Genomic DNA, 56,014 nt, shown 5'->3' on the forward strand with positions numbered 1-56,014 from the left:
CGCTCCCACAGGTGTTAGTCAGCTACAGCCTGTAGCCCGGGTTGAGCGCAGCGATACCCGGGTTACGCGCCGATCACCGACACCGGGTAGATCGCGGTATAGGCGCCACCGTCCACGCTCAAGGTTCGGCAATCGACGCCATACACCGCGGCCAGATGCTCAGGAGTGAGCATTTCTTCCGTAGTACCGCAGCCGTGTACATGGCCCTGGCTGATCATCAGCGCATCGTCGGCATAACGACTGGCCAGGTTCATGTCATGGAAGATCGCCAGGGTGACGATCTTTTCGCGGCGTGTGTAGGCGCTGACCGCCTCGAGCATGTGCAACTGGTTGGCCAGGTCCAGCGCCGAGGTCGGCTCGTCGAGCAGCAGCAGGCGTGGGCTGCGCACCAGCGCCAGGGCGAGGGAAATCATCTGCCGCTCACCGCCGGACAGCTGCCCCGGCTGCTTTTCGGCGAAACGCTGCAGGCCCAGCAGTTCGAGCACTTCGCTGGCCCGGCGCTGGCTGTCGCGCTGGGTCGACCAGCCCCGCGCGCCACCGTGCTGCGCCAGCAACAGCAGCTCGTAGGTCGACAAACGCACGTCGAGGTGGGCCATATCCTGGGCCACGTAGCCGATCAACCGCGCCCGCAGCGCTGGCTCCAGGCCGAGCAACTGGGTGCCGTCGATGGTCGCCGAGCCTTCGGCGCGCAGCAGGCCGCATAGCCCCTTCATGAAGGTCGATTTGCCCGCGCCGTTGGCACCGAGCAGCGCCAGGGTGCGGCCTGCCTCGGCGCGCACGGCGAAGTCACGAATGATCGGCCGGCCGTTGATGGACACGCCGTAATTCTGGCTGACGAAACTCATCGGGACGTCAACCTCCGGTCGCGCAGGATCAAGACGATAAAGAACGGCAGGCCGATCAGCGAGGTGACCATGCCGATGGGCAGCACGGCGCCCGGCACGATCAGCTTGCTGGCCAGCGACGCCAGGGTGACGAAGATGACGCCGCAGGCCAGGGTCACGCCGATGGTGAAGCGCTGATCCTCACCAACCAGCAGGCGCGCCACATGGGGCGCCACCAGACCGACGAAGCCGATGATGCCGACCACAGAGGTCACTGCACCCGCGAGCAGCGCGGCCAGTACCAGCATGCTGGTGCGCACCCGCTTGACGCGAATGCCGAATACCACAGCCTGGTCGCCAAAACTGCGCAGCGCGGTCAGCGCCCAGGCCTGCATCAGCACCAACGGCACCGCCACCAGGGCGATCACCGCGCATAGCCCGACCTTGGTCCAGGTGACGTGGAGCAGCGAGCCCATCAGCCAGAACACAATGCTCTGTAGCTGGTCGACGCTGGACACGTACTGCACCAGGCCGAGAAGCGAGCTGAACACGAAATGCACGGCGATCCCCAGCAGGGTGATGGCCTGCAGGCCGATCTGCCCGCGGGTCAGCAACAGGATCACACCGACGGTGAGCAGCGAGAACAGAAACGCATTGGCGGTGACCAGCATCTCCGCACCGAAGCCGGGCAGCCACTGGGCCAGCGACAGATTGAAGGTCAGCGCCAGCGCCGCGCCGAAGCCCGCCGCCGAGGAGATACCGAGGGTGAAGGGCTCGGCCAGCGGATTGTCGAGCACCGTCTGCATGATCAACCCGGCCAGCGCCAGACAGGTGCCGGCCAGCACCGCCATCAGGGTCATGGGCATGCGCAGTTCCCAGAGGATTACCCGCGTCGAATCATCCACCTGGTCGGGCGTGAACAGCCCCTGCACCGCATCGGCGAAGCTCAGGGTGCCGGAGCCCACCACCAGATCGGCGATGAACGCCAGTAGCGCCACTACCAGCAGGCCGACCAGCAGCAGGCTGCGCTGCCAGACCGCGCGGGCGTAGCGCTGCTGATAGTCGCCGGCGCCGGGCGCGGCGCCCACGACCGACTCACTCACCGTGCGGCGCCTGGCTGAACAGGATAGCCGGCACGTTGCCCAGGCCGGTCATGCCCAGCAAGGTGCGGGTGCTGGCGGCAGGGTCGAGCCCGGCAGCGGCCTGCGGGTAAAACGCCTGGGCCAGGTACTCGACCGCCAGAATGTTCCAGGCACTGGCATAAAAGTGGTGGTACACGCCGTACACGCGGCTCTGCTGGGTCGCCTGCAGCTGCGCCATGCCAGGACGCTTGAGCAATTGCGCCATGGCCTTGTCGATGGCCGGCTGCTGCACGGTCGGGCCGAAGCCGAACGGCGGCGAGATCGAGGTGCTGTCCTTGAACTGGGTGCCGCTCATCACGTAGACATCCGGCTTCTTGCTGATCACCGTCTCCAGGGTCACGTCACCGGTCACGCCCGGCAGGATCTGGCTGCCGAGGTTGTCGCCGCCGGCGGCCTGCACCAGCTTGCCCCAGTAAACCTCGCCATGGGTGAAGCAGCAGGCGCTGGAGCCGCCCTGTCCGGCCTTGGCCTCGACGAACACCAGCGGGCGCTTGCCCTGCTCGGCCACCAGCTTGTCGACGTTGGCCAGGCGCGCCTTGTAGAAGTCCAGGTATTCGGTGGCGCGCGCTTCGCGGTTCAGCACTTTGCCGAGCAACTCGATGCTTTTCTGGCTGTGGGGCACCGGATCCAGGTCGGTGTCGACGTAGATCGCCGGAATCTTCAGGGCAGCCAGCTTGCGTTCGACACCGGCACCTTCCAACGACTTGCGCGCGCGAAGCTGGAACACCAGCAGATCGGGCTTGCCGGCCACCACCGCTTCCAGATTCATGTCGCCATCGTCACCGAACTGCATGTCGGTGGCCTTGTTAGCGCTCTTCGGCCACTGCTTCTCGAACAGCGCCCAAGTGTTGGGATCCGAGCGTTTGATGATGTTGTTCCACACCGAAATGCGCGCGAACGGGTCTTCGCGGTCGAGCAGCGCCAGGCTGAACAGGTCGCGGCCGTCCTGCAGGACGACGCGCTTTGGCTCGTGCTCGATGGTCACCTGGCGGCCCGCCAGGTCGGTAACGGTGAGCGGGTAATCGGTGGCGTGCGCGGCGGCGCTGCACACCAGGCACACGAGGGCCGTGAGACGTAACACGAACGCAGGGATAGTCATGGAGGGAACAAACCTTTTACTGCGGAGTAGAACGGAAGACGGAGAGTCGCGAAAAACTGAAACACAGGGTAACAAAGGTATAGCGCAACGTCATTAAGAACCATTATCGATGCAAGGTTCTGCCGCTGATGATCGTTTTTTTAGATAAGTAGGAGTGAGCCCGCGCGTTCTGGCTGTGTGTCGGACGCTTTCAAAGGCTGGTTCAATCAGGCCTGCGTCGACTGTTCAGGCGCCGCTCCCTCGAATGCCGGGCACAAAAAAGGATGCCCGCAGGCATCCTTTTTCGTTGGCAACGCTGATCAGCTGGCGCGCGCGGAGTCGCGCAATGACTTGACCTGATCGTGGTTACGCTGCACGCCCTGCATCTGCTTCTCGAGCACCACGCGCACGTTGGCCGGCAGATCTTTCTGCAGCGCATCGCGGTAGGCCTTCAGGGCTACGTCTTCGCCACGCTCGCACTCGTTGAGGATGGCCTCTTCGCTCTTACCGGTCAGCAGCGACTTGAGGTCCACCCAGCCGCGGTGTAGCGCGCCGGAAACGCTGGAGCTGGTTTCCGGGTCGCCGCCCAGGCCACGCACCAGTTGCTGCAGCTCGGCGGCGGCGCTAGCGCAGTCCTGCGAACGTTGGGTGAAGAAGCTCTTGAGACGCGGCTCTTTCACGTCCTCGGCACACTCGCTGAAGCCTTTCTCACCGTCTTTGCTGGTTTCGATCAGGTCATTCAGTACCGAAATAACGTCTTTGTTATCCACTTTGAATCTCCTCGTCGCTTCAGAAAAAAGCCCATGTGGGCCGCTCCCTTAAGTGGAGTGAGCCCCTGTTGCGGAGGTTCAGGGCAATTTCTGACGACTCAGTCAGGCGCCGATCAGCGGACAACGAGCAAAGGCGCGCGGCGTCTAGGCGCGAACCGCTCGTCTGGATGCAGAAAACAGCTAGCAAGCGAAACGGCTTAGCCGCCGGTCATGCTCATGAAGCGAATCACCTGCACCTGCTCATCGGTTTCGAAGTGATGACGCTCGGGTTTGAGCTGTAGCGCACCGACCAGTGCCTCGCGCAAGCGCTCGCTGTCGCCCGGGTGGGCGCGCATCAGGCTGCGCAGATCCAGCGCGTTGTCGTGACCCAGGCAAAGCACCAGCTTGCCTTCGGCGGTCACGCGCACGCGGTTGCAGTCACCGCAGAAGTTGTTGCTGTGTGGCGAGATGAACCCCACGCGGGTGTCGCTGCCGCTAACCTGCCAATAACGCGATGGCCCGCCGGTAACGTGGCTGCTGCGCACCAGCGCATGGCGCTGCTCGATGCGCTCGCGTACCACCTCGCTGGAGCAGAAGGTCTGCTCGCGCTGATGGCTGACCACACTGCCCAGGGGCATCTCTTCGATGAAGCTGATATCCAGGCCGCGGGCCATGGCGTACTCGACCAGGCCCAGCACTTCGTCGTCGTTGCGCCCGGTCTGTACCACGCTGTTGAGCTTGATGCGCTTGAAGCCCGCCGCTGCCGCCGCATCGATGCCGGCCAGCACCTGGTCGAGCATGTCGCGGCGGGTGAAGGCGGCGAAGCGCTCGCGCTGCAACGAATCGAGGCTGACGTTCAGGCGGGTGACGCCGGCAGCGCGCAGATCGTTCGCCATATGGGCGAGCTGCGAGCCGTTGGTGGTGATCGACAGGTCTTCCAACTCGGGGCGCTCGCCCAGACGGCGCAGCAGGCTCAGCAGGTTCTTGCGCACCAGCGGCTCACCACCGGTGATGCGAATGCGTTTGACGCCCAGCCCGATGAACGCGTCGGCGACGTTGTACAGCTCTTCCAGGCTGAGGATCTGGGAGCGCGGCGCGAACACCATGTCCTCGCTCATGCAGTAGGTGCAGCGGAAGTCGCAGCGATCGGTCACCGAGAGTCGCAGGTAGGTAATGCGTCGGCCGAAGGGGTCGACCAACTGCGTCGTGTGCATCTATCCGATCTCCCGGCCTCGTGGCCAGCTGGAAGTGGCTGTCGCCATGCGACAGTGAGCAGCCCGATTGGCTGCAGAAAGTGGTGCCAAGTTTACCACGCCGCTATGGCGCTGCGCCGGTCACGGGGTCACACCCTGTCGGGTCGGACAACAATGCCCACACATTCAGTGACACAACCGGGTAGCCCTTCGGCGGTCTTGACGCGTTGCCCAGCTGCTCTCGGTAACGCCCGAAAGCCAGCAATCACAAGGCCTTGAGCGTATCGAAAAAGGCCTTGGCAGGCGTCAGGCACGCCCGGCGGAAAGGTCGAACCGCGTTTCTCGCGCCAGGGTCACACAGGCAGACCTCAGGACGACTGGCCATGGAGAGCGTCGATGCCCCTTCTGAAACTGCTGCACTTCACCGCACTGTTCGCCTGGTGCGGCACCCTGCTCTACCTGCCCGCGCTGATCGCCGCCAGCTGCCGCGCCTCGCAACCCGCCGAGCGTCCGGGGCACCCGGAACTCAATCGGCGCATTTTCACCCTGGTCGCAACACCGGCGGCGCTCGTCGCCATCGGCAGCGGCACCGCGCTGTTCCTGCGCGATGGCACCTTCGGTGTGTGGCTCGTCGCGAAACTCACTGCGGTGGCGGTCATGGTCATCTGCCATGCGCTGTGCGGCCTGCTGATCCTGCAGTGCGAACGCCAGCCGCGCCCTGCCCTGACCATCGCCTGCGCCGCACTGGGCGGCATCACGCTGGGCATGATCGCCGCCACTTTGTGGCTGGTGCTCGCCAAACCTTACTGAACCAGGAGCTCCCCACCCATGAATGCAGGCGGGCCAAAGCCGGATCTAATCGACGTCGACACCCACGGCATGCTCATAGACCAGACGCCCGCCCAGGTACGCAGCGATGGCGATCAGGCCTGCCGTGAACAGCGACAGGTAGAACGCCCAGATCTCGAACCCTTCCTCGCCGTGGCGGTAGCGCAGCATCCAGTTCAGCGACGCCAGGGACAGCATCATCACGGCTATGATCGCGTGGCACCAGGCGCTGATCTTCTGGCGGATGCGTTTGACGGTCAGCAGGTCGATCAGCCCGGCAATGCTGGCGATCCAGCCGCCGACCGCGCCGACACCGGCCAGCCACAGACTGGCGCGCACCCAGAACGGGTCGGTGGTCCAGAAGTAGGCGAAATCGGTGGCCACCAGCCCCAAAAGGGCGGCGACCGGGAAATGGATCATCATCGGGTGCAGCGGGTGCCCGGCGATGGCCGCGCGACTGACGATGGATTCTTGTTGCTCAGCCATGGCGGCCTCCCTGTCGATTCTAGAAAAGGCCGAGCGTGGCCGACCCTAATCAAGTTGACCGCACTCGCCACAGCAGTTCCGATTATCTCGGCCTGCAGTGGTGACCAATCAATTCTGGCCCCGGCCGGCCCGGTGGCGCGTGATATCGCCCTGCTGTGGTGGGCGATGTGCGGCTTTTTCAGCCTGGTGCTGGTGGTGGTCAGCGCCCTGTGGATCTACGCCATCTGGCGCAAGCCGCGCGAATATTCGGTCGATCAAGCGCGGCGTATCCAGCGGCGCTGGCTGATCGGTGGCGGCATCCTGCTGCCGTCCATTACCATCGTCCTGCTGTTGGCGTTCGGCATTCCGGTGGGCCAGCGCATGATGCAGTTGCCGATTCTCGGCGAGCGGCCGCTGCAGATCGAAGTGATCGGCCACCAGTGGTGGTGGGAGGTGCGCTACCCGGACAGCGGTGTGGTAACGGCCAACCAGCTGCACTTGCCGGCCGGGCGCCCGGTGGACATAACCGTCAGCAGCGCCGACGTGATCCACTCCTTCTGGGTGCCGCGCCTGGGCGGCAAGATCGACATGATCCCCGGCCGCGAGAACCGCATCCGGCTGCAGGCCGACAAGCCCGGCACCTTTCGCGGCCAATGCACCGAATTCTGCGGCACCCAGCACAGCCATATGGTGCTCGACGTGCAGGCCCACAGCGACGAAGACTTCGCCGCCTGGATCGACGCCCGTCGCGAGCCGCGGGTCGAGGCGCTCGAGGGCGCAGCCGGCGAAACCTTCGCCGTGCACTGCGGCACCTGCCACCGCGTGGCGGGGGTCACCGAAGGCAATCGCGCACCGGACCTTACCGATCTGGCCAGCCGTCGCAATCTGGGTGGCGGTCTGCTGGCCAACGAGCCGGGCGCCACTCTGACCTGGCTACGCGAGCACGGCCGCCTGAAACCGGGCACCGCCATGCCACTGATCGACGACCTCGATGCCGAGCACCTGCAGGCCATCGCCACCTGGCTGGAGGGCCTCGAACCATGAGCGACACACGCGAAAACCAGTGCCGCGAAACGGCGGACGCCGACTCCCTGCACGACCAGTTCGACGATGTATGGGGCAACCCACGCGGCTGGCGGGCGCTGACCATCGTCAATCACACCACCCTGGGCCTGCGCTTCATGGTCACCGGGCTGTGCTTCTTCGTCTTCGGTTTGCTGCTGGCGATGCTGATCCGCACCCAGCTTGCACTGCCCGGCAACGCCTTCATGGGCCCTGAAGTGTTCAACCAGGTGTTCACCATGCACGGCACGGTGATGATGTTCCTGTTCGCCGTGCCGATGATGGAAGGCCTGGCGGTCTACCTGATCCCCAAAATGCTCGGCGCCCGCGACCTGGTGTTCCCGCGACTTTCGGCCTTGGGCTACTGGTGCTACCTGTTCGGCGGGCTGATCATCTGCTCCAGCCTGCTGCTGGGCGTGGCGCCCAATGCCGGCTGGTTCATGTACACGCCGCTGTCCAGCGCCGCGCATTCGCCGGGCGTCAACGCCGACTTCTGGCTGCTGGGCATCACCTTCGTGGAAATTTCCGCGGTATCGGCCGGCGTCGAGCTGGTGGTGTCGATCCTGCGTACCCGGGCCGAGGGCATGGCGCTGAACAAGATGCCCATCTACGCCTGGTACATCCTCACCATGGCGCTGATGATCGTCATCGGCTTCCCGCCGCTGATCCTGGGCAGCATCTTGCTGGAGCTGGAGCGCGCGGCGGGGCTGCCGTTCTTCGAGGTGGCGCGTGGCGGCGATCCACTGCTGTGGCAGCACCTGTTCTGGCTGTTTGGCCACCCGGAGGTGTACATCATCTTCCTGCCGGCGGCCGGCATCGTCTCCACCCTGCTGCCGGTGTTCTGCGGCCGCCCGCTGGTGGGCTACCGCGCCGTGGTACTGGGCGTGATCAGCACCGGCTTCATCAGCTTCGGTCTGTGGGTTCACCACATGTTCACCGTGGGCATTCCGCAATTGGCCCAGGCCTTCTTCTCGGCGGCGAGCATGCTGGTGGCGATTCCCACGGCGATTCAGGTGTTCTCCTGGATCGCCACCCTATGGCTCGGCAAGCCGCGTTACAACGTGCCGATGCTTTGGCTGGTGGGCTTTCTGATCATCTTCGTGTGCGGCGGGCTGACCGGGGTGATGCTCGCCCTGGTGCCGTTCGACTGGCAGGTTCATGACACCCAGTTCGTGGTCGCGCATTTTCACTACGTGCTGATCGGCGGCATGTTGTTTCCGCTGATCGCCGGGCTGTATTACTGGCTGCCGCACTTCTCGGGGCGCATGGCCTCCGAACGCCTGGGCAAGTGGGGTTTCTGGCTGGTGTTCATCGGCTTCAACATGACCTTCCTGATCATGCACTGGACCGGCCTGTTGGGCATGCCGCGGCGCGTGTACACCTACGAGAGCGGCCTGGGCTGGGACATGCCCAACCTGATCTCGTCGATCGGCAGCTTCATCATGGTGATCGGCATCGCCACCCTGCTGCTGGATCTGATCCTGCACTACAGGTACGGCAAGCGGGCCGGCAACAATCCCTGGCAGGCCGACACCCTGGAGTGGGCCACCAGCCTGCCGCCCAATCCGTACAACTTCGTCAGCCTGCCCAAGCTGACCGACCGCCATCCGCTATGGCACGACCCGGACCTGGGCGAAAGCATCGCCCGCGGCGAACATGCGCTGACGGTGATCGATCATGGTCGCCGGGAAACCTGGGGCGTCGATCCGCTGACCGGCAAGGTGCGGGAAATCGTCCATCTGCCCGGCAACAGCTGGCTGCCGTTCATCGCGGCCTGCTTCATCGCCATGCTGTGCCTGAGCCTGCTGACCAAGACCTACCTGCTGGCGCTGTTCGCCTGCTTCGCCGCCAGCGTGGCGCTGCTGCGCTGGAGCTGGGAAAACGGCGCCCACCCCAAGGCCGCTCCGGACGCCCGCACCCAGCCCCACGAGCCGCCGCTGCATTCACGCACTTGCGATGGGCCGGGCCTGTGGGGCATGGGCGTGACGCTGCTGTCCAACGGCGCACTGTACCTGTCGCTGTTGTTCGGCTGGTTCTACCTGTGGACGGTGTCGCCGAACTGGCAGGTGCCGGAGGCACCGGTGTTCAACCACTGGCTGCTGCTCGCCAGCGCCGCCCTGCTGAGCGTAGCGACGCCCTGGCACCGCCGGATACTGGCGCGCCTTCGGCTGCGCGATGACCGCGGCTTGTTCGCCTGCCAGATCGGGCTGGCAGTGGTCGGCCTGATTCAGGTCGTGCTGCTGTTGGTGGCGCTGCGCAGCGACGCCCTCGAGCCGACCGTGCGCGCCCATGACGCGGTGATCTTCGTGATGCTTGCCTACAGCCTCGGCCACGCCCTGCTCGCCGGCACGCTCAGTGCGTTGCAGGCACTGCGGGTGCGCATCGGCTATGTCAGCGCCGAAGCGCCCTATGAGCCGTTGGTGGTGGCCCAATTGTGGAATTACAACCTGGCCGTGCTGTGGATCAGCTACTTCGCCATCGTCCTGTTCCCACCTGCTTTCGGAGGCGCGTGATGCAAAGCCTGCGCTCGTTCTATAACCCGGCTCATCTGGTCACCGGCCTGAGCATCTGGAGCCTGTGGTTCGTGGCCCTGTATGGCGGTCAAGGCGTTGGCTGCTCGGTGGCGCCACCACCGCCCGAAGACGGCCCCTGGACCTGGCTGAATCTCGCCCTTGGGCTGCTGTCGCTGTTCGCTGCGGGAATTCTGCTGGGGCTGGCTTACCTGTTCCACCGCGCCACCGGGCGACCGAACCTGAGCGAGCGCGAACGCTTCGTAGCCAGCGTCTCGGCCGCCGGCCACCTGATTGCTGCCATCGCCGTGGTGTTCATCGCCCTGCCCATCCTCGCACTGCCGCCCTGTGCCTGACAGCCCGCGCACAAGTGCCCGGTACAGCCAGGAAACCTGCTGAAACAGCTGGTGCTGACCTTTCGCGCCAGCGGCGCCTCGAAGCCAACACCGTGTAGATGGAACGAGACAGAACAATGAGCGAAAGCAAACAATCCCACGGCGCATTGATCGCGGCACGTATCGGCCTGTTTCTAGGGCCGCTGCTGTTGCTGGCTTGCCTGTTCAGCGAAGCACCGGCAGATCTCAGCCGTGAAGCCTGGATGACCGCCGGTCTGATCGGCCTGATGGCCACCTGGTGGGCCACCGAGGCAATTCCCATCCCCGCCACCGCCCTGCTGCCGATTCCGATGATCCCGCTGCTGGGCATCGGCAGCGTGCAGGACGCTACCTCGCCCTACGCCAACCCAACCATTTTTCTGTTTCTCGGCGGCTTTCTGCTCGGCCTAGGCATGCAGCGCTGGAACCTGCACAAACGCCTGGCCCTGCGAACCCTGCTGACCGTCGGCAACCAGCCGGCTCGGCAGATTGGCGGCTTCATGCTGGCCACCGGTCTGGTGGCCATGTGGGTGAGCAACACCGCAACGGCGATCATGATGTTGCCAATCGGCATGTCGGTGATCGCCATGCTCACCCAGCAAGGTGATGAGCGTGAACATGAGCGCTTCGCCACCGCGCTGCTGCTGGGCATCGCCTATGCTGCCAGCATCGGTGGCATCGCCACCCTGATCGGCACGCCGCCCAACGCGCTGCTCGCCGCCTTCCTGCGCGACAACCACGACGTGCATATCGGCTTCGGCCAGTGGATGCTGCTCGGCCTACCAGTCGCCGCCTGTGTGCTGCTGTTCACCTGGTGGTGGCTGACTCGCGGCGGTTTCAAGCTCGAAGGCGACAGCCGGGCCATGCTGCGCCAGGAGCTTGACGAGCTCGGCAACTGGTCCGCCGGCGAAAAACGTGTGGCGCTGGTATTCGCCTGCACGGCCATCGCCTGGGTCATTCAACCGCTGCTGTCGCAGTATGTCGCAGCCATCGACGACACCCTGATCGCCATGGTCGGCGCCATGGCGCTGTTTCTGGTGCCGGCCGAACGTGACGGCGAAAAGCGCGTGTTCCTGATGGACTGGGATACCGCCAACAAGGTGCCGTGGGGCATTCTTCTGCTGTTCGGCGGCGGCCTGTCGCTGGCGGCGGTGATCACCTCCACAGGCTTGGCCGCGTGGATCGGCGAGGGCCTGAAGAACATCGGCACCCTGCCGCTGATTCTGATCATCGGCGTGGTGGTGCTGACCATCAACCTGCTCACCGAAATCACCTCCAACACCGCCACCGCCGCCGCCTTCCTGCCGCTGGTGGCGGCCCTGGCAGTTTCCCAGGGCCTGCCGCCGGAACTGTTGGCGATTCCCGCCACCATCGCCGCCAGCTGCGCCTTCATGATGCCGGTAGCCACACCGCCGAACGCCCTGGTGTTCGGCACCGGGCTGATGCGCATCCAGTCGATGATCAAGAACGGGGTGATGATCAACGCGTTCTGCGTGATCCTGGTGACGGTGCTCTGCTATCTGCTGATCGGCATTATCTGGAGCCACTGAGCCGGGCCGGCGAGCAGTCGTCGGCAGCGGTGGCCGCCGTGGGAGCGAGCGGGACGCCTAACCTCGCTCCGCCGGGGCCGAGGTCAGTTCGAAGGGGCTGTTGCTGCGCCGCTGATTACGGTCTTCACGCGGCGTGGCGCCGAAGAAGTTGCGGTAGGCGCTGGAGAAATGCGGCCCCGAGGAAAAACCGCAGGACAGGCCAATCTGGATGATCGATTTGCTGGTCTGCATCAGCAACTGACGGGCCTTGTTAAGGCGCAGCTCCAGGTAATACTGGCTGGGCACGCGGTTCAGGTACTGCTTGAAGATGCGCTCCAGCTGGCGGCGCGAGACGCACACGTGCTGGGCGATCTCGTCGGTGGTCAGCGGCTCCTCGATGTTGGCCTCCATCAGCAGTACCGCCTGGGTCAGCTTGGGATGGCTGGAACCGAGACGATTCTGCAGCGGAATGCGCTGACGCTCGCCGCCCTCGCGGATGCGCTCGACCACCAGCTCCTCGGACACCGCGCCGGCCAGCTCGGCGCCGTGGTCACGGGCCAACAGGGCCAGCAGCATGTCCATCACCGCCATGCCACCGCAGGCGGTCAGGCGATCACGGTCCCAATCGAACAGGTGACTGGTGGCAATCACCTTGGGGAAGCGTTCGGCGAAATCGTCCTGCCAGCGCCAGTGCACCGAGGCCCGATAGCCATCAAGCAGCCCCAGCTGCGCCAGCGGATAGACACCCGCCGACACCGCACCGATGCAGCATCCGTTGCGCGCCACCTGCTTGAGGGCGGTAGCCAATGCCGGCGCTACGGCAGCCGGTGGCTCGTCGGCAAGCAGAAATAGCTTGCGATAGCCTTCCAGCCCCGCCGTCCAGGAACTGCCCGGCAGGCGCCAGGCGCCTTCGGTGGGCTCCTCGGCCTGCAGGAACGATACCTCGTAGACCACCTCCGGATGGACGCGCTGGGCGACGCTCAGGGCCTCTTCCGCCAGCGCCAGGGTCAGGGGCTTGGTGGATGGCCAAAGCAGGAAGCCGATTCGGGGGGCAGTCATGATGGGCAGGTTGGGCTCTGAAGGCAGTGATAGGTCGGGGATGATAACGCCAACTACTTGAGGCTGCCGCTGAGGAACTGTTGCAGGCGTTGAGATTGTGGGTTGGCCAGCACCTCGCGCGGGTCGCCCTGCTCCTCCACCAGGCCCTGATGCAGGAACAGCAACCCGTTGGACACTTCGCGGGCGAAGCCCATCTCGTGGGTGACCACTACCATGGTACGCCCTTCGGCGGCCAGGTCGCGCATCACCTTGAGCACGTCGCCAACCAGCTCGGGGTCCAGCGCCGACGTCGGCTCGTCGAACAGCATCACCTCCGGCTCCATGGCCAGGGCGCGGGCGATCGCCACACGCTGCTGCTCGCCGCCGCTCATGTGCGCGGGATAAGCGGCCTTGCGATGAGCCACGCCAACCTTCTGCAGGTAATGCTCGGCCTTGTCGCGGGCCTCGGCCCTGCTGACGCCCAGCACATGGACCGGCGCCTCCATGACGTTTTCCAGCACGCTCATGTGCGACCACAGATTGAAGTGCTGGAACACCATTGAAAGCCGCGAGCGCAGGCGCTGCAGTTGCTTGTCGTCGGCGGCGCGCAGAGCGCCATCCTTGCCGGGCACCAGCTTGAGCGCCTCGCCATTGAGCAGGATCTGCCCTGCATGAGGCTGTTCGAGAAGGTTGATGCAACGCAGGAAGGTGCTCTTGCCCGACCCGCTGGAGCCGATGATGCTGATCACATCACCCGCCTTGGCCGCCAGCGATACACCCTTGAGTACCTCGTGGCTGCCGTAGCGCTTGTGCAGGTCCGTCACTTCGAGCTTGTACATGCTTTTCACTCTTTCAAAGTCAGAGGATTCAGGAACGGCGCGGGGCCAGGTAGGCCAGCCAGCGCCGCTCGGCCACCTTAAACAGGCGCACCAGGATGAAGGTCAGGCACAGATAGAACAGGCCGGCGGTAATGTAGGCCTCGAACGGCATGTAGTACTGGGAACTGACGGTCTTTGCAGCGCCAGTGATATCGATGAGGGTGACGACTGAGGCCAAGCTTGTTGTGTGCAGCATCATGATCACTTCATTGCTGTATTGCGGCAGCGCGCGGCGCAAGGCCGACGGCAACAGGATGCGGCGGTATAGCTTGGCCCGCGACATCCCCATCGCCTTGGCTGCTTCGATCTCGCCAGGCGGCGTGGCCTTGAGGCTGCCGGCGAGAATTTCCGCCGTATAGGCGCTGGTATTGATGGCAAAGGCCAGGCAGGCGCAGAAGGTGGCGCTGGACAGGTAAGGCCACAGAAAGCTTCCGCGCACGCTCTCGAACTGAGCCAGGCCGTAGTACAGCAGGTACAACTGAACCAGCATCGGCGTGCCACGAATCACATAGGTGTAGAACCAGGCGGAAAAATTGATCAGCTTGCGACTGGAAACCCGCATGATCGCCAGCGGTAGCGCCACTAGGAGCCCTACACCGAGAGCGATGAACAGCAATTTGAGGGTCACCAGCACACCGCCGAAGTAAAGCGGCAGGCTGTCCAGTACCACGTTGTAATCGAAAAGCATGATGACTCCCTCAGAGCTCGGCAGCTTTGACGCCGACCGAATAGCGGCGCTCGAGATAACGCAGCACCAGCAGCGATACGCTGGTGATCGCCAGGTAAACAGCCGCCGCCAGAAGGATGTAGATAAACGGCTCGCGGGTTGCGTCACCAGCGCTCTTAGCACGAGCCATCATGTCCTGCAGGCCGACCAGGGAAATCAGTGCGGTGGCCTTGACCAGCACCAGCCAGTTGTTGGTCAGACCAGGAATCGCCAGGCGGATCATCTGTGGCACGAGGATGCGCAAGAACACCCGCTGCGAACTCATGCCATAGGCCAGCCCCGCCTCACCCTGCCCCTTTGGAATAGCCATGAAGGCGCCACGGAAGGTCTCCGACAGGTAGGCACCATAGATGAACCCCAGGGTACCGACGCCCGCCACGAACGGGTTGAGATCGATGTAGTCCTCATAGCCGAACATTGGAGCGATGCGGTTTACCAAGTCCTGGCCCCCATAGAAGATCAGCAGGATCAGTACCAGTTCGGGAATGCCGCGAATAACCGTGGAATAGGTTTCGCCCATCAGCGCCAGCCAGCGAACCGGCGACAGGCGAAACGCTGCACCGAGCAGGCCCAGAGCGACGGCGACCGCCATCGACAGCAGCGCCAACTGCACGGTGAGCCAGGCACCGTCGAGAATGGTCGAGCCGTAGCCGTTGAGCATCCGCTTACCTCATGCGTGCGCCCGCAGGCGCCGGAAATGCAATGCACAAGTGGCACACGCCGAAAATCAGCGTGTGCCACCTACAACAAGAAATCACGATATCTAGAGCCTGCTTGAACAGCGTAGGCCCGTGCTCAGCATCGCTGTCTTACTTGCCGTAGACGTCGAAACTGAAGTACTTGTCCTGAATGGCCTGGTACTTGCCATTGGCGCGGATCGCCAGGATCGCGGCGCTGATCTTGTCGGCCAGCGCCTTGTCGCCCTTGCGAACGGCGATGCCCTGGCCTTCGCCGAAGTATTTCTCTTCGGTGAAGTCCGGGCCCACGAAGGCGAAGCCCTTGCCGGCGTCGGTTTTCAGGAAGCCGTCTTCGATATTCACCGAGTCGGCGATGGTGCCGTCAAGGCGGCCGGCGCTAAGATCCAGGAACACTTCGTTCTGCGAGCTGTAGCGCACGATCTCGGCACCGGCCGGCGCGAAGACGTCGGTGGCGTAACGGTCATACACGGAGGAGCGTTGTACGCCGATCTTCTTGCCCTTGAGGTCGGTGGCCACGTCGTTCATCACGGCGCCGCTCTTCATCGCCAGCTTGGCAGGCGTAGCGTAGTACTTGCCGGTGAAGTCGACGGCGCGCTTGCGCTCTTCGGTGATCGACATCGACGACAGCACGGCGTCGAACTTGCGCACTTTCAGCGCTGGGATCAGGCCGTCGAACTCCTGTTCGATCCACTTGCACTCGACCTTCATTTCCTCACACAGGGCCACGCCGATGTCGTAGTCGAAGCCGGTGATGTTGCCGTCGGGAGTCTTGTAGGCGAACGGCGGGTAGGCCGCCTCGATACCGATGCGCAGCGCCTTGGCCTCCTGGGCCATGGTCAGCGGCGACAGCAGGGATAGTGCCAGCGCGCCGAGCAGTGCGATCTTCTTCATGGGGAAACTCCTGACAGGGATGGGGTTTCACTGGCCGCAAGGCAGGTAAGCCGGGCCATGGAAAGGTGACGTCGCCAACGCAGCGCAGGGCTACGGGCGGCGCACGGAAGTGCGGCATTCTAGCGATAGCGAGGCAGGCGATATTTCCCAGATGCGACAAGTAATTACAGAACCCATAGCCCAGTCACCCAGACGTCTTGACAGAACAAAAAACAGTCAATTTCGACCAGCCAGTTCAATTTACCGGCTCAAATCTGAAGGCCAGAAAAGCAGACGCCCCACGCGGAGAAGCCGGCATGGGGCGCTGGGTGAAGCGCAACTCAGATTAGGCGCAGGCGCTCTGCATCGATTTATGGGTATCGATCAGGTGCTGCACCACCCCCGGGTCGGCCAGGGTGGAAATGTCACCCAGGCTGTCGTACTCGGAGGTAGCGATCTTGCGCAGGATGCGGCGCATGATCTTGCCCGAGCGGGTCTTCGGCAGGCCCGGCGCCCACTGGATCACGTCCGGTGTGGCGATCGGACCGATCTCCTTGCGCACCCAGGCCTTGAGCTCCTGGCGCAGTTGCTCGGACGGCTCCTGCCCCTGGTTCAGGGTCACGTAGACGTAGATGCCCTGCCCCTTGATGTCGTGTGGTACGCCAACCACCGCGGCCTCGGCGACTTTCGGATGGGCAACCATGGCGCTTTCCACTTCGGCGGTGCCCATGCGGTGGCCGGAGACGTTGAGCACGTCGTCGACGCGACCGGTGATCCACCAGTAACCATCTTCGTCGCGGCGCGCGCCGTCGCCGGTGAAGTACATGCCTTTGAAAGTCTTGAAGTAGGTGTCGACGAAACGGTCATGGTCGCCGTACAGGCTGCGCGACTGACCAGGCCAGGAATCGAGGATCACCAGATTGCCCTCTGCGGCGCCTTCGATCAGGTTGCCCAGGTTGTCGACCAGCGCCGGCACCACGCCGAAGAACGGGCGTGTTGCGGAGCCCGGCTTGAGCGCGGTGGCGCCCGGCAGCGGGCTGATGAGGATGCCGCCGGTCTCGGTCTGCCACCAGGTGTCGACGATTGGGCAGCGTTCCTTGCCGACATTGCGGTAGTACCAGTCCCAGGCTTCGGGATTGATCGGCTCGCCCACCGAACCCAGCAGGCGCAGGCTGGAGCCGTCAGCGCCGGCCACGGCGGCTTCGCCTTGGGCCATCATGGCGCGGATTGCGGTCGGAGCGGTGTAAAGGATGTTGACCTTGTGCTTGTCGATGACTTTCGACACGCGGGTCACGTCCGGGTAGTTAGGGATACCTTCGAACAGCAGCGTGGTCGCGCCATTGGCCAGCGGGCCGTAGACAATGTAGCTGTGGCCGGTGACCCAACCCACATCGGCGGTGCACCAATAGACATCGCCCGGTTTGTAGTCGAACACCCGCTCGTGGGTCAGCGCCGCGTAAAGCAGGTAGCCGCCGGTGGTGTGCAGTACGCCCTTCGGTTTGCCGGTGGAGCCGGAAGTGTAGAGGATGAATAGCGCTTCCTCCGCGCCCATTTCCTTCGGCGCGCAAACGCTGCCGGCCACTTTCATCAGGTCCTCGAACCAGATGTCGCGGTGCTGGTTCCACTTGATCTCGGAGCCGGTGCGCTGCACCACGATGACCTTCTGGATGCTGCGCGTTTCGGGGTTGGTCAGGGCGTCGTCGACATTGGCCTTGAGCGGGATCTTCTTGCCGCCGCGCAGGCCTTCGTCGGCGGTGATCACCACCTTGGACTGGCAATCGATGATGCGCCCAGCAAGGGCTTCGGGCGAGAAGCCGCCAAACACCACGGAGTGAATGGCACCGATGCGTGCGCAGGCCAGCATGGCGACCACGGCCTCAGGAATCATCGGCATGTAGATGGTCACCACATCGCCGCGGTGCACGTCCTGGCCACGCAGGGCGTTGGCAAACTTGCAGACCTGCTCGTGCAGCTGACGGTAGGTGATTTCCTTGTGCTCGGACGGATCGTCACCTTCCCAGATGATCGCGACCTGATCACCGCGCTCTTCCAGGTGGCGATCCAGGCAGTTGTAGGACACGTTGAGGGTGCCGTCGGCGAACCACTTGATGTCGACGTGATGATCGTCGAAGGAAGTTTGCTTGACCTTGGTGAAAGGCTTGATCCAGTCGAGGCGCTGCGCCTGTTCGCGCCAGAAGCCATCGGGGTTGATCACCGATTGCTGGTACATGGCCTTGTAGGTGGCCTCGTCGGTCAGCGAATTGGCCGCCACCTCAGGGCGCACGGGATACAGGGACGCAGCACTCATTGAATCACCTCGGTTATTGATGTTGTTCTTCTATATCTACCTTTGTAACCATCGCGTCCACCGCCAGCCATTCGACCATGGTCTTAACGGCAGCCAGGCCCCAAGCCCGCCAGGCGAAATTCCACGCGGCGAAAATTGCGAGAAGCAGCGAGCATTCTTGTTGTACGACTTCCGCTAGACTCTGCAAAGCCACTCTGGATTCCTCTACCTCCCATGCCCCTCTCCACCCTGCGCAAGCGCGGACGTACGCTGCGCCTGAGCACCTCACTGGCGGTCGCGGCGCTGCCTTTGCTGCTTGGTATTCCCCTGATGTATTGGCAGGCCGCCACGCTGCTGCAGAACCGTGCCGAAAAGAGCGCTACCGACGCCAGCATGCAGCTTGAACACATGCTCGACGATGCCGCTAGAGTTGCCGGCGTAGTGCTGCCGATTGCCGGGCAACCCTGCGAGAACGTGGTCCAGACACTCCGCAGCCAGATGACCATCAGCCCTTTCTCACGCTCGGTCAATCTGGTCGCCGACGGCCTGATCTACTGCACCTCACTGCTCGGTGCCTATGAAAAAACCGAGGATACCGCCAGCTACGTCCAAGGGCAGCTCAGGCTGATGGCCGGCAACGTGGTCACTCCGGATCGCGCCGTGCTGGTCTATCGCCAGACCGACGCCCAGCATGGCGTGCTGATCGGGATCGACGGCCAACACCTGATCAACCTGCTGCAGATCAATGGCCAGGAGGTGTCATTGCAGATCGCCGTGGGGCAGAACTGGATTTCCGCTGACGGCCACGTGACCAACGCGCCTGGCCGCGCAGACAGCGACTACGGAATCGAGGTCGCTTCTTCGCGCTACCCGTTCAAGGTGGCAGCAGGCTATCCGCCGGGCGTTACCCTGCACTACATGCAGGCGCACTATCAGCCGCAGTGGCTGCTGTTCCTGATTCTCGGCGTACTGGCAGGCATCGGCACCTATCGCCTCAGCCTGCGCGCCAGCTCGCCTGGCACTGCGCTCAAGCGTGCTCTGGAGGCGGACGAATTCGTTCCCTATTACCAGCCGGTGATAGACGCCGAAACCGGCACCTGGGACGGGGTCGAAACCCTGATGCGCTGGCAGCACCCCAGCGAAGGCCTGGTGCCGCCGAACCAATTCATCCCGCTGGCCGAACGCCTGGGCCTGATTGTGCCAATGACCCGTGCCCTGATGCGCCATATCCGCGAGGATTTCGCAGGCCGAGCCGAGCAGTTGCCGATGGGCTTTCATATCGGCATCAACATCACCGCGGCGCACTGCCAGAACCTGCAACTGGTCGAGGAGTGCCGCGACTTCCTAGGCGCCTTCGCGCCTGGGCAGTTAATTCTGGTTCTGGAACTGACCGAGCGGCAGATGATCACGCCTACCTCGATCACCGAACAGCTGTTCACCGAACTGCGCGGACTGGGCGTACGCATCGCCATCGACGACTTCGGCACCGGCCATTCGAGCCTGGCTTATCTGCGCGAATTTCGCATCGACATACTGAAGATCGACCGCAGTTTTATCTCCATGGTCAACTCGCACTCGTTGTCCCGGCATCTGCTCGACAACATCCTGGACCTGGCCACCCGCCTGCAGTTGGACTTGGTCGCCGAGGGCGTGGAAAGCGCCGAACAGGTTCAGTACCTGATCCAACGCGGCGTGCGCTTCCTGCAGGGCTTCCATTTCGCCCGCCCGATGCCCGCCGCCGCGCTGTTCGACACGCTGCGCACCAAGCCGACCGTCAACCCCCAGTAAAAACGGTGGGGGCCGGCGGCGGCTCCCAGTCCATGCCTGCGAAACTGGTCGGGCGCAAAGCGCCCTCCCACAGCAGGACCAAGGCTGCGCTCAATACATCGACGCTTAAACCGGCTCGGCGATTTCGATCAGGTTCAGGTCTGGGTCGCGCAGGTAAATCGAACGGATCGGGCCCGTTGCACCGGTGCGCATTACCGGGCCCTCAACGATCGGCCAACCGACTTGCTGCAGGTACGCGATCACCTCGTCCAGTGGCCGGCTGGCGATGAAGCACAGGTCTAACGCGCCTGGCACCGGCAGGTGCGCCTTGGGCTCGAATTCCTGGCCACGCAGGTGCAGGTTGATCTTCTGGTTACCGAAACAGAATGCCTGGCGACCACTGCCGAAGGTTTCCAGACGCATGCCCAGTACCTTGGTGTAGAAATGCGTTGTCGCCTCGGCATCGGTTGCGGTGAGCACAAGATGATCCAGGTGGTCGAGCATGACGGCGTCCTATTTGGTGTAGTGACTATCGACCGCCCGCATTAGCGGCCTGCGCGGCCTCGATCACGTCGGCACCGATCTCGGCCTCGAACTTCTTCCAAGCCGGGCGCACGGCGTCACGCCAGGCGGCACGCTGTTCGGGCGTGAGGGTGATGATCTCGCTCTTGCCGGTGTCGAGGATGGCATGACGCGCTTCGGCGTTCAGCGCCTCGGCCTGTTTGTTCACCTCGACGGTCACCTCGTCGACGATCTGCTCCAGCTCGCTGCGGATGTCCGCCGGCAGGCCGTTCCAGAACTGGGTATTGGTGATCAGCAGGTAGTTGCCGATGGCGTGGTTGGACTCGGTCATGTACTTCTGCACCTCGAAGTACTTCTGCGAGTAGATGTTCGACCAGGGATTGTCCTGGGCGTTGACCACGCCAGTCTGCAGGCCCTGGTAGATCTCGGCGAAGGCCATTTTGCGCGGCACCGCACGCAGGGCGCTGTACTGCGCGGCCTGCAGGTCGGACGGCTGCACGCGGAATTTCTGCCCACGGGCGTCGCTTGGCTCGACCAGCGGCTTGTTGGCAGTGAGCTGACGCATGCCGTTGAGCCAGTAGGCTAGGCCGGTGATGCCCTTACTCTCCATCGATTTGAGCAGCGCCTTGCCTTTTTCCGAGGACTGGAAGCGCTGCGCGGCGGCCACGTCATCGAACAGGAACATCATGTCGAACAGCTGCAACTGCTTGGTGTACTGCTCCAGCTTCGACGGCGCCGGCGCGAGCATCTGCACCTCGTTCATCAGCAGCGCTTCCATTTCCTTGCCGTCGCCATACAGCGAGGAGTTGGCATAGACATCGACCTTAACCTTGCCGGCCAGGCGCTCCTCCACCAGTTTCTTGAACAGCAGCGCGCCCTGGCCCTTGGGCGTGCTGTCGGCGGTGATATGGGAGAACTTGATCAGAATAGGATCCGCTGCGTGCGCTGACAGCGCGCCAAGTAGTGCGCAACCGGCGAGCACGCCGGCTATGCCACGGCGGACGAATGAGAATTTCATGGGAGGCTCCTGTTGTTTTTGTCTGAGCGTCGAGGGACAACCCCCTTCGATTGGGCCGGACTGTACTGCGCCCTCCACCCGCGCTGAAATTCACATTTGGACAAGCGAGCCTTCGGCATTCACGAAGGCAGCGCTGCAAGCTCCACTGTCGATGAGCTGCCGCGCAGATGATCGAGCATCTGCTTCGCGGTCAGCGAAAGGTTGTCCTGATTACGTACCGCCACCTTGAGTTCACGCCGGGCCCAGGGATCGTGCAGCGGGATTACCCGCACATCGAGCGCTGGCAGGTAGGTACGCACCGCCAGATCCGGCAGCACGCCGACGCCCATGCCGGTGTGGATCATCCGGCAGATGGCCTCGAAGCTGCGCACCTGAATGCGCAGGCGCAAGGCCACGCCCTGGCTGTGCGCCGAATGTTGCAGCAGGCTGTGCAGGGAAGCGTCTTGCTGCAGACCGATGAAGTCATAGCCCACCGCCTCGCGCAGGAACAGGCCGTCGCGCTCGGCAAGCGGATGTTCGCGCGGAGTGACCAGCACCAACTGGTCATGGCGGTAGGTGAACACCTGCAGATCCTCGGCCGGCACGTGCCCGGCGAAGATGCCGATATCGGTCAGCCCCTCGCGCACAGCGCGGATGGTTTCGCTGCTGACCCGCTCTTCGAGATCGATCTTCACCTGCGGGTGCAGGCGACTGAAGCTGGCCAGATCCTCGGGCAGAAATTCGATCACCGCAGAAGTGTTGGCGTGGATGCGCACATGGCCTTTCACCCCTTCGCTGAACTCGCTGAGGTCGGCGTTGAGTTGTTCGAGGTTGTCCATCATGTTGCGTGCATGGTGCAGCAGCGCGTGGCCGGCCGGGGTCAGCTCCACGCCCTTCGGCTGGCGATAGAGCAAGCCGATACCGAGCTGGTTTTCCAGGTCGCTGACGCGCTTGCTCACGGCGGCCAGGGCCAGGTGCTCGCGCTCGGCGGCACGGGTCAGGCTGCGCTCGTCGGCGATGGCGACGAACAGCTTGAGGGTGACGAAATCGATGCGGCGCATGGGGTCTCCATTTCGTGCCTGGCGAAGCTAAGCTGCCAGAAGACTGACTTACAGCATGCCACTTCGCGATACGCGAAGCCTAGCTTGGCCATTGGGCAATTGTCGGCACCGCGCCGCTGCGCCATCCTGCGCACCACGAGAAACGCACAGGCAAATCGGGTGCAGTCATGACTCAGAGCAACACCAGCAACATGGCCCTGCAGGGGCTCAAGGTGATCGAGATGGGCCAGCTCATCGCCGGTCCCTTCGCCAGCAAGCTGCTCGGCGAATTCGGCGCCGACGTGATCAAGATCGAGCCGCCGGGCGTGGGCGACCCGCTGCGCAAATGGCGCAAGATCAAGGACGGCACTTCGCTCTGGTGGCACGTGCAGTCACGCAACAAGCGCTCGCTGACCCTCGACCTGAAACAGGCCGAAGCCCAGGACATCGTGCGCAAGCTGGTGAGCGAGGCCGACGTGCTGGTGGAGAACTTCCGCCCCGGCACGCTGGAAGGCTGGGGCCTGGGTTATGACGCGTTGAAGGCGATCAACCCGCGACTGATCATGCTGCGCATCTCCGGCTACGGACAAACCGGGCCCTACCGCGACCTGCCCGGTTTCGGGGTGATCGGCGAAGCCATGGGCGGCCTGCGCCATCTCTCCGGCTATGCCGGGCAAGCGCCGGTGCGCGTCGGGGTGAGCATCGGCGATTCGCTGTCCTCGCTGTATGGCGTGATCGGCGTGCTGCTGGCCTTGCAGGAGCGGGGCCGTAGCGGCCAAGGCCAGGAAATCGACGTGGCGCTGTACGAGTCGGTGTTCGCCATGATGGAAAGCCTGGTCCCCGAATACGACGCCTTCGGTTATATCCGTGAACCAGCCGGCAGCGCCTTGCCCGGCATCACGCCGTCCAACTCCTACCCCTGCAAAGACGGCAGCTACGTGCTGATCGCCGGCAATGGCGACAGCATCTACAAGCGCCTGATGAACCTGATCGGCCGCGACGATCTGGGCAACGACCCGCGCCTGGCGCAGAACGATGGGCGCAGCCAGCATGCCGAACTGATCGACAGCGCCATCGCCGAATGGACCGCCCAGCGTGGTCGCGACGAAGTGATTGAAGCGCTCAAGGGCGCGCGCGTGCCGGCCGGCTATCCCTACACCGCCGCCAATATCGTGCAGGATCCGCACTACCTGGCACGGCAGATGATCGAGCAGGTGCAGACCAGCGTCGGCCCGCTCAAGGTGCCGGGCGTGCTGCCCAAGCTCAGCCGCACGCCGGGGCGCATCGGCACCGGCGGCCCCCAGCTCGGCGAGCACAATGACGACATCCTCGCCGGCCTCGGCCTGAGCGCGGAACAGGTCGCCGGCCTGCGCGAGCGCGGCATCATCTAACAGCAGCTACCGCTTAGCCCGTAGGGTGTCGCGGGGCCGCCTAGGCCTTGCGCACTACACCAGTTCGTAGGGTGGACAACGCGAAGCTTGTCCACCACTACAGCCACCTCATACAAGCCGGTGCGCACATCACACCCTACACCGCGAACAACCAGGATCATGCCATGACCAAACGCCTCTACATCCAGGACGTCGCCACCCGCGACGGCTTCCAGATCGAAGCCAGCTTCGTGCCCACCAACGCCAAGATCGCCTTGATCGACAGGCTGTCGCAAACCGGCCTGGCAAAGATCGAGGTCACCTCCTTCACCTCGCCCAAGGCGATTCCCAATCTGCGTGATGCCGAAGAGGTGATGCGCGGCATCGCCCGCGTGCCAGGCGTGGAGTACACCGTGCTAGTGCCCAACGTGAAGGGCTGCGAGCGGGCGCTGTCGTGCGAAGTCGACGAGATCAATCTGGTGATGTCGGCCAGCGACACCCATGGTCTGGCCAACCTGCGCATGACGCCGGAACAGTCACTCGCGCAGTTTCGCGAGATCATCGAGGTCACTTGCGGCAGCGGCGTGTTCATAAACGCCTCGCTGTCGACCACCTTCGGCTGCCCGTTCGAGGGCGAAGTGCCCGAGACGCGCGTGCATGAGTTGACCGAGCGCCTGCTGGCAATCGGCGTGCAGGGCGTGACCCTGTGCGACACCACCGGCATGGCCGACCCGGCCCAGGTCGAGCGCATTTGTCGCGAGTCGCTGCAGCGCTGGCCCGAGGCGATATTCACCGCGCATTTTCACAACACACGCGGCATGGGCCTGGCCAATGCCCTGGCAGCCCTGAACGCCGGCATCGACCGCTTCGACGCCTCCCTTGGCGGCCTTGGCGGCTGCCCTTATGCACCGGGCGCCAGCGGCAATATCTGCACCGAAGATCTGGTGCACATGTTCCAGCGCATGGGCCTGGAGACGGGGGTCAACCTCGATGCCCTGCTCGAAGCCGCCGCCACCCTGCCCGACCTGATCGGCCACGACGTGCCGAGCGCCATCCTTAAGGCTGGAAAGTCCGACCGTCGCTATCCAAAACCGAAATGGATGAGCGAAACGCAAGCGTAAGGACGTTATAGGGCTTCGGCGGCAGCCCAGAACTCGCATCGCAGGCAGCGGCTCAGCCCCGCAGCCCTCCTTCCCGCTCCCAGGCGCAGCGCACGCGCAACGCGCCATCCTGCGGGCTGTGTAGGCCGCTTTCCGATTCGGCTTCCCAACGGAAGGTGTGGGTGCCGTTTAGTTCGGTTTCCAAGTGCACCACAGCGCTGGCCCAGTAGAGGCGTTTGAGCAGCGCCTCGAACTCGGCGACCCACAGTTTCCATTCGTACTCGATGGTCTGGTAACTGGCGCCGAAGTGAATCACCTGGGTCTGATACAGGCCGCTGCCCGGTTGCTGGCAGCAGGAGAACATCTCGCGACCGAGGAACGGCCAGGCGTCGCCGCTGGGCAGTGTGTCGAGCACCTGCCGGTTGAGCAGGCGCCGCAGACGACTCTCCGCAGCGCTGTCCGACGGCCAGTCACGAATATTGCCGTAGACGATGGATTCCGATTCCACGGGGGCACTCCGCTAAAAACTGGCAGCCTTCTATCACAGCGCGCGATTCAGGGGAATGCCGCAGGCCAGGCGAGCGGCCAGGACAGTGATGAGGGTCATTCAATCGGCTAGGCGATGACCCGGGTTTCGCTTCGCTCTACCCGGGCTACAAAGCCATTCACACTGGAGGGCGGCGCGGACCTTTGCGCATCGACCAGGCCAGCAGCACCATCACCACCGCCATGCATGTCAGCACCAGGAACGGCACCTGATAAGTGCCCGAAAGGTCGCGCGCCAGACCGCTGAGTACCGGGCTCAGGCATGCGACGCTGTAGCCCGAGCCGAGCATCATGGCAGTCCAGCGACTGACCGCCATGGGCGAGCCGGCCTCGTAGATCGGCAGCAACAGCGACAAGGCGAAGGAACCGCTCATGCCGAAGCCCAGGGTCAGCGCCCAGAATTCCGGGATGAAGGTCGGCGCAAAGGTGATCATCACCAGGCTGACCAGGGTCAGGGAGCCGCAGCCGACCATCAGCAGGTAACGGTTGAAGCGCTGCACCAGTATGGGTAGCACGAAGGAGCTCGGCAGCCCCATCAGCATGGCCAGGCTGAACAGCGTGTTGCTGTGCATCGCCGATAAGCCCGCCTCCTGGTAACGCGCCACCGTCCAGGTCGCCACCGCGTAGAACAGCCCAGCCTGCAGGGCGAAATAGGCGCTGATCAACCAGGCCCGCCCCTCGCGCCAGGGCAAACCGGCGGAGGCATCCTCCTGACTCAGCGGCTCGACATGCTGCTTGGGCAGGCAGCACCAGATGACCACTGCCAGCACAGCGGGCACTGCCCAGATGGCCAGGCCGTAGCTCCAGTCATCGCCAAACAGCTGGGTGAACGGCATGGTCAGCACTACACCGATGGCGCCACCGATAGCCATGCTCAACGAGTACCAGGCCAACACTTGGCCCATGCGACCGGCGAAATGGCGTTTGATGAAGCCCGACAACAAAGGCCCGGCAATGGCGATGGCGGCGCCTAGCAGCACGGCGCTACCAACGAGAATGCTGCTGGAATGGCTGACCAGGCGCAGCACCAATGCCAGGGCGATGGCACCCAGGCACAGCGTGATGGTGCGCTCCAGGCCCAGCCGCACGGCAAGCCGCGGCGCAAGGGGCGCCAGCAGGCCCATACACAGCACCGGTAGCGCCGTGGTGAGGCTGATAAAGCCGCGGCTGAGGGACAGTTCCTGAGCGATACGCTCGATAAGCGGCGCCAGCGAGGTAATGCCGGGGCGGAGATTCACCGCTGCGGCCACCAGAGCCAGCAGCAGTAAAGCGCGGGAGACGGGTTTCACACGAGTTCCTGATCATGCGGCCAGGTTCGGCCGAGCCGGCAACCCTACTCGTGCGTTTCGATTAGGGCAAGCGCGAGCCAGTGCTCGCACTGTGCAATGGCCTGAGAAGCTGTTCAGGATCACTCGCCGTAATTGCATCTGTAATGACTACGGCATGGCGGGAGCAGTCGGTCGCAACTCGTAGGAGGGGCTTTAGCCCCAAGATCTTTGCCCCCTTGTAAAGCTCGGGGCTAAAGCCCCTCCTACGAAATATACGCTGCTCACCGATCGCTTTTGCCTTCTTGCAGCCAACGCACGGGATACAAGCTCCCGGAAAACCAACGCTCGTGAACAGGTTCAAGACGTCTTCGTTTCGCGCTGCCCGGCCGCCTTGGCGCGCATCTTCTCGCACATCAGGGTCATCTCGTCGTACAGCAGTTGCGGGTTCTTCTGCTTCAGCGCCCAGGCCTGGCGGCCCTGCTCGTGGGGCAGAATCATGAACTCGCCAGCGGCGACGGCTTTGAAGATGTAGTCGGCGATGAACTCGGCATTGATCGGCGAGCTTTCCAGCAGCTTGCCGACCTGAGCCTTCATTGCCGGTGTCGGCCCGCGGAACGAGTCGAGCAGGTTGGTCTGGAAGAACGACGGGCACACCACATGCACGCCGACCTGCAGCGGCTTGAGTTCGGCCAGCAGGCTTTCCGAAAGTGCAACCACGCCAGCCTTGGCGACGTTGTAGTTGCTCATGCCCGGGCCCTGCATAAGCGCCGCCATAGAGGCGATGTTGACGATGCGCCCGTGGCTGCGCTCGAGCAGCGGCAGAAAGGCTTTGCAGCCCTTGACCACGCCCATCAGGTTGATCGCCAGTTGCCAGTCCCAGTCCTCCAGCGACAGCTCGGCGAAGAAGCCGCCCGAGGCGACCCCGGCGTTGTTGATGATGATATCGATGCCGCCGAACTTCTCTTCACAGGCCTGCGCCAGTGCCGTCAGTTGGCTGTAGTCGCGCACGTCGCAGCGCATGGTGAAGCCATCGCCGCCGGCATCGCGCACCAGGCGCAGGGTTTCCGCCAGCCCGGCGTCGTTGACGTCCGACAGCGCCAACCGCCAGCCCTCGCGTGCCCAGCGCAATGCCAGCTCGCGCCCCAGGCCGGAGCCGGCCCCTGTGATCATCATGCGATTGCTCATGCTCAACCTGCCCTGCTGGCTAATGAAAGACAGCCCGAGTGTAGCGAAGGCACAGGCGGCGCCCAGCCATCATCAGGTTGTTGAATGGGCGCACCGCGGGGTGGGTATGGCGCGGCTCGCGCGACCGGTTATTCCTGGGTATCGCTTCGCTCAACCCCGGCTACGGTTCCGGGATCACTGCTAGGCAGCCCGGGTCGAGCATAGCGACACCCGGGAGTTCAGAGCGCTACTGGAACAGTCGTGTGCTCAGCTCGTGGCTGGCTTCCAGCAGAATGGGCAGGAAGCGGCTCTCTAGCTCCTGGCGCGACACGCGGCCCACATGGGTGCCGACATTGAGCGCCGCCAGCACTTGGCCGGCGGAATCCTTCAACGGCACGGCAATTGAGCGCAGGCTGACTTCCAGCTCCTGATCGATGATCACCCAGCCCTGGCGGCGGATCTCCTCGATATTGGCGCGCAGGTCTTCGGGGGTGTGCAGAGTACGGCTGGTTTTCACCTGTAGATCCGCATGGCTCAGGTAGTCGTCCAGCGCGGCATCATCCAGCGCCGCCAGCAGGATACGACCCATCGAGGTGCAATAGGCCGGCAGACGGCTACCCACGCTCAGGTCGACGGAGATCAACCGCTGCGGCGTCGCCGAACGCGCGATGTAGAGAATCTCATCGCCCTCCAGCGTGGCCATCGAACAGGCTTCGTGCAGTTGCTCGCTCAGGCGGTCGAGAATCGGCTGTGCGGTAACGGCCATCGGCGTCGAGGACAGATACGCGTGGCCCAGGGTCAGCACCTTGGGCAGCAGCGAGTAGACGCGTCCGTCGGTGGTTACATAGCCGAGCTTCATCAGCGTGTGCAGGCAACGGCGCACGGCGGCGCGGGGAATCTCGGTGCGGTGGCTGATCTGCGCTATGGTCAGGTGGCGCTTGCGCTCCTGAAAGGCGTGAATCACCGCCAGGCCACGGGCCAGCGACGTCATGAAGTTGGGGTCGCCGGTAAAGGCTTCGATGCGCTTGGCCGGCGACGCGATGATCGGCGGCGCCATCGAACTGGGCACGGAACGGGATTCGGGCATGGCACTGTCACTCGTCCAGACGGTTTGCGCGATTATCGAACTGCGGTTCGATAATCGCAAGACGCAAGGCCTACTACACGCGGCCGCAAACCGAGACGCATGAAAACGGTCCAGGCATGCGAATGAATGAGCAATGCGACGCTATAACGAAAAAGCCGCCCTTTGTCAGGACGACTCAGTCTGGCGAATCAATACCTGTGCGGGCGTTACGTCGCGTCACTGCGCGTGATGGCGATACAACTGCGGAGGCACTCCGGTGCTATCCACCGGCTCCCACGGGCCTTGCAGGGTACCGGCCCAACTCCAGCCATCCTGCCAGCGGTAGAAGGTGCGCTCGCGGTAATAGGTGTCGCGCTCGGAATCGATCTCGTAGACGCCCAGTGCGTTGTTCCAATGGCTGGAAACGCCCGGCGGTGGTGCGAAACGCGGGTGGGATTTGGCGACCTGCGGCGAGCCGGAAGGCGGCGTGGAAGGCCCGCCAGCTGGCGTGCCGGGCGCCGGGCTATGCAGGGTACAGCCGGCCAGGCTCAACAAGGTGGCTGCCACGGCAGCCGAAATCAGTCTGTTCATGGAGGTGTGCCGTCAGGGCTATCGATGACAAGGCGTTGCACGTCCTGGGTGCTGCTGGCCACCGGTTGCCCCTGGCCGATCCACTCGCCGCTTTTCGCATCGCCGGCGCGCGAAATGCGCGCTACCAGTTGAACCTGCTCGAACGCGGAAAGTTTCAGTTGCGGCATCATCGCATCGCTGTCCGAGAGGCTGACTTCGGCGGGCAGGTCGGCGACCGTCAGGCGCTTGGCCGCCAACGGCATTGGCGGGCCGGATGCAGCGCGGGCAAACACGAATACCGTATCACCGGGCTGCACCTTGTCACGCAGCGCAGGCGCCAGTTCGACACGCACGTGCAGACCAGCCGATGCTTGCGAATGCGCGGCAGCACTGTCTTCGGCCTGCGAGCCCAGCTCCTGGCGGGCACGCTCGATACCGCCGGCAATCGCCTGGCGTGAGGGATCGCCCTCGGGCAGCACGGCCACCAGTCGCTGCCAATAGCCGATGGCATCAGCGAAGCGCTGTTCCTCATAGGCGGCGATGCCCAGCAAGCCGAGGCTGGTCACCTCCTGCGGGTCGGCTTTCAAGGCTTCGCTGGTCAGCACGTCCAGTTGCGGGCTCCACTGTTTGTCAGCGGCAAAATACAGCGCCTGGGCCCACTGGCCGAGCAGTTCGGGCTCGCGTCCCGCCACCTTGACCGCCTGTTCGAACGCCCGAGCGGCATCCGCCGCGCGCTGCTGAGCCATGTAGCTGCGGCCCAGGAAATACCAGCCCTCGGCGGACTCCGGATTGCTCTGCACGGCCTGCTCCAGGCGCGCGGTCATCTCTTCGATGCTGCGCGGCTCTGCGGCGAATGTGCGCGCCTGCTCGACCTTGTCGATGGCGCCCCACTGCAGGTACAGCACCACGGCCAGCACGGGCACCAGCGCCACCGCCAGCAGCGGTACGGCGCGGCCGAGGCGACGTGCCTGGCGAGCTTCGCTGCCCTCGGTGTCAGCCAGCAGCTCGCGGGCCGCTTCGTCGTGGGCAGCCTGCCATTGCGCTGCATCCAGGGTGCCGGCCTGATGCTGCAGTTCCAGCTCGCGCAGGCGTTCCTGATAGAGAGTCACGTTGAGCGCGGTGCGATCTTCCTCGGTCTGCACCTTGCGCCCGCGCAGCAGCGGGATGAGCAGGAAACTCACCGCGACCAGACACAACAGGCCGGCGGACAACCAGAATTCGATCATGGGGCTTTCTTATCCTCAGGCACCTGCTCGAGCAGGTGCGCCAGACGTTGCTGTTCTTCCTGTGACAGACCCGTGGCAGCCTCACCACTGGACTTGCGACGGCGCAGGACGATCACTCCGAGCAGCACGAAACCGCCGGCCAGCAGCGCCGCCGGGCCGTACCAGAGCAGCAGCGTGCGACCACTGACCGGCGGCTTGTAGAGCACGAAATCGCCATAGCGTGCGACCAGGTAATCGATGATCTGCGCATTGCTCTCACCCGCCTCGAGCTTGCGGTAGATCTCGGCGCGCAAGTCCACGGCGATCGGCGCGTTGGAGTCGGCAATGTTCTGGTTCTGGCATTTCGGGCAGCGCAGCTCTTCGGTGAGCTGGCGATAGCGATCACGTTCGCCCTCGCTGGCGAACTCATAGGTGTCGATGGCAGCCTGGGCCACACCGCCCAACGCCAGCAGCAGAACCAGGCCGCTAAACAGGCGCATCATTGGCCGGCCTCATCGACCATCTGCTGGTACAGCGGCGCTAGCTTCTCGCGCCAGATCGCTTCGTCGATCACGCCGACAAACTTGTGGCGAATGATGCCCTTGGCGTCGACGAAGAAGGTCTCCGGCGCCCCGTAAACGCCGAGATCCAGGCCCAGCGTGCCCTTGGGGTCGCTGATGTTGAGCTGGTACGGGTCATGGAATTCGCTCAGCCATTTCTGCGCGGCCGCGTTGTCGTCCTTGTAGTTGACGCCATGGATGTTCACACCCATGGACGCCAGCTTGTTGAGCACCGGGTGCTCGACCTTGCAGGCCACACACCAGGTGGCCCAGACGTTGACCAGTGACGGTTTGCCGAGCAGGTTCTGCTGGGTGATCAGTTGATCACCCTCCACCGCCGGCAGCGAGAAGGCCGGGAAAGGTTTGTCGATCAATGCCGACGGCAGCTCGGACGGATCAAGAAACAGCCCGCGGTAGAGAAATACCGCCACGCCGAGAAAGATCACCAGCGGTAGCAACAAGATCAGGCGTCTCATGCGCGAGCCTCCTGCAGGCCCAGCGCGTCACGCACGCGGGTTTTGACTTTCATCCGGTAGCGCTTGTCGGCGGCGGCGAGAAAGCCACCGAAGCCCATCATCAGGGCGCCTAGCCAGATCCAGCGAACGAAGGGTTTGATATGAATTCGCACCGCCCAGGCGCCTTGCCCCAGCGGCTCGCCGAGGGCGACGAACAGATCGCGGGTCAGCCCGGCGTCGATGCCGGCTTCGGTCATCACCGATTGCTGCACGGTGTACAGACGCTTTTCCGGGTGCAGCACGGCGATCTGCTTCTCCCCGTCGAAGATGCGCACCGTGCCGCGGTCGGAAATGAAGTTCGGCCCCTCGTGATGCGCCGCCCCTTCGAACACGAAGCGGTAGCCGCCCAACTCCACCGCTTCGCCAGGCGCCATGCGCATGTCGCGCTCGAAGCTGCCCAAACTGGTCAGTACTACGCCCAGCGCGCAGACCGCCAGCCCCAGGTGCGCCAGCTGCATGCCCCAGTAACTGCGGCCCAGGCTGGTCATGCCTTTGAAAAAGCCCTTGTGGCGAGTCTTGTCCTGAATGTCACGTAGCCCGGCCAGGGTTACCCAGGCGGCCAACAGGCAGACGCCGAGCACCGCCCAGTGGAAATCGCCCCATAGCAGGCTGGCCAGCAACGCCAGTGCCACACTGGCGACCAGCACCGGGGTGAGCATGCCGAGCAGCCAGCGCAGCGGCGTGTCCTTCCAGCGCACCAGCACGCCGACCGCGAGTACGGCCATCAGCAAGCCCATCAGCGGCACGAACAGCGCATTGAAATATGGCGGACCGACCGACAGCTTGGCGCCGCTCAGGGCATCGAGCACCAGCGGATAAAGGGTGCCGAGCAGGATCATCGAGGCGGCCACCACCAGAATCAGGTTATTGGCCAGCAGCAGGGTCTCCCGCGACCACAGGCCGAAGCCGACCTGGCTGCGCACCACCGGCGCGCGCAGGGCGAACAGGGTCAGAGAGCCGCCGACCACCAGCAGCAGGAAGGCGAGAATGAACACGCCGCGCTCCGGGTCGCTGGCAAAGGCATGCACCGAGGTCAGCACGCCGGAGCGCACCAGGAAAGTACCCAAAAGGCTCAGGGAGAACGCGGCGATGGCCAGCAGCACCGTCCAGCTCTTGAACACGCCGCGCTTCTCGGTCACCGCCAGCGAGTGAATCAGTGCCGTGCCGACCAGCCAGGGCATGAACGAGGCGTTCTCCACCGGGTCCCAGAACCACCAACCGCCCCAGCCCAGCTCGTAATAGGCCCACCAGGAACCCAGGGCGATACCGATGCCGAGAAAGGCCCAGGCGATGATGGTCCACGGCCGCGACCAGCGCGCCCACGCGGCGTCCAGCTTGCCGCCGAGCAGCGCGGCGATGGCGAAGGCGAAGGCCACCGAGAAGCCCACGTAGCCCATGTAGAGCATCGGCGGATGAATGATCAGGCCGAAGTCCTGCAGCAGCGGGTTGAGGTCGCGGCCATCGGCCGGTACGTTCGGCAGCAGGCGGGTGAAGGGGTTGGAGGTGACGATCAAAAACAGCAGGAAGCCGACGCTGATGATGCCCATCACACCCAGCACGCGGGCGAGCATTTCCTCGGGCAGCTGCCGCGAGAAGATCGCCACGGCAAAGGTCCAGCCGCCGAGAATCAGGGCCCAGAGCAGCAACGAGCCTTCGTGAGCGCCCCACACGGCGCTGAACTTGTAGTACCAGGGCAACGCGGTATTGGAGTTCTGCGCCACGTAGGCCACGGAAAAGTCATCGATCATGAAGGCGTAGGTGAGACAAGCGAAGGCGAAGGCTAAAAAGGCGAACTGCCCCCAGGCCGCCGGCTGCGCCAGGCTCATCCACTGGCGGTCGCCGCGCCAGGCGCCGATCAGCGGCAGAGTCGCCTGCACCAGGGCCAGGCACAGGGCCAGAATCATCGCCAGGTGGCCGAGTTCGGGAATCATTGCGCGGCCTCCCCGGCCTTCTCGTATTGCGTGTTCATACCGCTCTTCTCCAGGGCCTGTTTGACCTCCGGCGGCATGTAGTTCTCGTCGTGCTTGGCCAGCACTTCATCGGCTTGCAGCAGGCCGGCATCATCGATCTTGCCCATGGCCACGATGCCCTGCCCTTCACGGAACAGATCCGGCAGGATGCCGTGGAAGCGAATGGTCACCCGCGCTGCGTAGTCGGTGACCACGAAATCGGTCTGCAGTGAATCGCTGGAGCGCTTCACAGAACCTTTTTCCACCATACCGCCGGCACGGATACGGGTATCGCGTGGCGCCTCGCCGTTGGCGATCTGCGTGGGGGTGTAGAACAGGTTGATGTTCTGCTGCAGGGCGCTCAGGGCCAGCGCCACGGCGATACCGACGCCGGCAACGATCGCCAGCACGATAAACAGGCGCTTCTTGCGAACGGCGTTCAACGTGACTCCTCCCGGCGCATACGGCGCGCCTCATCCTGCAAGTACCGGCGCCTGGCCTGCAGCGGCAGCAATACATTGAGCACCAGCACCACCAGGCAGATGCCGTAGGCCGACCACACGTAGGCACCATGGTTGCCCATGGCGAGAAAGTCGGCGAATGACGCGAAGCTCATCGTTTGCCCTCCACCAGCGCGCGGATCTCGGTTTTCACCCAACTGCTGCGCGCTTCCCGGCGCAGCACTTCGAGGCGCATGCGCATCAGCAGCACGGCGGCGAAGAAGCAGTAGAAGCCCAGCACCATGATCAGCAGCGGCAGCCACATCTGAGCCGGCATCGCCGGTTTTTCGATCACGCTGAAGGTGGCCGGCTGGTGCAGGGTATTCCACCACTCCACCGAGTACTTGATGATCGGGATATTGATCACACCCACCACCGCCAGCACCGCGGTGGCCTTGGCCGCGCTGTCGCGGTTGCTGATCGCCTGGCCGAGGGCAATCACGCCGAAGTACAGGAACAGCAGGATCAGCATGGAGGTCAGTCGCGCATCCCAAATCCAGTAGGTGCCCCAGGTCGGCTTACCCCAGATAGCGCCGGTGATCAGCGCGATGGCGGTCATCCAGGCGCCAACGGGAGCCGCCTGTTGCAGGGCAACATCGGCCAGCTTCATCTTCCACACCAAGCCAACCACGCCGGCAACGGCGAGCATCACGTAGATCGACTGCGCCAAAAATGCCGCCGGCACATGGATGTAGATGATCCGGAAGCTGTTGCCCTGCTGGTAATCCGGCGGCGCGAAGGCCAACCCCCAGACCGTCCCCACAGCCAGCAGCACGGCAGCGGCAACGGCCAAGCCGGGCAACCAGCGGCCACTGATCTCATAAAACCATTTGGGCGAGCCCAGCTTGTGAAACCATGTCCAGTTCATCAGGTTACTCATCTGTCTCCTAGGTCAGCGCCGAATGGGAGGCCGACCTGGTCACACGGTTCAATCATTCGCTGACGCTGATTTTCAGGCCGGCGGCAATGGCTAAGGGTGTCAGGGTTACCGTCAGGGCGGTGAGGCTGGCCAGCCAGAGCAGGTGCCCGGCGACCGGCAAACCTTGCAGACTCGCCTGCAAGGCCCCGCTGCCGAGAACCAGCACCGGGATGTACAGCGGTAAAATCAGCAGCGCCAGCAACAGCCCACCGCGTTTGAGGCCCACGGTCAGGGCTGCACCAATGGCGCCGAGCAGACTGAGGATCGGCGTGCCCAGCAGCAGTGAGGCCAGCAGCACCGGCAGGCAGCGCGCCGGCAGGCCGAGCATCAGGGCCAACAGCGGCGACAGCACCACCAGCGCCAGGCCGGAGAACAGCCAGTGCGCCGCCACCTTGGCGAGCACCAGGATTGGCAACGGGTGTGACGACAGCACCCATTGCTCCAATGACCCATCTTCAAAGTCACTGCGAAACAGGCCATCGAGGGAAAGCAGCACCGCCAACAGCGCAGCAACCCACACCAGGCCAGGCGAAAGGCTTTGCAGCAGTTGCGTTTGCGGGCCGACGGCCAGCGGAAACAGGGCGATGACGATAGCGAAGAACACCAGTGGATTGGCCAGCTCTGCAGGGCGGCGACACAACAGCCGCGCCTCGCGCACGACCAGCAGCATAAATACGCTATTCATGCGCCATGCTGTCCCAGATCAAGTTCACGGTAGCCATCCGGCATGCCGCTCATGGCATGGTGAGTGGTGAGGATCACCAGGCCGCCGTTGCGGCAATGGGCCGCCAGGTGCGCCTCGAGCTGGCTCACCGCCTGTTTGTCCAAGGCAGTAAAGGGTTCGTCGAGAATCCATAGCAGTGGGCTGTCCAGATACAGCCGCGCTAGCGCCACGCGGCGTTGCTGACCGGCAGACAGCGTATGACAGGGAATATCTTCGAACCCGCGCAGACCGACGGCGGCCAGAGCCTGCCAGATCTGCTCGCGGCTCGCGGGGCGATGCAACGCGCACAGCCAGGCAAGGTTTTCTTCCGCACTGAGCAGCCCCTTGATGCCGGCGGCATGGCCGATCCACAAGAGCTCACAGGCCAGGTCGCCACCGCGCTCGGCAAGCGGTTGCCCGTTCAGGCGTACGGTGCCGCTGGTGGGCGCTCTGAGGCCGGCAAGCACCCGCAACAAACTGGTCTTGCCGCTGCCGTTGGGCCCTGAAACTTGCAGCATCTGCCCAGCATCCAGCCTAATGTCGAGATTCTCGAACAGCAGGCGCCAGTCCCGTTCGCAGGACAGCGCCGTGGCTTCAAGAAAAGGACTGCTCACAACGCGGGCACCTGGTTCAAGTCGAGACGATTGTGGCCGCTATACTGGTGCGGACGTTCGCAATGGCCGCGATTATACATGCCCATCAGGCTGACCCGCAGCGTGCATTGGGCCCAGAGTATGAGACTTAATGACCGAGATCAGTGGATCGCGCCCTATAGCGCCACCACCCGCCGCCAACAGACCGGCCGTTAGCGCCGCGGACCTGGCGGTAAAACTGCTCAAGCCCCTCGACGGGCTGATGGTGCCCGGAGAAACCGCCAAGGCCGAAGTGGTTGCATCCAAGGAAGTGGCGCAGAGCTTCCAGCTCATGCTGCGCCTGAACCTGGATGGCGGCCGCCAGACCACGGTGCAGGCAAGCAGCGCGCAGCCGCTCGCCCAGGGCACGGCGCTGGCCGTCACTGCGCTCTCTGATACGCGCCTCGCACTTGCGGTGCTAGCTGGCGGTAACAAGCCGCTGACCAGCATCGACCTCGAACAATTGCCGGTTGGCACCCTGCTGCAGGGCAAGGTGATTTCCCGTGAAATGCTGCCCACCCAAATCGCTCAGGCGACCGTCTTCAAGGTGCTGGTCAACCTGCTCAATACCGGGCTGGCCGGCAAAACCCTTAGCCTGGAAACCACGCTCAATCTGCCACCCGGCAGCCTGCTCAGCGCCCGCGTGCAGGGCGATCAGTCCCTGGCCTTCCTGCCACTCAGTGGTCGCCTCGACCAATTGGCGCTGCTGCAGCAACTCGGCAACCAGCAAAGCCGCCAGGGTTCGCTGGAGGGCTTGATGGCAGCACTCAAGGGCATGGGCGACCAGGGCGGTCTGCCCGATGGCCTGAAGGGCAGCATCGACAAGTTACTCGCGGGCTTGCCAACAGGCGAGCAACTGAGCAATGGCAAGAGCCTGATGAAGGCGCTGGAAAACAGTGGGCTGTTTCTGGAGAGCAAGTTGCTGACCGGCCAAACCGGCGGCCTAGGCACCGATATGAAGGCCAATCTGCTGCGCCTGGTCAGCCAGCTGCTGCCACTGCTGCCCGGTGCTGCGCCGTTGGCTGCGGCGACCGCTTCGGCTACTGCCATGACTCAGGCCCTGCCGGCATTCGCCCGCAACGTGCTGGGCAACATAGGCCAGAGCAGCGGCCGCCAGCAAGCCATGAGCTTTCCACTGCCCAGCCGCCTACTGCAGTCGATGAATGAAGAGGCCGACCTGGAAGCGCTGCTCAAGCTCGCAGCAGCGGCCATCTCGCGCCTGCAGACGCACCAGCTGTCCAGCCTCTCGCAAAGCCAGGTCGGCCCAGAAGGCCAGCTGCTGACTACCTGGCAGACGGAGGTGCCAATGCGCAATCAGCACGAGCTGGTGCCACTACAGGTGAAGATCCAACACGAAGAACCCGCACCATCCGGCAAACAGGATCCCAAGGAAGCGTTATGGCGTATCGACCTGGCGTTCGATCTGGACCCGCTGGGGCCGCTGCAGGTGCAGGCGCAGCTGGCCCATGGCAGCCTGTCAAGCCAGCTCTGGGCCGAGCGAGCCAGCACCGCCGGGCTGATCGATCGCGAACTGGGCAATTTGCGTGAACGCCTGGTGGCTGCGGGCCTGACGGTGGGTGACCTGGTCTGCAGTCAGGGCACGCCGCCACAGGGCCCGAAGACCTCCCTGGAACAACGCTGGGTGGATGAAACCGCATGAGCAGTAAAGCATCCCGCCAGGCCATCGCCCTCACCTACGACGGCCAGAATGCCCCCAACCTCAGCGCCAAGGGCGACGACGAGCTGGCCGAAGCCATACTCGCCATCGCCCGCGCCCACGATGTACCGATCTATGAAAATGCGGAATTGGTCCGCCTGCTCGCGCGCCTGGAGCTGGGTGAAGCAATCCCCGAGCAGCTGTACCGCTGCATCGCGGAAATCATCGCGTTCGCCTGGTATCTTAAAGGCAAATTCCCGGCCGGCTTCGACCCGCGCGGTAAGCCGAACGATGGGCCGCTGATGCTCGAAGGGCCGACTGGTAAAAACCGCAAGCGCTAGATCACCAACCGACGGCTGTTGTCCTGAGTAGCGCTTCGCTCAACCTGGGCTACGGGTACGGGACGCGGCCCGCAAGGAACTGCGTTGGACAGAATATCGGGACATTTGGAGATCTAAACGTAGCCTGGGTCGAGCGAAGCGATACCCAGGTGCGAGACTCGAAGGGATAAAACGAATGCTTAGGAGCGGCGCGCCTGATGGAGCTTGGCGACCAATTCCGCCTCGGCCTTGCTGAGACCACAGGATTGGGTCAGGTCGTCGGCACTGGCGCCCATACCGACCAGGCGTGCGGCCTGGGTGAAGGAAAGGCTGGTAGGGTCGCGCTGTTCGATCTGGGTCAGCTTGTCCGGCAGTGGCGCCACGGTGCGACGCAGCTCATGGAGCTCCTCGCCCATGCGGATGCTACCGGTCAGGTAGGTGTCCAGGCGCTTGCCCAGCTCGCGGATGCGCTGGTCACGCTGGGCATCGCGCTCGGCCTGCAACTGGCTGGCCAGGCGCAAACGTCCGGCAAGCCAGACGCAGGTGCCTACCAACCCGGCGCAGACCAGAGCGAGAACGATGAGTGCAGCTTCAAGCACCTCAGATGCTCTCCAGCTCCGACCACTCCTCCTCGGTCATCATCTTGTCCAGTTCGACCAGGATCAGCAGCTCGCCGTTCTTGTTGCAAACGCCCTGGATGAACTTGGCCGACTCATCGTTACCCACGTTCGGCGCGGTTTCCACCTCGGACTGACGCAGGTAAACCACTTCGGCGACGCTGTCGACCAGAATGCCCACCACCTGCTTGTCCGCCTCGATGATCACGATACGGGTGTTGTCGGTGACATCAGACGAATCCAGGCCGAAACGCTGGCGTGTGTCGATGACGGTAACCACGTTGCCGCGCAGGTTGATGATCCCCAACACGTAGCTCGGCGCACCCGGTACCGGGGCGATCTCGGTGTAACGCAGCACTTCCTGCACCTGCATCACATTGATGCCGTAGGTCTCGTTGTCCAGACGGAACGTAACCCACTGCAGGATCGGATCTTCAGCGCCTTGTGCAGAGCTTTTCTTCATGGCCTAGCCTCATCATTGACCGCGCGTTGCGGTGCGCGGGAGTCCCGCTATTCAAGTGATCGCACGCCCTTTCGCGCGTGCGAACGTTATCAGTGTATCTGCCCGTTGTGCATGCGCTTGGTGGCGCCGCTGGCGATCAGCTCAGCCAGGGCAGCGACATCCAGCAACGCACACATGTGTTCGATCACGGTACCTGCCAGCCAGGGCCGCTGGGCACGCTGGCTGCGCCATTTGACTTCATCCGGGTTCAGGCGAATCGAGCGGCTGACCTGATGCACCGCCAGCCCCCACTCGTAGCCCTGCACGGAAATCACGTACTGCAGGCCCTGCTTGAAATCATCCCGGTAACGATCGGGCATGACCCAGCGGGCAGTGTCGAGCACCTTCAGGTTACCGGCCTGTGATGGCAGTATGCCCAAAAACCAGTCCGGTTGGCCAAACAAAGGTGTCAGCTCCTGGCCGGCGAGCGGATAAATCGAGCCCAGACACACCAGCGGTACCGCCAGGGTCAGGCCGGCGACATCGAACAGCAGGCATTCGAACGGCTCTTCGGCCCAATCAGGACGGCCGTCAGGCTGGCTCGAGAAAATCTGTGGCGCAGGACGACTCACGTCGGCGATCGGCTCGACCACCGGCGGCATCGGAATCGGCTCGACGATAGCCGGGGCAAGCGCCTCGGTGACCGGAGCGGCAACTTCGGCAACCGGCTCGCTCACCACTTCGGCGACGGCAGGCTGCACCAGGGTCAGCGCGGGCGCTTCGGCGCGCGGCGCGAGCTTTGCGTCACGCACCTGCTCCTCAAGCACGGCCGCTTCGAAATCATCGAGAGGGCTGTGCTCGATCGTCTGCTCGAGTTCGATGGCCGCATCCTGCAGCAGCCCGTCGAGGTAAGACTGCAGCGCCAGTTGGGGCCGAGTTGCGGTAGCAGTGGTACGACTCATGAAGGCAACCTGCAGAAGAGTTCTGTATGGGCTATCGGCCGCAAGGGCCACAGACTTGAGCCGGTTCGCGCAGAATATTCAGCCGGCATGATCAGGCCACCTGGGAAGCAGGCTGCTGCGCCAGCAAATGCTTGAGCAGCGCGCGGTAGGCAATGGTGCCGCGACTATTGGCGTCGAACTGCGACGGCGTGAGCCCTGCCCGACTGGCATCACGAAGCCGGGTATCGACGGGAATGTAAGCCTGCCAGAGCTGCTCAGGATAGGTGTGCTTGAGCAGGCGCAGGGTCGACAGCGAGGCTTGAGTACGACGGTCGAACAGCGTCGGCACGATGGTGTACGGCAGCGCCTGCTTGCGTGAGCGGTTGATCATCGTCAGCGTGTTGACCATACGCTCCAAGCCCTTGACCGCGAGGAACTCGGTCTGCACCGGAATTACCAGATGCTGGCTGGCTGCCAGCGCGTTGACCATCAACACGCCGAGCAACGGCGGGCTGTCGATCACTGCATAGTCGAAGTCCTGCCACAACTGCGCCAGGCTCTTGGCGACTACCAGGCCCAGGCCGCTCTGACCTGGCGACTGACGCTCGAGCGTGGCCAACGCGGTGCTCGATGGCAGCAGGGAAATACGTTCATGGCTGGTGGGCAGCAGCAGTTGCTTGGGCAGGCCTTCCGGCACATTGCCCTGATGCTGGAACAGGTCGAAATTGCTGTTTTCCAGAGTGTCCGGATCATGGCCGAAATAGCTGGTCATCGAGCCGTGGGGGTCGAGGTCGACCACCACCACGCGCTTGCCGGCATCCGCCAACAGGCCTGCCAGTGCGATGCTGGACGTGGTTTTACCCACACCGCCTTTCTGATTGGATACCGCCCACACTCTCATAATTTTCTTCCTCCCGGGGACAGGCCAGGCCCGACCGAGACTAATTGCCCGCTTGACCAGCTGGCGACGGGGAATTGACGGTACCGTTGCCGGGCGTTGGCGCTTCCCGTACCCGTCACACTACGCCGTACATCCAGATTACGCGAGACCACCAGTACTACCCTGCGGTTACGCGCCCTCCCCTCGGCGGTGGCGTTGTCGGCCACCGGTTGGAACTCGCCGTAGCCAACCGCCGCCAATCGCGACGGATCGACCCCATCCATGGCCAGCATGCGCACGATACTCGCTGCCCGCGCCGTCGAGAGTTCCCAGTTGGTGGGATACTGAGGCGTCTTGATCGGCTGGTTATCGGTAAACCCTTCGACATGGATAGGGTTGCCATAAGGCGCCAGGATCTTGGCGATCTTCTCGATGATCTCGAAGGCCTCGTCATTGGGCAGCGCATCGCCACTGGGAAACAGCAGCCCGGAACTCAGTTCGATCTCGATCCACAGTTCATTACCGCGCACCTTGAGCTGATCGCTCTGCAACAGACCGCCAAAAGCATCTCGGATGCTGTCGGCGATATTCTGCAGGGTCGAGGCGGCGATCTGCTGTTGCGACGATTCCTCGTCGACCATCGAGCGATCTGGTTCGGTAGTACGAGGGCGTTCGTCGCCTACCGGAATTGGCTTGATAGAGCGATCCGGCTGGTTGAAAACCCCGGTCAGGGTCTGCGAAAGAATCTTGTACTTGCCTTCGTTGATCGATGAAATCGAATACATGACCACGAAGAAGGCAAACAGCAGGGTGATGAAATCCGCGTAGGAAACCAGCCAACGTTCGTGGTTCTCGTGTTCTTCGTGGCGGCGTCGGCGGGCCATGATCAGCTCATGAAGCCTTGCAGCTTCAGCTCGATAGACCGTGGATTTTCGCCTTCCCCGATCGACAGGATGCCTTCTAGGAGCATCTCCCGATACGCCGACTGGCGCATGGCGACCGACTTGAGCTTGTTGCCGATGGGCAACAGCAAGAGGTTGGCGATGGCCACACCGTAGATGGTGGCGACGAACGCCACGGCAATGCCGCTGCCCAACAGGCTGGGGTCAGCCAGGTTACCCATTACGTGGATCAGCCCCATGACCGCACCGATGATGCCGATGGTCGGTGCGTAGCCACCCATGCACTCATAGAACTTGGCAGCCTGGATATCGCGACTTTCCTGGGTATAAAGATCGACTTCGAGAATGCTGCGTATGGCTTCCGGCTCGGCGCCATCGACCAGCAGTTGCAGCCCCTTGCGCGCGTAGGGATCGGATTCGCCATCGGCGACCGCCTCCAGGCCGAGCAGGCCTTCCTTGCGCGCCGTCATGCTCCAATTAACTACGCGATCAATGCCGCCTGCCAGGTCGATCCTGGGCGGCACGAAGATCCAGCGCAGGATGCTCACGGCGCGCTTGAACACCGCCACGGGCGTCTGCAAAAGCGCCGCGCCCAGCGTTCCGCCGATCACGATCAGGGCCGCCGGGCCGTTGAGCAGTGCCGAGGCATGACCGCCTTCCAGAAAGTTGCCGCCAAGGATCGCGACGAACGCCAGAATGACGCCGATCAGGCTCAGCACATCCATCAGAGGCAGGCCTCGACCAGATGGCGACCGATATCATCCAGGGGATACACCGCGTCGGCGAGGTTGGCTTTCACGATGGCCATGGGCATGCCGTAGATCACGCAGCTCGCTTCATCCTGAGCCCAGACCTGACTGCCGCCCTGCTTGAGCAAACGCGCGCCTTCGCGCCCGTCGGCGCCCATGCCGGTCAGCACCACGGCCAGCACCTTGTCGTTGTAGGACTTGGCCGCCGAGCCGAAGGTGATATCCACGCACGGCTTGTAGTTCAACCGCTCGTCACCGGGCAGGATGCGGATGGTGCCGCGGCCGTCGATCATCATCTGCTTGCCGCCGGGAGCCAGAATGGCCAGGCCGGGACGCAGAATATCGCCATCCTCGGCTTCCTTGACATTGATCTTGCAGAGCTTGTCCAGACGCTCGGCGAAAGCCTTGGTAAAAGCGGCCGGCATGTGCTGAATCAGCACGATGGGCGTCGGGAAGTTGGCCGGCAGTTGAGTCAGCACGCGCTGCAGGGCCACCGGGCCGCCGGTGGAGGTGCCGATAGCTACCAGCTTGTAGGCCTTGCGCTTGGGCGCCGCGCTGGACGAGGCGGCATGCCGCTCGGCCGGCGGATGGCTAACGCTCGGCTGCGGGCGCGCAGCTGGAGCCGGCGTGCTCGGCGTGCTGGCAGGTCGGCTCAGGCCTCCGCCGGCAGGCGGCGTCAGGGACGCCGTGCCGATCCCCCGGCGGTTGCTGCGCGAGATGCTATGGACCTTCTCGCACAGCAATTGCTTGACCTTTTCGGGGTTGCGCGAAATGTCTTCGAAGTTCTTCGGCAGAAAGTCCACCGCACCGGCATCCAGCGCGTCTAGGGTGACGCGGGCGCCTTCGTGGGTGAGCGAGGAAAACATCAGAACCGGCGTGGGGCAGCGCTGCATGATGTTGCGCACGGAGGTGATGCCGTCCATGAGCGGCATCTCGTAATCCATGGTGATCACGTCCGGCTTCAGTGCCAGGGCCTGATCGATGGCCTCACGTCCGTTGGTGGCCGTACCGACCACGGTGATGTTGGGGTCCGACGAGAGAATTTCCGAAACCCTGCGGCGGAAAAAACCGGAGTCATCGACTACCAGTACCTTGACAACCATAAACACTCCTAAGCGGCACGGCCGTCGCCGTGCCGCGGACGATCAGAGACGCCGTGCGTAGCGCTTGAGCATGCTGGGCACATCGAGGATCAGTGCGATGCGGCCATCACCGGTGATGGTCGCGCCGGACATGCCGGGCGTGCCCTGGAGCATCTTGCCCAGCGGCTTGATCACCACCTCTTCCTGGCCGACCAGCTGGTCGACCACGAAGCCGATGCGCTGGTTACCCACGGTGAGAATCACCACATGCCCTTCGCCCTGCTCTTCATGAGCCGCACTGCTCACCAGCCAGCGCTTGAGGTAGAACAGCGGTAGCGCCTTGTCGCGAACGATCACGACTTCCTGGCCGTCGACCACGTTGGTGCGCGACAGGTCGAGGTGGAAGATCTCGTTGACGTTGACCAGCGGGAAAGCGAACGCCTGGTTGCCGAGCATCACCATCAGCGTCGGCATGATCGCCAGGGTCAGCGGCACCTTGATGACGATCTTCGAGCCCTGCCCCTTCTGGGAGAACACGTTGACCGTGCCGTTGAGCTGGGAAATCTTGGTTTTCACCACGTCCATGCCGACGCCGCGACCAGAGACATCGGAAATCTCGGTCTTGGTCGAGAAGCCTGGCGCAAAGATCAGGTTGTAGCACTCCAGATCGCTCAGCCGATCGGCGGCATCCTTGTCCAGCAGGCCTTTTTCCACGGCCTTGCTGCGCAGGATCTCGGCGTCCATCCCCTTGCCGTCATCGGTGATCATCAGCAGGATGTGGTCGCCTTCCTGCTCAGCGGATAGTACTACCCGCCCAGTACGCGACTTGCCGGCTGCCTCACGCTCGTCAGGGCTTTCCACCCCGTGGTCGACGGCGTTGCGCACCAAGTGCACCAGCGGATCGGCCAGCGCCTCGACGAGGTTCTTGTCCAGGTCGGTCTCTTCACCAACCAGTTCCAGGTTGATCTCTTTCTTGAGCTGACGCGCCAGATCGCGAACCAGGCGAGGGAAGCGCCCAAAGACCTTCTTGATCGGCTGCATGCGGGTCTTCATGACCGAGGTCTGCAAATCGGCCGTGACAACGTCGAGGTTCGACACCGCCTTGGACATGGCCTCGTCGCCGCTGTTGAGCCCCAGGCGCACTAGGCGGTTACGCACCAGCACCAGTTCGCCGACCATATTCATGATCTCGTCCAGGCGCGCAGTGTCGACGCGAACGGTAGTCTCCGCTTCGCTGGCCGGTGCGGCAGCCGCCGCAGGTGCAGGCGCCGACTTGCTAGCTTCGGCCTTGACGGCAGCGGGAGCTGGCTTGCTTGGTTCCGACTTGGCGGCAGGCGCAGGTGCTACCTTGGCCGGCTCGGCCTTGGCGGCCGGCGCAGCGGCTTTGGCAGGTTCCGGGGCAGGAGCCGGTTTTGCAGCAGGCGCAACGGCCGCGGCCGGCGCTACGGCAGGCGCGACGAACTGACCCTTGCCATGTAGTTGATCGAGCAGCGCTTCGAATTCGTCATCGGTGATTTCATCGCCCGGCGCTGCCGAGGCCGGTTCGCTGGAAGCGGCTACCGGTGCCGCCGCCGGCGCAACGGCAGGCGCAGCGAACTGGCCCTTACCATGCAACTGGTCGAGCAGCGCTTCGAATTCATCATCGGTGATCTCATCGCCAGGCGTTGCGGCAGCGGCAGGCTCAGCAGGCGCTGCAGCCACCGGTTCCACGGCAGGCGCACTGAACTGGCCCTTGCCGTGCAACTGATCGAGCAGCGACTCGAATTCGTCATCAGTGATTTCGTCAGCCGCCGTGGCGGGCTGCGCCGGCGCTTCGTCGCCCAGTGCATCGAGCAATTGTTCGAATTCGCTGTCAGAGATATCTGCTGAAGGCTGTGCCGCTGCCACCTCGGGCTCCGCAGGCACGGCAGCCACCGGTTCAGGTTCAGCCGCGACCTCGACTGCTGCGGGTGCAGACTCGGCACCAGCGGGCTCAGCCAGACGCGCTAGCGCGGCCAGCAGCTCCGGCGAAGCTGGCGTCAGCTCCACGCGCTCGCGCACTTCGGCGAACATACCGTTGACGGCGTCCAGTGCTTCGAGCACCACGTCCATCAGTTCGGCGTCCACACGACGCTCGCCTTTGCGCAGGATGTCGAACACGTTCTCGGCAATGTGGCAGCACTCGACCAGCTCGTTGAGCTGCAAGAAACCGGCACCACCTTTTACCGTGTGAAACCCTCGAAAGATCGCATTGAGCAGATTCATATCGTCCGGGCGGCTTTCCAACTCCACCAACTGCTCGGACAATTGCTCAAGAATTTCGCCGGCCTCTACCAGGAAATCCTGGAGGATTTCTTCATCGGCGCCGAAGCTCATATGACGTGCTCCTAAAAACCCAGACTGGACAGCAGATCGTCGACGTCATCTTGGTTAGAGGCGACATCATCACGCTTATCGGCATGAATCTGCGGACCTTCACCGCGGGACGGATTTTTTTCTTTGTTTTGCTCGGCACGCAACTGTTCGTGGTTGTGATCGATACCAGCAAAGCGATCGACCTGACTGGCCATGAGCACCAGTTTCAGCAGATTGCTCTCGACCTCGGTCACCAATTGCGTAACGCGCTTGATCACCTGACCGGTCAGGTCCTGGAAATCCTGCGCCAGCAGAATGTCGTTGAGATGCTCCGACAATTTGCTGGTGTCGCGCTGGCTGCGCGACAGAAACAGCTCGATACGCTTGGCGAGCTCACGGAACGCCTCGGCGCTCATCTCGCGGCGCATGAAGCGGCCCCAGTCCTCGGCGAGCGAATCGGCTTCGCTACTCAGGTCATTGACCAGCGGCGCGCTCTGCTCGACCAGATCCATGGTGCGATTGGCCGCACGCTCGGTCATGGTCACCACGTAGTTCAGGCGCTCGGTGGCGTCGGAAATCTGCGAGATTTCCTTGGCGTGAGGCACCCGGGGATCGAGCTGAAAATTGACGATAGCGTTATGCAGCTCACGGGTGAGCTTGCCGACTTCGAGGTAAAGCCCCCGGTCGCGCGCCTTGTTCAATTCATTGATCAGCTGTACGGCTTCGCCAAAGTTTCCTTGCTCGAGGCTGTCGACCAGTTGGCGGGCATTGCTTTTCAGGGTCGACTCGAGGTCAACCTCGTTGGAGTCATCGTGTTCCATAACAACCTCGCGGCAGACATCAGCCGTTAACTCGCTCGAAGATTTTTTCGATCTTTTCCTTGAGCACCTGAGCGGTGAAGGGCTTGACTACGTAGCCATTCACACCGGCTTGTGCGGCCTCGATGATCTGATCGCGCTTGGCTTCAGCCGTCACCATGAGCACCGGCAACTGCTTGAGTCGCTCATCGGCGCGCACGGCGCGCAGCAGATCGATACCGGTCATGCCCGGCATGTTCCAGTCGGTTACCAGAAAATCGAAATTGCCGCTCTGCAGCATCGGCAGCGCGGTTACCCCGTCATCAGCCTCTGCCGTGTTGGTGAACCCCAGATCACGCAAGAGGTTCTTGATGATCCGTCGCATCGTCGAGAAATCATCGACGATGAGGATTTTCATGTTCTTGTCCAAGTCGACCTCCGTACAGTCCTAAAACGCCTACACCTTGTGCAGCGCTTATTAATCGTGAAACCGGCCTGGCTGAACGCCGCAAACCATTGCGCTCGGCTTTGCTGCGTTCACTGTGTGCCCCGCCCTGCTGTGCTGCATTTACCACAAGGGCTGGCTCGACCAACTCCAGCCCCGGCACAAATTCCTATGCGCGCCACTCCCCCAACCGCGCCCGTAAGCGCGCGGCACACTGACTATGCAGTTGGCTGACCCGCGATTCACTCACCCCCAGCACCTCGCCGATTTCCTTGAGGTTCAATTCCTCGTCGTAGTACAGCGACAACACCAGCCGCTCACGTTCCGGCAGATTACTGATGGCATCGGCCAATGCAGCCTGGAAACGATTGTCTTCCAGCTCATGCGAAGGCCCGTGATGCAGGGAACTCGTGTCTTCCTGCAGACCGCCGTTTTCGCCTTCCTGCAAAAGGTCGTCGAAACTGAACAGGCGGCTGCCCAAAGTGTCGCCAAGAATGCCGTAGTAATCTTCGAGACTCAATTGGAGTTCGGCAGCAACCTCGTGATCTTTAGCGTCACGACCGGTTCTGGCCTCAATTTTTCGTATTGCATCACTGACCATGCGACTGTTTCGGTGCACCGAACGCGGCGCCCAGTCACCCTTGCGCACTTCATCGAGCATGGCCCCACGGATGCGGATACCGGCAAAGGTCTCGAAACTGGCGCCCTTGCCGGCATCGTACTTACGCGACGCCTCAAGCAGACCGATCATGCCGGCCTGGATCAAGTCGTCGACCTGTACGTTGGCGGGCAGACGGGCCAGCAGGTGGTAGGCAATGCGTTTTACCAGCGGCGCATGGCGCTCGATCAACTGATGCTGTGAATCTCGTGCTTGTGCCTTGCTGTACATTCGGAGTCCAGAGGCTGTCGTCATACAGCCGTGTCTGCAGTCGGTTGTTGCACCAGGCGCTCAACGAAAAACTCCAGATGGCCACGCGGGTTGGCCGGCAAGGGCCATGCATCGACCTTCTGGGCAATCGCCTTGAACGCCAGCGCGCACTTCGAACGAGGGAACGCCTCATACACCGCACGCTGTTTCTGTACGGCCTTGCGAACCGATTCGTCGTACGGCACCGCGCCCACGTATTGCAGCGCGACATCCAGAAAACGGTCGGTCACTTTAGTCAGCTTAGCAAAGAGATTGCGGCCTTCCTGGGGGCTGTGCGCCATGTTGGCAAGGACCCGGAAACGGTTCATGCCGTGGTCGCGATTGAGCAGCTTGATCAGCGCGTAGGCATCGGTAATGGAAGTCGGTTCGTCGCACACCACCACCAGCACTTCTTGGGCCGCGCGCACGAAGCTGACCACTGAATCACCAATACCGGCAGCGGTATCGACGATGAGCACGTCAAGGTTCTCGCTGATGTCGCTGAAGGCCTGGATCAGGCCGGCGTGCTGCATGGGCGTAAGCTGCACCATCGCTTGAGTACCGGAGGCGGCGGGCACGATACGAATGCCGCCAGGCCCCTGCAGCACCACGTCACGCAGGTCGCACTCGCCGTCGATCACGTCAGCCAGGGTGCGTTTGGCGGTAAGACCAAGCAGCACGTCCACGTTGGCAAGGCCCAGGTCGGCGTCCATGAGCATAACGCGCCGACCAAGGTCGGCGAGTGCCAGCGACAAGTTCACCGACACATTGGTCTTGCCAACGCCGCCTTTGCCGCCAGTCACCGCGATCACCTGTACGGGATGCATACCCATGTTATCTACACACCTTATTCTGACTTCACTGTGGGCCCTGGGGCCATTGTGCGCTGTCGCGGCGAGCACGACCAGCGCGTCACCGTATTCAATCCGTTCAACCGGCCTGTCTGGCAGGGTTCTGATAGAGCCCTGCGAACATATCGGCCATGGTGTCTTCGCTCGGCTCGTCCGGAGCCTGCAGGCCAACGGCGCGACTGACCAACTGATGGCTGCGCGGCACGTGTACGTCATCCGGGATGCGCGGGCCATCTGCCAGGTAGGCTACCGGCAGACAATGGCCAATAGCCAGCCCCAATACCTCACCCATGCTGGTAGCCTCATCCAGTTTACTCAGAATGCAGCCCGCCAGCCCACAGCGCTTGTAGCTGTGATAGGCCGCCTTGAGAACCTGCGCCTGGCTGGTGGCGGCCAGCACCAGGTAATTGCGTGCGTTGACGCCGCGGCTGGCCAGCGCCTCAAGCTGCATGCGCAGCGCCGGATCATTGGCGGGCAGCCCGGCGGTATCGATTAGCACCACACGTTTGCGGGCCAGCGGTGCAAGCGCCTGGGTCAGCGACTGACCCGGATCGACCTGGGTCACCGAGACGCCAAGAATCCGGCCCAGGGTCTTGAGCTGTTCCTGAGCGCCGATACGGTAGCTGTCCATGCTCACCAGAGCGATGCTGGCCGCGCCATACTTGAGAACGTAGCGCGCGGCCAGCTTGGCCAGGGTGGTGGTCTTGCCCATGCCGGCGGGGCCGACCAGCGCGATCACGCCGCCCTCTTCCATCGGCTCCTGCTTGGGCGTCTGAATCGAATGGGCAAGGTGCGCCAGCACCATGCGCCAGGCTTTGCGCTGATCGGCAATCGAGGCGACCCGCTCGAGCAGCACGCGCGACAGCTCTGCTGGTACCCCCATACGCTGCAGACGGCGCCACAGTGTGGCCTGCTGCGGGCGCCGGCTCTGCATCTGCCCCCAGGCCATCGAGCCCATCTGCATTTCGATCAGCTCACGCAGGCCATGCAGCTCGGAGCGCATGGAATCCAGCGCCGACTGATCGACTGCCGCCGCAACCGGCTTCTGCTGTTGACGCTTGAGTACGGCATCCAGGCTGTCGGCAGGCGGCGTGGCAGCTGCCGCGCCAAACAGCTGACGGTCCTTGCCAGCATCGAGCTGGCTGCGGGTGCTCAGCTCAGCGTGGGCCGAGGCGATCTTCGACTGGGTCTTGCGCAACTCGGCTTCCAGCGCCGGGTTGGCCTGACGTGCTGGCACAGGCGGGGCCTGATAATCGAGTGCAGCCGTCAATTCCACGCCACCGGCCACACGGCGGTTGGCGATGATGGTCGCATCGGCGCCCAGCTCATCGCGAACCAGCTTCATGGCTTGGCGCATATCGGCAGCGAAAAAGCGTTTGACCTGCATGGCCCGTACCCTCGATTAGTTCTGCCCCACCGTCGCAACGATGGTGACCTGCTTGTTGTCCGGAATTTCCTGGTACGCCAGAACATGCATGCTCGGGACGGCCAACCGGGCAAAACGCGAGAGCATTCCCCGAACCGGCCCAGCCGCCAGCAGAATCACCGGCTTGCCAAGCATCTCCTGACGCTGCGCTGCTTCCACCAGGGAACGCTGCAGCTTCTCGGCCATACCAGGTTCGAGGAGGATGCCATCCTCGGAGCCCTGACCGGCCTTCTGAAGACTGTTTAGCAATATCTGTTCCAACCTTGGCTCAAGGGTGATCACAGGCAGCTCCGGCTCTAGTCCCACGATGTTCTGCACGATGGCGCGAGATAGCGCGACGCGAACTGCCGCGACCATGGCGGCGGGATCTTGACTCCTTGGCGCAACGTTGGCGATGGCCTCGGCAATGGTGCGGATATCGCGTACCGGCACTTGTTCCTGCAGCAATGCCTGCAGCACCTTGAGCAGGGTCGACAGGGAAATCAGCCCGGGCACCAGCTCTTCGGCGAGCTTGGGCGAGCTTTTCGCCAGTAATTGCATCAGTTGCTGGACCTCCTCGTGGCCCAGCAGCTCGTGGGCGTGCTTGTGCAGGATCTGATTGAGGTGAGTGGCCACCACGGTACTGGCGTCCACCACGGTGTAGCCGAGCGATTGCGCCTGGTCACGCTGGCCCGGATCGATCCACACGGCTTCGAGGCCGAACGCCGGATCTCTGGCGGCCACCCCATTGAGGGTGCCGAACACCTGACCGGGGTTGATCGCCAGCTCGCGATCCGGATAAACCTCGGCTTCGGCGACACTGACGCCCATCAGCGTCAGGCGATAGGCGTTGGGCTGCAGATCCAGGTTGTCGCGAATATGCACCGACGGCATCAGGAAGCCCATTTCCTGGGAAAGCTTCTTGCGTACGCCCTTGATGCGCGCCAACAGCTGGCCACCCTGATTGCGATCGACCAGCGGGATCAGTCGGTAGCCTACTTCCAGGCCGACCATGTCCACTGGCACTACGTCGTCCCAGCCCAGTTCCTTTACTTCCTGGGCGCGCTGGGCTGGCAGCAGTTCCTGCTGACGCTGCACTTCGATGACTTCGGCTTCCTTGACCTTGCGCTGCTTGTTGGCGATCCAGTAGGCCGCGCCAGCCGCCACCAGCCCGAGGCTGATGAACGACATGTGCGGCATGCCAGGCACCAGGCCCATGGCAATCATGATGGCGGCGGAGACAGCCAGCGCACGCGGCGAGGCGAACATCTGGCGGTTGACCTGGGCGCCCATGTCTTCGGCGCTGGAGACACGGGTCACCATGATGGCCGCGGCGGTGGACAGCAGAAGCGACGGGATCTGGGCGACCAGGCCGTCACCGATGGTCAGCAGCGTGTAGATGCGGCCGGCGTCGGCGAAGCTCAGGCCATGTTGCAGCATGCCGATGGCGATACCGCCGATCAGGTTGATGAACAGGATCAGCAGGCCGGCAACCGCGTCGCCGCGCACGAACTTGCTGGCACCGTCCATGGAGCCATAGAAGTCGGCTTCCTGAGCCACTTCGCTGCGACGTTTCTTGGCTTCCACCTGATCGATGAGGCCGGCATTGAGGTCGGCGTCGATGGCCATCTGCTTGCCGGGCATGGCGTCCAGGGTGAAGCGTGCGCTCACCTCGGAAATACGCCCGGCGCCCTTGGTGACCACCACGAAGTTGATGATCATCAGGATCGCGAACACCACGATACCGACCACGTAGTTGCCGCCGATCACCACCTCACCGAAGGCCTGGATCACCTTGCCCGCAGCGTCGTGACCGTCCTGGCCATTGAGAAGCACCACCCGTGTGGAGGCCACGTTCAGCGCCAGACGCAGCAGCGTCGCAGCCAGCAGGATGGTAGGGAACACGGCGAAATCCAGCGGCCGCAGTGCGTAGATCGCCACCAGCAACACAACGATCGACAGCGCGATGCTGAAGGTAAACAGCACATCCAGCAGAAACGGCGGGATCGGCAGCATGACCATGGCGAGCATGACCAGCAGCAACAGCGGAATGCCGAGATTGCCGTTGCGCAGCCCCGACAGGGTGCTGCGAACGTTGCCAATCATCTGTGCGCGATCTACTGCCACGTGTTTACCCCGACTGATTCAATCTTTTGACGTCCAGAACGCCTTTGCAGCCGGTATTGCAAGAACCTTTCCAATTCGTGAAAAAGCCCGACCCAGAAGGCACGGCACAAATTCCCCGAGCGCTTTGAAGACAAAAACACGAACCCCGGTGGCGAAGCCCAGTCACAGCCAATGAACGTTGGATTCACCCACCAAGGAGAACACCATGAAACGCTGGATGATGGCCGCACTGGCCAGTTGCTGCGCGGCGAGCCTTCAGGCTGCCGACAAGACGGTCGAACTCAATGCCGTGGATGCCAATGGTATCGGCAGTTCGGTAGGTAAGGTGGTGATCAGCCAGAGCACCTACGGTGTGGTGTTCACGCCTGAGCTGCATGATCTGGAACCTGGAATTCACGGCTTCCACGTACACGGCAAACCCAGCTGCGAGCCGGCGCCCAAGGATGGCAAACCATCGGCAGCCGAAGCCGCTGGCGGCCACTGGGATCCGAAAAACACCGGCAAACACGACCTGCCATGGGGCGACGGCCATATGGGCGATCTCCCTGCTCTACTGGTGACCGCTGACGGCAAGGCCAGCCAGCCGGTGTTGGCGCCGCGCATCAAGAGCGTGGACGAGCTCAAGGGCCTTTCTCTGATGGTCCATGCCGGCGGCGACAACCATGCCGATCATCCCAAGCCTCTGGGCGGCGGCGGCGCACGCGTCGCCTGCGGCGTGATCAAGTAACGGGCTGGGCGCAGCCTGCCAGATGCAGGCTGCGCTCACTCATTCGTCGCGGCGCAGATCGGGTGGGATTGGCAGATCCTTGAGCGGCGCCGGACGCTTGCCCTTGCCGGCCTGGAACTGGCGAATCTGATAGACGTACGCCAGCACCTGCGCGACGGCGAGGTAAAGACCGGCAGGGATTTCCTGATCGAGCTCGGTGGTGTGATAGATCGAGCGCGCCAACGCCGGCGACTCCAGTATCAGCACATTGTGCTCGGTGGCGATCTCGCGGATTTTCAACGCAGTGAAGTCGCCGCCCTTGGCCAGCAACATGGGCGCCTGGCCGGTTTGTGGGTCATATTTCAGAGCCACGGCGAAGTGGGTCGGGTTGGTAATCACCACATCGGCCTGAGGGACGGCCTGCATCATGCGCTGCTGAGTCATCTGGTGCTGCAGCTGGCGAATGCGCTGCTTGACCTCGGGTTTGCCCTCGCTGTCCTTGTACTCGTCCTTGACCTCCTGCTTGGTCATCATCAGCTTCTGCTTGTTGTCCCAGAGCTGAAACGGCACATCCACGGCAGCGATCAGGATCAGCCCGAACGACATCCACAACGCGCTCCAGCCGACGACTTGCGCCGAGTGCATGATGGCCGACTCGATAGGTTCGTTGGCGATCGCCAACAGATCAGCGCGGTCCTTCGACAGCACCACCAGCGCCACCAGCAGGATGACGATGAACTTGGCCAATGCCTTGAGCAGCTCGATCAACGCTTTCATCGAGAACATGCGTTTGAGCCCGGAGAGCGGGTTCATGCGGCTGAACTTGGGCGCCATGGCCTTGGCCGAGAACAGCCAGCCACCCAGAGCGATGGGCCCTATGATGGACATCACCAGCAGCACGACCAGCAGCGGCAACAGCGCATCGAGTGCCAGCTGCCCGGAGGCGGCCAGCCACAGCGCCATATTGCGCTCATCCATCAGGATCTCGCGTGGCAGCGAAAAGTTGCCGCGCATGATTTCCAGCATGGCATTGCCGATCGAGCCACCGGTGGCCAGCAGCCCGCCAGTGCCGGCCAGCATGATGGCGAAGGTATTGAGCTCCTTGGAGCGGGCGATCTGCCCTTTTTCACGAGATTCCCGGCGGCGTTTCTCCGTGGGTTCCTCGCTCTTGTCGGCACCGCTGTCCGACTCGGCCATCAGCGGGCCCTCGCCAGTTCACGCAACATGATCAGCGCCTCGCTCGCGATGGCCTGATAATGCGCCAGAATGTCAGCTAGAGAAATCCATACGATCACCATGCCTAGCACTAAGGTGAGCGGGAAACCGATGGAGAAGATGTTCAGTTGCGGCGCGGCGCGGGTCATCACCCCGAAGGCGATGTTCACCACCAACAATGCGGTAACGGCCGGTAGCACCAGGATCAGCGCGGCCCCCATTACCCAGCCGAGCTTTGTGGCCAGCTCCCAGTAGTGCTCAACCTGCAGGCCGGAGCCCGGCGGCAGGGTCACGAAACTCTCGGCCAGTACCTCGAACACCACCAGATGCCCGTTCATGGCCAGGAACAGCAGGGTCACCAGCATGGTGAAGTACTGGCCGATCACCGGCACCGAAATGCCGTTGGCCGGATCGACCATGGAGGCGAAGCCCAGGCCCATCTGCATGGCGAGGATCTGCCCCGCCACCACGAAGACGTGAAACAGCAGCTGCAGCACGAAGCCGAGCATCACGCCAACGAGAATTTCCTGTGCGATGAGCATGAAGGCCTGCAGGCTGATCGAATCGACCTGTGGCATCGGCGGCAAGGTGGGCACGATGACCACACTGATGGCGAGCGCGAGGTACAGGCGCACCCGAGTGGGGACCAACTGCGTGCCGATGATCGGCATGACCATCAGCAAGGCGCCGATGCGAAACAGCGGCAGCAGGAAGCTGCTGACCCAGCTGCCGATCTGCGCATCGCTCAGCTCGAACATCGAATCAGCCGATCAGCTGCGGAATGTTCATGATCAGGTTCTGCGTGTACTCCATAAGTTGCTGCACCATCCACGGCCCGGCAACGATAAGGGTCAGCAGCATCACCAGCAGGCGCGGCAGAAAGCTCAGGGTCTGTTCGTTGATCTGGGTAGCGGCCTGGAACATCGCCACCAAAAGGCCCACCAGCAGGCTGGGCATGACCAACAGCCCGACCATCAGGGAGATCAGCCAGA

At 63.2% G+C, this 56,014-nt stretch carries 58 protein-coding genes (1 of these 58 cut by a window edge); 11 read left to right on the forward strand and 47 right to left on the reverse strand.

The window, feature by feature from the left end:
• Positions 1-62: 62 nt before the first annotated feature.
• The 5 genes from PVA39_RS12275 to moaA form a co-directional block, all read right to left on the reverse strand.
• Entirely contained in the window at positions 63-845 is a 783-nt protein-coding gene (locus PVA39_RS12275; protein WP_274124294.1) for an ABC transporter ATP-binding protein, read from the reverse strand.
• Positions 842-1,927 (reverse strand): FecCD family ABC transporter permease, encoded by a 1,086-nt coding sequence (locus PVA39_RS12280; protein ID WP_274124295.1) that lies wholly within the window; start codon positions 1,925-1,927, stop codon positions 842-844. The genes PVA39_RS12275 and PVA39_RS12280 overlap by 4 nt, the downstream gene beginning before the upstream one ends.
• The gene (locus PVA39_RS12285) at positions 1,920-3,065 is read right to left on the reverse strand and encodes an ABC transporter substrate-binding protein (RefSeq protein ID WP_274124296.1); all 1,146 of its coding nucleotides are present in this window, start codon (positions 3,063-3,065) and stop codon (positions 1,920-1,922) included. The genes PVA39_RS12280 and PVA39_RS12285 overlap by 8 nt, the downstream gene beginning before the upstream one ends.
• A gap of 299 nt (positions 3,066-3,364) precedes the next feature.
• Complete coding sequence (locus PVA39_RS12290) at positions 3,365-3,814, reverse strand: PA2169 family four-helix-bundle protein (protein WP_274124297.1); 450 nt, start codon at positions 3,812-3,814, stop codon at positions 3,365-3,367.
• Between the two features lie 197 nt (positions 3,815-4,011).
• Positions 4,012-5,007, reverse strand: coding sequence for a GTP 3',8-cyclase MoaA (moaA, locus tag PVA39_RS12295; RefSeq protein WP_274124298.1), 996 nt, complete (start codon positions 5,005-5,007; stop codon positions 4,012-4,014).
• A 375-nt stretch (positions 5,008-5,382) separates the two neighbouring features.
• Here moaA and PVA39_RS12300 point away from each other — a divergent pair, with 375 nt between their 5' ends.
• Positions 5,383-5,796: a CopD family protein gene (locus PVA39_RS12300; protein ID WP_274124299.1), complete on the forward strand. Its 414-nt coding sequence runs from the start codon at positions 5,383-5,385 to the stop codon at positions 5,794-5,796.
• Positions 5,797-5,841: 45 nt separating this feature from the next.
• Here the strand turns inward: PVA39_RS12300 and PVA39_RS12305 are convergent, their stop codons facing one another.
• Entirely contained in the window at positions 5,842-6,300 is a 459-nt protein-coding gene (locus PVA39_RS12305) for a DUF2231 domain-containing protein (RefSeq protein WP_274124300.1), read from the reverse strand.
• A 132-nt stretch (positions 6,301-6,432) separates the two neighbouring features.
• Here PVA39_RS12305 and coxB point away from each other — a divergent pair, with 132 nt between their 5' ends.
• The 4 genes from coxB to PVA39_RS12325 all read left to right on the forward strand — a co-directional run bounded on the left by coxB (position 6,433) and on the right by PVA39_RS12325 (position 11,775).
• Positions 6,433-7,323, forward strand: a complete 891-nt coding sequence (gene coxB / locus PVA39_RS12310) for a cytochrome c oxidase subunit II (protein ID WP_274124301.1) — start codon at positions 6,433-6,435, stop codon at positions 7,321-7,323.
• Positions 7,320-9,854, forward strand: a complete 2,535-nt coding sequence (gene ctaD, locus PVA39_RS12315) for a cytochrome c oxidase subunit I (RefSeq protein ID WP_274124302.1) — start codon at positions 7,320-7,322, stop codon at positions 9,852-9,854. Before coxB ends, ctaD begins: the two co-directional genes overlap by 4 nt.
• On the forward strand, positions 9,854-10,207 hold the full coding sequence (locus PVA39_RS12320) for a hypothetical protein (RefSeq protein WP_274124303.1): 354 nt from the start codon (positions 9,854-9,856) through the stop codon (positions 10,205-10,207). Before ctaD ends, PVA39_RS12320 begins: the two co-directional genes overlap by 1 nt.
• Before the next feature lie 116 nt (positions 10,208-10,323).
• Positions 10,324-11,775: an SLC13 family permease gene (locus PVA39_RS12325; protein ID WP_274124304.1), complete on the forward strand. Its 1,452-nt coding sequence runs from the start codon at positions 10,324-10,326 to the stop codon at positions 11,773-11,775.
• Between the two features lie 57 nt (positions 11,776-11,832).
• On the opposite strand, the gene argR is transcribed toward PVA39_RS12325, so the two are convergent.
• The 7 genes from argR to PVA39_RS12360 form a co-directional block, all read right to left on the reverse strand.
• On the reverse strand, positions 11,833-12,813 hold the full coding sequence (argR, locus tag PVA39_RS12330; protein WP_274124305.1) for a transcriptional regulator ArgR: 981 nt from the start codon (positions 12,811-12,813) through the stop codon (positions 11,833-11,835).
• A 53-nt stretch (positions 12,814-12,866) separates the two neighbouring features.
• Positions 12,867-13,631 (reverse strand): ABC transporter ATP-binding protein, encoded by a 765-nt coding sequence (locus PVA39_RS12335; protein WP_274124306.1) that lies wholly within the window; start codon positions 13,629-13,631, stop codon positions 12,867-12,869.
• 28 nt (positions 13,632-13,659) lie between these two features.
• Positions 13,660-14,358, reverse strand: coding sequence for an ABC transporter permease (locus tag PVA39_RS12340; RefSeq protein WP_274124307.1), 699 nt, complete (start codon positions 14,356-14,358; stop codon positions 13,660-13,662).
• 10 nt (positions 14,359-14,368) lie between these two features.
• Entirely contained in the window at positions 14,369-15,058 is a 690-nt protein-coding gene (locus PVA39_RS12345) for an ABC transporter permease (protein WP_274124308.1), read from the reverse strand.
• Positions 15,059-15,206: 148 nt separating this feature from the next.
• Entirely contained in the window at positions 15,207-15,986 is a 780-nt protein-coding gene (locus PVA39_RS12350) for an ABC transporter substrate-binding protein (protein WP_274124309.1), read from the reverse strand.
• A gap of 325 nt (positions 15,987-16,311) precedes the next feature.
• Entirely contained in the window at positions 16,312-18,273 is a 1,962-nt protein-coding gene (acs, locus tag PVA39_RS12355; protein ID WP_274124310.1) for an acetate--CoA ligase, read from the reverse strand.
• A gap of 13 nt (positions 18,274-18,286) precedes the next feature.
• Positions 18,287-18,466 (reverse strand): hypothetical protein, encoded by a 180-nt coding sequence (locus PVA39_RS12360; RefSeq protein WP_274124311.1) that lies wholly within the window; start codon positions 18,464-18,466, stop codon positions 18,287-18,289.
• Between the two features lie 20 nt (positions 18,467-18,486).
• On the opposite strand from PVA39_RS12360, the gene PVA39_RS12365 reads away from it, so the two are divergent.
• Complete coding sequence (locus tag PVA39_RS12365) at positions 18,487-20,040, forward strand: cyclic diguanylate phosphodiesterase (RefSeq protein ID WP_274124312.1); 1,554 nt, start codon at positions 18,487-18,489, stop codon at positions 20,038-20,040.
• 105 nt (positions 20,041-20,145) lie between these two features.
• On the opposite strand, the gene PVA39_RS12370 is transcribed toward PVA39_RS12365, so the two are convergent.
• The 3 genes from PVA39_RS12370 to PVA39_RS12380 all read right to left on the reverse strand — a co-directional run bounded on the left by PVA39_RS12370 (position 20,146) and on the right by PVA39_RS12380 (position 22,599).
• The gene (locus PVA39_RS12370) at positions 20,146-20,523 is read right to left on the reverse strand and encodes a VOC family protein (RefSeq protein ID WP_274124313.1); all 378 of its coding nucleotides are present in this window, start codon (positions 20,521-20,523) and stop codon (positions 20,146-20,148) included.
• 25 nt (positions 20,524-20,548) lie between these two features.
• On the reverse strand, positions 20,549-21,559 hold the full coding sequence (locus tag PVA39_RS12375) for a TRAP transporter substrate-binding protein (protein WP_274124314.1): 1,011 nt from the start codon (positions 21,557-21,559) through the stop codon (positions 20,549-20,551).
• Between the two features lie 119 nt (positions 21,560-21,678).
• On the reverse strand, positions 21,679-22,599 hold the full coding sequence (locus PVA39_RS12380; RefSeq protein WP_274124315.1) for a LysR family transcriptional regulator: 921 nt from the start codon (positions 22,597-22,599) through the stop codon (positions 21,679-21,681).
• Positions 22,600-22,766: 167 nt separating this feature from the next.
• On the opposite strand from PVA39_RS12380, the gene PVA39_RS12385 reads away from it, so the two are divergent.
• Positions 22,767-23,969: a CaiB/BaiF CoA transferase family protein gene (locus tag PVA39_RS12385; RefSeq protein ID WP_274124316.1), complete on the forward strand. Its 1,203-nt coding sequence runs from the start codon at positions 22,767-22,769 to the stop codon at positions 23,967-23,969.
• Positions 23,970-24,133: 164 nt separating this feature from the next.
• Positions 24,134-25,069 carry a hydroxymethylglutaryl-CoA lyase gene (locus PVA39_RS12390; protein WP_274124317.1) on the forward strand — a complete coding sequence of 312 codons (936 nt, stop codon included), beginning with the start codon at positions 24,134-24,136 and terminating at the stop codon, positions 25,067-25,069.
• Between the two features lie 52 nt (positions 25,070-25,121).
• Here the strand turns inward: PVA39_RS12390 and PVA39_RS12395 are convergent, their stop codons facing one another.
• From PVA39_RS12395 to ccmA, 14 genes are all read right to left on the reverse strand, one after another.
• Positions 25,122-25,556 carry a hypothetical protein gene (locus PVA39_RS12395; protein WP_013791073.1) on the reverse strand — a complete coding sequence of 145 codons (435 nt, stop codon included), beginning with the start codon at positions 25,554-25,556 and terminating at the stop codon, positions 25,122-25,124.
• A gap of 157 nt (positions 25,557-25,713) precedes the next feature.
• Positions 25,714-26,883, reverse strand: a complete 1,170-nt coding sequence (locus PVA39_RS12400; RefSeq protein WP_274124318.1) for an MFS transporter — start codon at positions 26,881-26,883, stop codon at positions 25,714-25,716.
• Positions 26,884-27,219: 336 nt separating this feature from the next.
• On the reverse strand, positions 27,220-28,047 hold the full coding sequence (locus PVA39_RS12405; protein ID WP_274124319.1) for an SDR family oxidoreductase: 828 nt from the start codon (positions 28,045-28,047) through the stop codon (positions 27,220-27,222).
• Between the two features lie 226 nt (positions 28,048-28,273).
• Entirely contained in the window at positions 28,274-29,113 is an 840-nt protein-coding gene (locus tag PVA39_RS12410) for an IclR family transcriptional regulator domain-containing protein (RefSeq protein ID WP_075959730.1), read from the reverse strand.
• 216 nt (positions 29,114-29,329) lie between these two features.
• On the reverse strand, positions 29,330-29,683 hold the full coding sequence (locus PVA39_RS12415) for a hypothetical protein (RefSeq protein WP_274124320.1): 354 nt from the start codon (positions 29,681-29,683) through the stop codon (positions 29,330-29,332).
• A complete protein-coding gene (gene ccmI, locus PVA39_RS12420; protein ID WP_274124321.1) occupies positions 29,680-30,888 on the reverse strand; it encodes a c-type cytochrome biogenesis protein CcmI in 1,209 nt (402 codons plus the stop codon). Before ccmI ends, PVA39_RS12415 begins: the two co-directional genes overlap by 4 nt.
• Positions 30,885-31,370: a cytochrome c-type biogenesis protein gene (locus PVA39_RS12425; protein WP_274124322.1), complete on the reverse strand. Its 486-nt coding sequence runs from the start codon at positions 31,368-31,370 to the stop codon at positions 30,885-30,887. The genes ccmI and PVA39_RS12425 overlap by 4 nt, the downstream gene beginning before the upstream one ends.
• On the reverse strand, positions 31,367-31,903 hold the full coding sequence (locus PVA39_RS12430; RefSeq protein WP_013791066.1) for a DsbE family thiol:disulfide interchange protein: 537 nt from the start codon (positions 31,901-31,903) through the stop codon (positions 31,367-31,369). The genes PVA39_RS12425 and PVA39_RS12430 overlap by 4 nt, the downstream gene beginning before the upstream one ends.
• On the reverse strand, positions 31,900-33,873 hold the full coding sequence (locus PVA39_RS12435; RefSeq protein ID WP_274124323.1) for a heme lyase CcmF/NrfE family subunit: 1,974 nt from the start codon (positions 33,871-33,873) through the stop codon (positions 31,900-31,902). The genes PVA39_RS12430 and PVA39_RS12435 overlap by 4 nt, the downstream gene beginning before the upstream one ends.
• Positions 33,870-34,334, reverse strand: a complete 465-nt coding sequence (gene ccmE, locus PVA39_RS12440; protein WP_274124324.1) for a cytochrome c maturation protein CcmE — start codon at positions 34,332-34,334, stop codon at positions 33,870-33,872. Before ccmE ends, PVA39_RS12435 begins: the two co-directional genes overlap by 4 nt.
• Positions 34,331-34,507, reverse strand: a complete 177-nt coding sequence (gene ccmD, locus PVA39_RS12445; protein WP_070886331.1) for a heme exporter protein CcmD — start codon at positions 34,505-34,507, stop codon at positions 34,331-34,333. Before ccmD ends, ccmE begins: the two co-directional genes overlap by 4 nt.
• Positions 34,504-35,262, reverse strand: coding sequence for a heme ABC transporter permease (locus PVA39_RS12450; protein ID WP_274124983.1), 759 nt, complete (start codon positions 35,260-35,262; stop codon positions 34,504-34,506). Before PVA39_RS12450 ends, ccmD begins: the two co-directional genes overlap by 4 nt.
• 61 nt (positions 35,263-35,323) lie before the next feature.
• Positions 35,324-35,995 carry a heme exporter protein CcmB gene (gene ccmB, locus PVA39_RS12455; protein WP_274124325.1) on the reverse strand — a complete coding sequence of 224 codons (672 nt, stop codon included), beginning with the start codon at positions 35,993-35,995 and terminating at the stop codon, positions 35,324-35,326.
• On the reverse strand, positions 35,992-36,627 hold the full coding sequence (ccmA, locus tag PVA39_RS12460; RefSeq protein ID WP_274124326.1) for a cytochrome c biogenesis heme-transporting ATPase CcmA: 636 nt from the start codon (positions 36,625-36,627) through the stop codon (positions 35,992-35,994). The genes ccmB and ccmA overlap by 4 nt, the downstream gene beginning before the upstream one ends.
• Positions 36,628-36,757: 130 nt before the next feature.
• On the opposite strand from ccmA, the gene fliK reads away from it, so the two are divergent.
• Both fliK and PVA39_RS12470 read left to right on the forward strand, forming a co-directional pair.
• Positions 36,758-38,305, forward strand: coding sequence for a flagellar hook-length control protein FliK (fliK, locus tag PVA39_RS12465; RefSeq protein ID WP_274124327.1), 1,548 nt, complete (start codon positions 36,758-36,760; stop codon positions 38,303-38,305).
• Positions 38,302-38,643 (forward strand): EscU/YscU/HrcU family type III secretion system export apparatus switch protein, encoded by a 342-nt coding sequence (locus PVA39_RS12470; protein WP_093503472.1) that lies wholly within the window; start codon positions 38,302-38,304, stop codon positions 38,641-38,643. Before fliK ends, PVA39_RS12470 begins: the two co-directional genes overlap by 4 nt.
• Positions 38,644-38,822: 179 nt before the next feature.
• Here the strand turns inward: PVA39_RS12470 and PVA39_RS12475 are convergent, their stop codons facing one another.
• From PVA39_RS12475 to flhA, 14 genes are all read right to left on the reverse strand, one after another.
• Positions 38,823-39,221: a DUF2802 domain-containing protein gene (locus PVA39_RS12475; RefSeq protein ID WP_027911376.1), complete on the reverse strand. Its 399-nt coding sequence runs from the start codon at positions 39,219-39,221 to the stop codon at positions 38,823-38,825.
• A gap of 1 nt (position 39,222) precedes the next feature.
• Positions 39,223-39,702, reverse strand: coding sequence for a chemotaxis protein CheW (locus PVA39_RS12480; RefSeq protein ID WP_013791056.1), 480 nt, complete (start codon positions 39,700-39,702; stop codon positions 39,223-39,225).
• Positions 39,703-39,791: 89 nt separating this feature from the next.
• Entirely contained in the window at positions 39,792-40,643 is an 852-nt protein-coding gene (locus tag PVA39_RS12485) for a CheW domain-containing protein (protein ID WP_147177682.1), read from the reverse strand.
• Positions 40,644-40,734: 91 nt separating this feature from the next.
• Entirely contained in the window at positions 40,735-41,523 is a 789-nt protein-coding gene (locus tag PVA39_RS12490) for a ParA family protein (RefSeq protein WP_274124328.1), read from the reverse strand.
• The gene (gene motD, locus PVA39_RS12495) at positions 41,520-42,386 is read right to left on the reverse strand and encodes a flagellar motor protein MotD (protein ID WP_274124329.1); all 867 of its coding nucleotides are present in this window, start codon (positions 42,384-42,386) and stop codon (positions 41,520-41,522) included. The genes PVA39_RS12490 and motD overlap by 4 nt, the downstream gene beginning before the upstream one ends.
• Before the next feature lie 2 nt (positions 42,387-42,388).
• Positions 42,389-43,129, reverse strand: a complete 741-nt coding sequence (locus PVA39_RS12500) for a flagellar motor protein (RefSeq protein ID WP_274124330.1) — start codon at positions 43,127-43,129, stop codon at positions 42,389-42,391.
• A complete protein-coding gene (locus tag PVA39_RS12505; RefSeq protein WP_274124331.1) occupies positions 43,129-44,256 on the reverse strand; it encodes a protein-glutamate methylesterase/protein-glutamine glutaminase in 1,128 nt (375 codons plus the stop codon). Before PVA39_RS12505 ends, PVA39_RS12500 begins: the two co-directional genes overlap by 1 nt.
• A gap of 42 nt (positions 44,257-44,298) precedes the next feature.
• Positions 44,299-46,590, reverse strand: a complete 2,292-nt coding sequence (locus tag PVA39_RS12510; RefSeq protein WP_274124332.1) for a chemotaxis protein CheA — start codon at positions 46,588-46,590, stop codon at positions 44,299-44,301.
• 11 nt (positions 46,591-46,601) lie between these two features.
• Positions 46,602-47,390, reverse strand: a complete 789-nt coding sequence (locus PVA39_RS12515; protein WP_093503458.1) for a protein phosphatase CheZ — start codon at positions 47,388-47,390, stop codon at positions 46,602-46,604.
• Positions 47,391-47,409: 19 nt separating this feature from the next.
• Positions 47,410-47,784: a chemotaxis response regulator CheY gene (locus tag PVA39_RS12520; RefSeq protein ID WP_013791048.1), complete on the reverse strand. Its 375-nt coding sequence runs from the start codon at positions 47,782-47,784 to the stop codon at positions 47,410-47,412.
• A gap of 196 nt (positions 47,785-47,980) precedes the next feature.
• Entirely contained in the window at positions 47,981-48,724 is a 744-nt protein-coding gene (gene fliA / locus PVA39_RS12525) for an RNA polymerase sigma factor FliA (RefSeq protein ID WP_013791047.1), read from the reverse strand.
• Positions 48,721-49,551 carry a flagellar synthesis regulator FleN gene (gene fleN, locus PVA39_RS12530; protein WP_178109916.1) on the reverse strand — a complete coding sequence of 277 codons (831 nt, stop codon included), beginning with the start codon at positions 49,549-49,551 and terminating at the stop codon, positions 48,721-48,723. Before fleN ends, fliA begins: the two co-directional genes overlap by 4 nt.
• Positions 49,552-49,648: 97 nt before the next feature.
• Positions 49,649-50,956, reverse strand: a complete 1,308-nt coding sequence (gene flhF, locus PVA39_RS12535; protein ID WP_274124333.1) for a flagellar biosynthesis protein FlhF — start codon at positions 50,954-50,956, stop codon at positions 49,649-49,651.
• A gap of 15 nt (positions 50,957-50,971) precedes the next feature.
• A complete protein-coding gene (gene flhA / locus PVA39_RS12540; protein WP_274124334.1) occupies positions 50,972-53,080 on the reverse strand; it encodes a flagellar biosynthesis protein FlhA in 2,109 nt (702 codons plus the stop codon).
• Positions 53,081-53,306: 226 nt separating this feature from the next.
• Here flhA and sodC point away from each other — a divergent pair, with 226 nt between their 5' ends.
• Positions 53,307-53,828 carry a superoxide dismutase [Cu-Zn] SodC gene (gene sodC, locus PVA39_RS12545; RefSeq protein ID WP_274124335.1) on the forward strand — a complete coding sequence of 174 codons (522 nt, stop codon included), beginning with the start codon at positions 53,307-53,309 and terminating at the stop codon, positions 53,826-53,828.
• A gap of 39 nt (positions 53,829-53,867) precedes the next feature.
• Here the strand turns inward: sodC and flhB are convergent, their stop codons facing one another.
• The 3 genes in view from flhB to fliQ are tightly spaced (at most 4 nt apart) and all read right to left on the reverse strand, a layout consistent with a single transcriptional unit that may run on beyond the window.
• Positions 53,868-55,004, reverse strand: a complete 1,137-nt coding sequence (flhB, locus tag PVA39_RS12550; RefSeq protein ID WP_274124336.1) for a flagellar biosynthesis protein FlhB — start codon at positions 55,002-55,004, stop codon at positions 53,868-53,870.
• Positions 55,004-55,780: a flagellar biosynthetic protein FliR gene (gene fliR / locus PVA39_RS12555; RefSeq protein WP_093503446.1), complete on the reverse strand. Its 777-nt coding sequence runs from the start codon at positions 55,778-55,780 to the stop codon at positions 55,004-55,006. Before fliR ends, flhB begins: the two co-directional genes overlap by 1 nt.
• Positions 55,781-55,784: 4 nt before the next feature.
• Positions 55,785-56,014, reverse strand: the 3' portion of a protein-coding gene (gene fliQ / locus PVA39_RS12560; RefSeq protein ID WP_013791040.1) for a flagellar biosynthesis protein FliQ. The gene runs 40 nt beyond the window's last position; the window shows 230 of its 270 coding nt (coding positions 41-270); the start codon falls outside the window, past its right edge; the stop codon is at positions 55,785-55,787.

The organism is Pseudomonas sp. CNPSo 3701 (assembly GCF_028674975.1).
Classification (GTDB): domain Bacteria; phylum Pseudomonadota; class Gammaproteobacteria; order Pseudomonadales; family Pseudomonadaceae; genus Aquipseudomonas; species Aquipseudomonas straminea.

Bases quoted from the DNA above. Each gene is read 5' to 3' on its own strand.
- PVA39_RS12275 (WP_274124294.1), bottom strand. From the start codon at position 845: ATGAGTTTCGTCAGCCAGAATTACGGCGTGTCCATCAACGGCCGGCCG.
- PVA39_RS12285 (WP_274124296.1), bottom strand. From the start codon at position 3,065: ATGACTATCCCTGCGTTCGTGTTACGTCTCACGGCCCTCGTGTGCCTG.
- moaA (WP_274124298.1), bottom strand. From the start codon at position 5,007: ATGCACACGACGCAGTTGGTCGACCCCTTCGGCCGACGCATTACCTAC.
- PVA39_RS12300 (WP_274124299.1), top strand. From the start codon at position 5,383: ATGCCCCTTCTGAAACTGCTGCACTTCACCGCACTGTTCGCCTGGTGC.
- PVA39_RS12305 (WP_274124300.1), bottom strand. From the start codon at position 6,300: ATGGCTGAGCAACAAGAATCCATCGTCAGTCGCGCGGCCATCGCCGGG.
- ctaD (WP_274124302.1), top strand. From the start codon at position 7,320: ATGAGCGACACACGCGAAAACCAGTGCCGCGAAACGGCGGACGCCGAC.
- PVA39_RS12320 (WP_274124303.1), top strand. From the start codon at position 9,854: ATGCAAAGCCTGCGCTCGTTCTATAACCCGGCTCATCTGGTCACCGGC.
- PVA39_RS12325 (WP_274124304.1), top strand. From the start codon at position 10,324: ATGAGCGAAAGCAAACAATCCCACGGCGCATTGATCGCGGCACGTATC.
- argR (WP_274124305.1), bottom strand. From the start codon at position 12,813: ATGACTGCCCCCCGAATCGGCTTCCTGCTTTGGCCATCCACCAAGCCC.
- PVA39_RS12335 (WP_274124306.1), bottom strand. From the start codon at position 13,631: ATGTACAAGCTCGAAGTGACGGACCTGCACAAGCGCTACGGCAGCCAC.
- PVA39_RS12340 (WP_274124307.1), bottom strand. From the start codon at position 14,358: ATGCTTTTCGATTACAACGTGGTACTGGACAGCCTGCCGCTTTACTTC.
- PVA39_RS12345 (WP_274124308.1), bottom strand. From the start codon at position 15,058: ATGCTCAACGGCTACGGCTCGACCATTCTCGACGGTGCCTGGCTCACC.
- PVA39_RS12350 (WP_274124309.1), bottom strand. From the start codon at position 15,986: ATGAAGAAGATCGCACTGCTCGGCGCGCTGGCACTATCCCTGCTGTCG.
- acs (WP_274124310.1), bottom strand. From the start codon at position 18,273: ATGAGTGCTGCGTCCCTGTATCCCGTGCGCCCTGAGGTGGCGGCCAAT.
- PVA39_RS12365 (WP_274124312.1), top strand. From the start codon at position 18,487: ATGCCCCTCTCCACCCTGCGCAAGCGCGGACGTACGCTGCGCCTGAGC.
- PVA39_RS12370 (WP_274124313.1), bottom strand. From the start codon at position 20,523: ATGCTCGACCACCTGGATCATCTTGTGCTCACCGCAACCGATGCCGAG.
- PVA39_RS12375 (WP_274124314.1), bottom strand. From the start codon at position 21,559: ATGAAATTCTCATTCGTCCGCCGTGGCATAGCCGGCGTGCTCGCCGGT.
- PVA39_RS12380 (WP_274124315.1), bottom strand. From the start codon at position 22,599: ATGCGCCGCATCGATTTCGTCACCCTCAAGCTGTTCGTCGCCATCGCC.
- PVA39_RS12385 (WP_274124316.1), top strand. From the start codon at position 22,767: ATGACTCAGAGCAACACCAGCAACATGGCCCTGCAGGGGCTCAAGGTG.
- PVA39_RS12390 (WP_274124317.1), top strand. From the start codon at position 24,134: ATGACCAAACGCCTCTACATCCAGGACGTCGCCACCCGCGACGGCTTC.
- PVA39_RS12405 (WP_274124319.1), bottom strand. From the start codon at position 28,047: ATGAGCAATCGCATGATGATCACAGGGGCCGGCTCCGGCCTGGGGCGC.
- PVA39_RS12410 (WP_075959730.1), bottom strand. From the start codon at position 29,113: ATGCCCGAATCCCGTTCCGTGCCCAGTTCGATGGCGCCGCCGATCATC.
- PVA39_RS12415 (WP_274124320.1), bottom strand. From the start codon at position 29,683: ATGAACAGACTGATTTCGGCTGCCGTGGCAGCCACCTTGTTGAGCCTG.
- ccmI (WP_274124321.1), bottom strand. From the start codon at position 30,888: ATGATCGAATTCTGGTTGTCCGCCGGCCTGTTGTGTCTGGTCGCGGTG.
- PVA39_RS12425 (WP_274124322.1), bottom strand. From the start codon at position 31,370: ATGATGCGCCTGTTTAGCGGCCTGGTTCTGCTGCTGGCGTTGGGCGGT.
- PVA39_RS12430 (WP_013791066.1), bottom strand. From the start codon at position 31,903: ATGAGACGCCTGATCTTGTTGCTACCGCTGGTGATCTTTCTCGGCGTG.
- PVA39_RS12435 (WP_274124323.1), bottom strand. From the start codon at position 33,873: ATGATTCCCGAACTCGGCCACCTGGCGATGATTCTGGCCCTGTGCCTG.
- ccmD (WP_070886331.1), bottom strand. From the start codon at position 34,507: ATGAGCTTCGCGTCATTCGCCGACTTTCTCGCCATGGGCAACCATGGT.
- ccmB (WP_274124325.1), bottom strand. From the start codon at position 35,995: ATGAATAGCGTATTTATGCTGCTGGTCGTGCGCGAGGCGCGGCTGTTG.
- fliK (WP_274124327.1), top strand. From the start codon at position 36,758: ATGACCGAGATCAGTGGATCGCGCCCTATAGCGCCACCACCCGCCGCC.
- PVA39_RS12470 (WP_093503472.1), top strand. From the start codon at position 38,302: ATGAGCAGTAAAGCATCCCGCCAGGCCATCGCCCTCACCTACGACGGC.
- PVA39_RS12480 (WP_013791056.1), bottom strand. From the start codon at position 39,702: ATGAAGAAAAGCTCTGCACAAGGCGCTGAAGATCCGATCCTGCAGTGG.
- PVA39_RS12485 (WP_147177682.1), bottom strand. From the start codon at position 40,643: ATGAGTCGTACCACTGCTACCGCAACTCGGCCCCAACTGGCGCTGCAG.
- PVA39_RS12490 (WP_274124328.1), bottom strand. From the start codon at position 41,523: ATGAGAGTGTGGGCGGTATCCAATCAGAAAGGCGGTGTGGGTAAAACC.
- motD (WP_274124329.1), bottom strand. From the start codon at position 42,386: ATGGCCCGCCGACGCCGCCACGAAGAACACGAGAACCACGAACGTTGG.
- PVA39_RS12500 (WP_274124330.1), bottom strand. From the start codon at position 43,129: ATGGATGTGCTGAGCCTGATCGGCGTCATTCTGGCGTTCGTCGCGATC.
- PVA39_RS12505 (WP_274124331.1), bottom strand. From the start codon at position 44,256: ATGGTTGTCAAGGTACTGGTAGTCGATGACTCCGGTTTTTTCCGCCGC.
- PVA39_RS12510 (WP_274124332.1), bottom strand. From the start codon at position 46,590: ATGAGCTTCGGCGCCGATGAAGAAATCCTCCAGGATTTCCTGGTAGAG.
- PVA39_RS12515 (WP_093503458.1), bottom strand. From the start codon at position 47,390: ATGGAACACGATGACTCCAACGAGGTTGACCTCGAGTCGACCCTGAAA.
- PVA39_RS12520 (WP_013791048.1), bottom strand. From the start codon at position 47,784: ATGAAAATCCTCATCGTCGATGATTTCTCGACGATGCGACGGATCATC.
- fliA (WP_013791047.1), bottom strand. From the start codon at position 48,724: ATGACGACAGCCTCTGGACTCCGAATGTACAGCAAGGCACAAGCACGA.
- fleN (WP_178109916.1), bottom strand. From the start codon at position 49,551: ATGGGTATGCATCCCGTACAGGTGATCGCGGTGACTGGCGGCAAAGGC.
- flhF (WP_274124333.1), bottom strand. From the start codon at position 50,956: ATGCAGGTCAAACGCTTTTTCGCTGCCGATATGCGCCAAGCCATGAAG.
- flhA (WP_274124334.1), bottom strand. From the start codon at position 53,080: ATGATTGGCAACGTTCGCAGCACCCTGTCGGGGCTGCGCAACGGCAAT.
- sodC (WP_274124335.1), top strand. From the start codon at position 53,307: ATGAAACGCTGGATGATGGCCGCACTGGCCAGTTGCTGCGCGGCGAGC.
- flhB (WP_274124336.1), bottom strand. From the start codon at position 55,004: ATGGCCGAGTCGGACAGCGGTGCCGACAAGAGCGAGGAACCCACGGAG.
- fliR (WP_093503446.1), bottom strand. From the start codon at position 55,780: ATGTTCGAGCTGAGCGATGCGCAGATCGGCAGCTGGGTCAGCAGCTTC.